The sequence below is a fragment of the Paucibacter sediminis genome (assembly GCF_030254645.1).
Lineage (GTDB): Bacteria > Pseudomonadota > Gammaproteobacteria > Burkholderiales > Burkholderiaceae_C > Paucibacter_B > Paucibacter_B sediminis.
Window position 1 is genome coordinate 4494403 of sequence record NZ_CP116346.1, and the last position, 57671, is coordinate 4552073.

Consider the following 57671-nt stretch of genomic DNA (forward strand, 5'->3'; position numbering starts at 1 on the left):
CCAGCCGTCCAGCTTGCTCTTGATGGTCTCGGTGTTGTAAAGCACACCGTCATAGGTGCTCTGCGTCAGCGTCATGATGCGCGGCTTGACCTTCTTGGCGTCCACACCCTTGAGCAACGGGTTCTTGGCAATCTTCTTGCGGATGTTCTCGGGTGAGAACTCGCTCTCGGGGATCGGACCGATGATGCCGTAGTGGTTGCGCGTCGGCGTCATGAAGACCGGCACGGCGCCGGTCATGATGATGCTGTGCAGGATGCTCTTGTGGCAGTTGCGGTCCACCACCACCACGTCACCGGGCGCCACCGTGTGGTGCCAGACCATCTTGTTGGAGGTGGAGGTGCCGTTGGTGACGAAGAAGCAATGGTCGGCATTGAAGATGCGCGCGGCATTCTTCTCCGAGGCGGCCACCGGGCCGGTGTGGTCCAGCAGCTGGCCCAGCTCTTCCACGGCATTGCAGACGTCGGCGCGCAGCATGTTCTCGCCGAAGAACTGGTGGAACATCTGGCCCACCGGGCTCTTCAGGAAGGCCACGCCGCCCGAGTGACCCGGGCAATGCCAGGAGTAGGAGCCATCCTGCGCATAGTCCATCAGCGCCTTGAAGAAGGGCGGCGCCAGGCCGTCGAGATAGCTCTTGGCCTCGCGGATGATGTGACGCGCCACGAACTCCGGCGTGTCCTCGAACATATGGATGAATCCATGCAGCTCGCGCAACACGTCATTGGGCAGATGCTGCGAGGTACGCGTCTCGCCGTAGACGTAAATCGGGATGTCGGCGTTCTTGAAGCGGATCTCTTCGATGAACTTGCGCAGATTCAGCACCGCCGGGTCCAGTTCGGGGCCGGGCGTGAACTCCTCATCGTCGATCGACAGGATGAAGGCGCTGGCGCGGCTTTGCTGCTGGGCGAACTGGCTCAGGTCGCCATAGCTGGTGACGCCCAGCACCTCGAAGCCCTCTTTCTGGATCGCATCGGCCAGGGCGCGAATGCCCAAACCCGAGGTGTTCTCGGAGCGGTAGTCCTCGTCGATGATGACGATGGGGAAGCGAAAGCGCAGCATGAGGTTGCCTCCGGGAACAGGGCAAGAAATTGAAAGGCGCGAAGTGTAGGGCCAGGGGCTGACAGCGCAAGAGGCAATGGCGCTTTGTCGCACAAACAGGACGGCTGCCGCCCCGTACACTCAAATCACATCATGAACGAGAGAGGGTGACATGGACATGAATCAAGCCACCTTTTGGTGGATCGCCTGCGGCGTGCTGATTGCCGTGGAGCTGGCCACCGGCACCTTCTACCTGCTGATGCTGGCCCTGGGCGCCGCCGCCGCTGCCCTGGCGGCTCATCTGGGCCTGGGCGGCACGGCGCAGATGCTAGCCGCCGCCCTGGTGGGAGGCACGGCCGTGAGCCTTTGGCATGTACGCCAGCTGAAGCAACACCGCGCACAGCCGCCCGCCTCGGCCAACCCGGACATCAATATCGACATCGGCCAGTCCGTGCATGTGAGCCACTGGGGCGCCGAACGCACCGCCAAGGTCAAATACCGCGGCGCTGAGTGGCAGGTGCGCTATACCGGCAGCGGCCAGCCCGGCGCCGGGCGCCATGTGATACGCGGCATCGACGGTGCCTGCCTGCTGGTGGACGCTGCCGAAGCCAGCCACTGATCGATCATCCAGAACACCAAACGAGGGGAACAAGCAATGGAAGTCATCGCACTGGTCATCCTGGCCGCGGCCGTCATCTTCGTGATGCAGTCGATCAAGGTCGTCCCGCAACAGAACGCCTGGGTGGTGGAGCGCCTGGGCAAGTACCACGGCACGCTGGCGCCGGGGTTGAACTTCCTGGTGCCCTTCGTGGACCGCCTGGCCTACAAGCATTCGCTCAAGGAGTTTCCGCTCGACGTGCCCAGCCAGGTCTGCATCACCAAGGACAACACCCAGCTCACGGTAGACGGCATCCTCTATTTCCAGGTCACCGACCCGATGCGCGCCAGCTATGGCTCCAGCAACTACATCGTCGCCATCACCCAGCTGGCCCAGACCACGCTGCGCTCGGTGATCGGCCGCATGGAGCTGGACCGCACCTTCGAGGAGCGCGATGCCATCAACAGCTCGGTGGTGCAGGCGCTCGACGAGGCCGCGCTCAACTGGGGTGTGAAGGTCTTGCGCTATGAAATCAAGGACCTGACCCCACCGCCCGCCATCCTGCACAGCATGCAGGCGCAGATCACCGCCGAGCGCGAGAAGCGCGCCCTCATTGCCGCCTCCGAGGGCCGTCGCCAGGAGCAGATCAATATCGCCACCGGCGAACGCGAGGCCGCGATTGCCCGTTCCGAGGGCGAAAAACAGGCCGAGATCAACAAGGCCCTGGGCGCGGCGGCCGCCATCACCACCGTGGCCGATGCCACCAGCGACGCCATCCGCAAGATCGCCGCCGCCATCCAGCAGCCCGGCGGCGAGCAGGCGGTACAGCTCAAGGTGGCCGAGAAGGCCGTAGATGCCTATGCCCAGCTGGCCCAGAAGAACAACACCATGATCGTGCCGGGCAATATGAGCGAGGTCTCGGGCCTGATAGGCACGGCGATGGCCCTGATGCACAAGGTCACGCCCAAGCCCTGAATTTTGCAGAAGGCCCAGAAATCTGCGCTATGATGGCGGGCTTCGGAGAGGTGGATGAGCGGTTTAAGTCGCACGCCTGGAAAGCGTGTGTGGGCTAATCCCCACCGCGGGTTCGAATCCCGCCCTCTCCGCCATCAGAAAATTGAAACAGGCCCTTCAAGGGCCTTTTTCAATTGTGCGCACCTTCAAGCACGTGACGCAGCGCTTCAGGACGCCGGGGCGAGCCGGCAAGCCGGCATGACGCGGAACAACAGGGCCTCGCGTGGCTTCAAGAGCCGCTCAAGCGCGGCCTTTGCACCGGCGGGCAAAACAGCCGCGACGGCAACAAGTTGACCAGCGAAACGCTCTCCAGCGCTCAACTCTGGCAACAGTCCACCGGGCATCGCCTGAACTTCCAGGCATTGCAGGCGCGCTGACCAGTCCGCATCGGCAGGGTCACCCCAGCCTTCGGTCATGGGATCACGCAGCACCCAGCCATTCTGAAGAGCGCCTTCGCGCAGTTGCCGATCCAGTGACGCCAACCCTTGGATGGGCTCGCGGGCAGGCCGCAACTGATGCAGCAGTGCCGTGTACTGATCGGCGCGCACAGCGCCCGTGCTGCCGAAGAACGGTGCGTCAGGCCGTTGATTCGCAATCGCGACCGCAAGATGCGCGTTTGCACTGAAGGTACGCACCGAGGCCTGCTGCAGCAAGGCCAGTACCAGGCCCGAGCCCAGCATCACGGCCAGAGCCAACGAGCGCACACGTACCGTGGCCACGGCGAGGGCATAACCGCCGAACACGGCCAGAGGCGCGGCAAACAAGAGCATGTAGTTGTGCTGCCGCAGCGGCAGCGCCGACAAGACGAGCAGAAATCCAAACAGCCAGGTCAACTGCAGTCGCCGGGCAACCGCCGCAGCCCCAGCGTCCGCGCCATCCGCCGGCGTCCCGCGCGCCCGCCAGATCAGCAGCAACCCGCATAGAGCCAGCCACGCCGAAAGGCCGATGTGCCGAACATCCAGCAGCAGGGACTTCAAGTAGAAAAACCGGCTCGTGTTCTCAACGATGCGCCCCATCGAACGCTGGATGCTGCGCTGGATGTGCAGGGGATCGCCTTGCACCACCCACATCAACAGCATGTTCCCGCCCACCATCAGCAGCAGCCCCAGCACAAGCCAAGCCCAACGCCAGTGGAAGCGACGCAGCACCAGCGCGTAGCCGGTCAGCGCGATGAGACTGACATACATGCCAGACTCTTTGACCCAGTAGGCGGCACCGAAAGCAAGCCCACTCAACAGGTAGTGCAAGTGGCTGGAACGCTGTTCAGCCAGCACCAACATCCACATACCGACGCTGACAAACAGACCCAGCGCCGGATCGGCCATCATGCGAGTGGCAAAGTGCACATGCACGGGCATCAATGCCAGCAGCAGCGCGGCGAACAGGCCGGTGCGCACGCCCGCCAGTTGCCGCCCCAGCGCGAACACCACCGCCACCTCGAGCACCGAGCAACTCAAACCCCACAACGCTGCGCCGCTCTCCGAAACACCCGCCAGCGCCATCATGGCGGCCATCGGGATGTTGACGCCATATCGCAAGGCGCCAATGTAGTCGCTGCGCGGCCACTCGCCGCTCAGCACGCCCATGGCGGATTGCAGATAGGTCACCTCGTCGGAGCCCATGAAGCCCACCCACAGGGCGCAGCGAAGCAGCAAGGCCAGCAGCAGGATCAGGCACAGCCAGGAAAGCGCCTGCTGCGTCGACATCGGCCGAGCGAGGTAGTTCGGGGCTGCCATGCGCGGCTCAGTGCAGCGCACGAAGAAGGCACTGGATCACTTCGGCCTGCTGATCTTCCAACCCCAGCCAAAGCGGCAAACGCACCAGACGCTCACTCAGGTCGTTGGTCACAGTCATCTCGCCGACTGCGCGCCCCGCACGCAGTCCAAATGGTGCGCTGTGCAGCGGCACATAGTGGAATACGGTGCTGATGCCCTGAGACTTGAGCGTGTCAATGAAGGCACTGCGGCGCGCAAGGCTAGGCAACAGCAGGTAATACATATGGGCGTTGTGCCCACAGCCCTGCGGCACGGTCGGTCGACGCAGCAAGCCATCCAACTCCGCCTGTTGCAGGAAGCGATGGTAGGTTTCCCAAATCATCAGACGGCGCTGCGTAATGCGGTCCGCCTCTTCGGTCTGGGCCAACAGGAAAGCGGAGATCAGTTCGCTGGGCAGGTAGGAGGACCCCATGTCGGTCCAGGTGTATTTGTCGACCTGCCCGCGAAAGAACTGGCTTCGGTTCGTGCCCTTCTCCCGGATGATCTCAGCGCGCTCGATAAATCGTGCATCGTTGACAAGCAGCGCCCCACCCTCGCCCGAGATGATGTTCTTGGTCTCATGGAATGACAGCGCGGCCATATGGCCGATGCTGCCCAGCGGCCGCCCCTGATAACTCGACATCACGCCCTGCGCCGCGTCCTCGATCACCAGAAGGCCATGGCGCTGGGCAATTTCCATAATGCGGTTCATTTCGCAGGCCACCCCGGCGTAATGGACCGGCACGATGGCCTTGGTGCGCGGGGTGATAGCCGCCTCGATCTTGGTCTCGTCGATGTTCAGGGTGTCAGGCCGGATGTCCACAAACACCGGCACCGCACCACGCAGCACGAAGGCGTTGGCAGTCGACACAAAGGTGTAGGACGGCATGATGATCTCGTCACCCGGGCCGATGTCCGCCAGGATGGCCGCCATCTCCAGGGCGCCCGTGCAGGAGTGCGTGAGCAAGGCGCGCCGCGCGCCGGTACGCTCCTCCAGCCAGCGCGCACAACGCTTGGTGAACTCCCCGTCGCCCGCCAGATGGCCCTTGGCGTGCGCCTGGGCGATGTACCAGAGCTCCTTGCCCGTCATGTACGGCTTGTTGAACGGAATCTGCACTCTCATCTCCCTGTCAGACATTGGTCAAGCGGCACGCACACCAGCGCCCTGGCTTCTGAACACCCAAAGCTTCTGGCCTGCGAACAGAAACACCGCAACGCAAACAATGACACCAGCCATCACCCACTGATGAGGCCAACGCATCAGATCGACACCAACCATCAAAAGCACGAGGTTGAGTCCATAACCGAGCGCATACAACACAACATAGCGAACAAGCGCGGGATGCGAACGTCCACCGTCCTTGAAGGTCCACTGCCGATTGGCAGCAAAGGTTTGCAAGGTCGCCACACCATACAGAACAGTCATCGCCACCACCGGCTGCACGCCCAGCGCGGTCGCAGCCAGATAGAGCGCATAACTCAGACCGTTGGACAGCAATCCAACGATGACATATCGAACAAATTGCCCGGCCACTTTCATGGTGCCCTGCCGCCGCGCACCCAGTGGAACGTCATCGTCGGCTCGGAGAAACTGAAGCCAAGTCGCGCATACAGATTGATGACGCGGTGATTGCGCGCCACTACGCTGCTGTGAACGCGAACACAGCCGTTCTCAGCGGCTAGACCCATCATGGCACTCCACGCACGCCGTCCATAGCCTTGCCCTTGCGCCTGCGGGGCGATCGCATTCAGGTGCCAATAGCATGCGCCGTCAGCCTGCCACTCGAGCACGAAGAAGGCCACGACCAGCGACCCATCGCGCAGCACATACAGCTGCTGCTGCGGGTGATCAAACGCGGAAGCAACCCAGTTTGCATAGCGCCGGTCACTCGCGCTCGAATCCAGCCGCGGGTCCATGCAGAACCGTTCATTGCGGAACGCCGTGGCGGCAATGGATTGCAGCAAGGGCAGATCCCGCGCGCCAGCGCGCTCGATCTGCAGACCGTGATCCCAATGCTCGTCGGCGCGCAGCATCCGCGATGGGCGGTAAACCATCTCGATAAAGCGGAAGCCCCGATCCTCCAGCAGCATGGACTCACGCAGGGACTGATGCGGCAGGCGGCAACTCACCAGGCCAACACCCCGCAGCGCTCGGGCACGCTCGAACGCCTCGAATTCCTTGGCAGCCAAGGCAGCCTCGCCACACAGATCGATCTGCTCCAGCAGGAACACCGTATAGCCCAGCACTGCTTCATCCCAGGGTGCTTCCGACCAGCGCAGGCGCAGGGCCGATCCGTCGAATGCCTCAGCCACGCCCAACCTCTTCGGGGCGCAGGCATTCGCGCACCAGATACTGCGGCTTGCGGTTGACATTCAGGTGCAGGCGGCCCAGGTATTCGCCGATGATGCCAAGCGCGAGCAACTGAATACCGCCCAGCAAAAGAATGGCCACGATGGTCGACGCATAACCCGGCACAGCAATGCTCGAGGTCAGTGACTGAATCAGGTAATAAGCGCCTACGCCAAAGCCCGACAGCGATGCCAGCAGACCCAGACCGCTCACCAACTGCAGCGGCAGCAGCGAGAAGTTGGTGTACAGATTCAGAGCCAGCGCCACCAGCTTGCTGAGCGAATAGCCTGACCGCCCCTCGGCACGCGCGTGATGCTCCACCTCCACACCCTCGATACGCCGGGTGCACCAGGCCAACAAGCCATCCAGGTAGGTGAAGTTGAGGTCGTAGAACTGAACGCTCTGTACCAGCTCGCGCCGCATGATGCGAAAAGGCGTGGGCGTGACGGGGTTCTTGAACACCGTCCGGTAGAAATGCCAGACCACGCTGGCGCCCAGATTGCGCCAGGACGCATGGTTGCGATCGGCAGGGCAACCGTACACCAGGTCGGCACCGCTGCGCTCAATCTGCGTGAGCAGCTTGGGAATTTCTTCCGGCGGATTCTGCAAATCATCGTCCATGGTCACGACGAAGCGACCTCGCGCGTGCCTGAGGCCACACATCAACGCATTGTGCTGGCCGTAGTTGCGCATCAGCTGTATCGCGACCAGCCGCTGCCCGAACTCTGCGCGCAAGGCATCCAAGGTGGCCCAGGAGTCGTCCGGGCTGCCATCCTCGACCAGCACCAGTTCGTAACGCTCGGTGATGCCCGACAACACCTTGCTGAGCCGCTCCAGCAACGCTCGCAATGTCTTGGCGGAGTTGTACACGGGCACAACAACCGAGATTTCCACCATGTCAGCCTGCGCATCGGCCGGCATCGCCGCTACCGGCATTTGCTGGGCCGAAGCCCGGAGAGGTGTCGTCATTTGCATGGGCTTGCTCTCATACCAGCACCTCGGTCAAGGGCGCTTGGCCCAGAAAGCCCTGCGGGCTGGCGCTTGCGCCATAGGCACCCGATTGGTAGATCACCACCAAGTCGCCCTCGCCCGCCACCGGCAGCTCCATGCGGTCAGCCAGCAGGTCCAGCGGCGTGCACAGGGGGCCGACCACGGAGACGAGCTCGCGGGGCTGGCTCGCCATACGGTTGCCAATCGCCACCGGATAATTCTTGCGCAGCACCTGGCCAAAATTACCCGAGGCCGAGAGGTGATGGTTGAGCCCGCCGTCGGTGACCAAGAACACCTGGCCTCGCGAAAGCTTGCGGTCAACCACGCGTGTCACATAGACGCCGGCCTCACCCACAAGATAGCGGCCCAGCTCGATGACGATGCTTGCCTGCGGAAGTTCCTGCCTGCAGCGCTGTTCCAAAGCGGCCAGGTTGGCAGCGATGGGCGCCAAGTCCAGGTGCTGTTCGCCCGGGAAATAGGGGATGCCGAAGCCGCCGCCGAGATTCAGGAAGCGCACGGGCGCTGGCGCATGCTCGGACAAACGCAACGCGAGTGCATAGGAATTCTGTTGCGCCTCGCAGATGGATTCGGCTTTTAGATTCTGCGAGCCGGCAAAGAGATGGAAGCCCTCGAAGGCCAGCCCCAACGCGCCCACACGCTTGAGTACGGCGGGCATCTGCTCGACGTCGACCCCAAACTGCTTCGGGCCACCACCCATCTTCATGCCCGAGCCCTTGAGCTCGAAGTCGGGATTGACGCGAAGTGCGACTCGCGCAGGCTGCCCCAGGCGCTGCGACTCCCGCGCCAGCACCTCGAGCTCGCGCGGCGACTCCACATTCACCAGCACACCCGCGGCCACCGATTGGCGCAACTCGACGTCGCGCTTGCCCGGGCCGGCAAAACTGATCTCGGCCGGGTCTGCGCCGGCATCCAGTGCCACCTTCAACTCGCCGGCGGACGCCACGTCGATGCCATCCACCAAGCCCGCCATCAACCCCACCACCGCCGGCATCGGGTTGGCCTTCATCGCATAGTGCAGCTTCACCCCAGCCGGCAGCAAAACGCGCAAGGCCCGCACCCGCTCGGCCAGCAGGTTGCGGTCATAGGCATAGAAGGGCGTCTGCCCGACTCGGGCAGCCAGTGTCGTGAGTTTGTGCCCCCCGATCAGCAATTCACCGTCCCGGACCGGGAATTGCTGCATGGGCGCATGGACGGGCGCTCGGCGTGGCGCGCTGCTCGTGTCTGTCATGTTCGGACTCAGGTATTGCGCTCGACCCAAGCGGTGGCGAGCAGCTTGCGATCGATCTTGCCATTGGGATTGCGCGGCAGCGGCCCCGACTGCGCCTCGATGCCAGCCGGCACCATATAGGCCGGCATGCGCTTGCGGCACTCTGCCTGCAAGGCGGCGAGATCCAGCCCTTCGGCACCTGCCGGCGCGGTGGCAATCACCTGCACGCTCTGCCCCAGGCTGGCGTGATCCACACCGAAGGCCACGCACTCTCCCACCAACTGGGTGGCGTACAGGATTTCCTCGACTTCGGTCGGGCTGATGCGATAGCCCGATGTCTTGATCATCTCGTCGCGACGACCGATGAAGTACAGATAGCCTTCGGCATCGCGCCTCACGTTGTCGCCTGAGTACACCGCGTATTCGGGCAACTGCAGGCCCGCCTCGCGCCCGCCCAGCCCCGCGGGCAGCAATCGATAGCGCTCTGCGGTTTTCTCCGCATCGTTCCAATAGCCGAGGCCCACCAGCGCACCGCGATGCACCAGCTCGCCAGGCTCATCGGCCGCGCACTCGCTGCCGTCCTCGCGCAGCACCAGAATCTCGGCGTTGGGAATGGCGCGGCCAATCGAGTCAGGCCGGCGATCCACCTGATCGGGCGGCAGATAGGTGGAGCGGAAGGCTTCGGTCAAGCCATACATCAGATAGGGCTTGGCGGCCGGAGCACGCTTGCGCAGGGCATCCAGGGTTTCACGCGGCATGCGCCCGCCGGTATTCGCAAAGTAGCGCAGACGTTCATTGATGGCGGCAGGCCACTCCAGTTGCGTCAGCTGGATATAGAGCGGCGGGACCGCCGTGATGCCGGTGACACCCTCGCGCGCCATCGCATTCAACACATCGCGCGGGAACAGATAATTCAGCAATACCACGCGCGCCCCGCTATGAAAGGCGGTCGTGAGCTGGCTGAAACCAGCATCGAAGGACAGCGGCAGTGCCGCCAGCAGCACATCGTCGGGGCCGTTCTCCAGATAGCTCGCCACGCTCTTCGCGCCTGCCACCATATTGCGGTGCGAAAGCACGACGCCCTTAGGACGCCCGGTACTGCCGGAGGTATAGAGGATAGCCACCATATCGCTATCAATCACGCGATGGCCGGCGCGCTTTGGGGCCTGCAGCAGGGAACGCCAGTGCAGTACGGCGGAGCCGCCATCCCCGCCGGGCGCCTGCGTCTCGGCCTGGTCTTCCGTCAGCACGACATGGCGCAACTCGGGGCATTCGGACAGGGTTTCGCGCAGCAACACATAGCGCTCAGGTGAGGTCACCAGCACACGCACGCCGCAATCTCGCAGGATGAAGCCGACCTGCTCGGCCTTGAGCAAGGGGTTGAGCGGCACGAACACACCGCCAGCCGCAGGCGCAGCAAAACTCGCGGCAACCGTCTCGAAACGCTTCTCGAGGTAGATGCCAACCCGCTCGCCACGCTGCAAGCCCAGTTCAAGCAGGCCATTGGCCACGCCCTGGATCAGCGCCCACAACTCGCCATAGGTCTGGGTCTGCTTGCCGTAGCTGAGCGCCGGCGCCTGCGGGTTCATGGTGGCCTGACGCAAGGGCAGTTCATGCAAAAGCTGGGCGTCGGCAAGCGGCGTCACACGATCAACTGTCATGAAACTCGAAGTTTGGTTAGGGCTGCGCCGCAAGCAATCGGCATCAAGGGCATTCAAATGGATTTCCGGGCGCCGGCAAAGTAGAAAAAGTATCGCACGCAGAATATCGGGGCAAAGCGCGCGGCGTCCCCTGTTTGAAGCTGCCTCGAAGAAGCTCGAGAGGGTAATTGCAAATCACGTGAGATATTCATCGGCCTCACCCTCGGTCTAAGGGGGGCGAAACCTGCGGAGTGCGGAAACTGGCCAGTTAAGATCCCGCCTTCACTCGAGCCGCCCTCAAGCCTGGCACAAACCCGACCCATGAATACCGACAAGCAAGTGTTGCGCATCCTCGACGAGGTCCTCAGCCTGAACGGCCGCAGCAACGGATTCGACCGCGACACGCCGCTCCTGGGTGCGATCCCGGAGTTGGACTCGATGGCCGTGGTGAGCCTGATCACAAGTTTCGAAGAACAGCTGGGCATCATGGTCGGCGACGACGAGATCGATGGCGCGACCTTCGCCACCGTTGGCTCGCTGGTCGACTTCGTCGACGAGAAACTGCGCGGCTGAGTCCGCGGCCCGCTTCGCCGGATGTCTGCGCCCCACGCCCTGTTTCTGGACACCCCCGATGGCCGCGGCCAGCGCTTTGCGCTGTACCACGAGCCACAGGGCAGTTGCCTGGGTCGCGTTCTCTATTTGCACCCGTTCGCCGAAGAGATGAACAAGTCGCGGCGCATGGTGGCGCTGCAGGCACGCCAATTCGCCGCGGCCGGCTATGCGGTTCTGCAGATCGATCTGTTGGGCTGCGGTGACAGCAGCGGCGACTTTGCTGACGCCAGCTGGGACGACTGGATCGCCGACGGTCTGCTGGGTCTGCAATGGCTGACCGCGCGCCACGCGGCTGCGCCGCTGTGGCTATGGGGTTTGCGCGTCGGCGCGCTGCTCGCCGGGGCATTGAGCCAGCACATTGCCGAACCGCAGCGCTTACTGCTGTGGCAACCGGTCTTGCAAGGCCGCATGGCCTTGCAACAATTCCTGCGGCTCAAGCTGGCCGCGGATCTGGGGGGAGGCGCGGGCAAGGCCGTCATGGAGCAGCTCAGGGCCGACCTGGACCAGGGCCGTGCCGTGGACATTGCCGGCTACCGCCTGCCCGCCGCTCTGGCCAGCGGCATGGCGGGCGCGCAACTGGCACCGCAGCCGAATTGGCACGAGGTGCACTGGCTGGAACTGAGCACACGCGACGCGCCCGAGCTGCTGCCCGTGTCTGACGCCACCACGGCCGCCTGGCGTGAGGCGGGCCTGCCGGTGCTCGCGCATGCGCTGCATGGCCCAGCCTTCTGGCAGTCGACCGAAATCGAGACGGCACCGGCGCTGCTGGACGCGAGCCTGACCGCCTTGCGGAGGCCGCAATGAATGCGCTGCCTTACCGGGAGCGCGTGCTGCCCGTTGCCTGCGAGAGCGAGCCACTGCTGGCGGTATTGACCGAACCTGCTGCCGCTCAATCGCCCGCCATTGGCGTGCTGATCGTCGTTGGTGGCCCACAGTATCGGGTTGGCAGCCACCGCCAATTCGTGTTGCTGGCGCGTGAACTGGCGCGCGCCGGCCATGCCTGCTTGCGCTTTGACGTACGCGGCATGGGCGATGCCGGCGGAGAGATGCGCAGCTTCGAAGCCCTGGACGCCGACATTCATGCGGCATTGCAGGCCTGGCGCGCCGATGCCGGGGCGCCAGGCAAGCTGGTTCTGTGGGGGCTTTGCGACGGCGCCTCAGCGGCCCTGCTCTACCTCCATGCGCAGCAAAGCAGGGGCCTGTCCGGCGATGCGGTGCAAGGGCTCTGCCTGCTCAACCCCTGGGTACGCTCGGCCGAAGGCCAGGCGCGCGCCCAGGTCAAACACTACTACTGGGATCGGCTGCGCCAACGCGGCTTCTGGACCAAACTGCTCAGCGGCAAGGTAGCCCTCTCCGCACTCTCCGGTCTGCTACGGGCACTGCGTCAGGCGCGTCAGACCAGCCCCGCCGCGCCCAGTGCTTACCAGGCCCGCATGGCAAACGGCTTGCAGCAGTTCGCTGGCCCCACGCTATTGCTTCTGAGCGAGCACGACTACACCGCCAAGGAATTCCAGGACCACTGCAGCCATTCGCCACAATGGCAGGAACTGCTGCGCCGCCCGCAGATCCAGCAATCGCTGCTGAATGGAGCCGACCACACGCTCTCGTCGCGCGCCGCCGAGCAGCAGATGTTCGACCTTTTGCTCGCCTGGCTGGAGCGGCTGCCATGAGCGTTGCAGAACCGCGTTTCCTGCGATTTGATCCCAGCGCCTGCGGCTTTCCGTCCGCCCAGGTTCCCCCCTTGCCCAAGCCGAGGCTGGGCGCACTGCGATGGCGGGCCAACCCGTCGCCATCGGCGGCAGGCTGGGCCAGCTTCGCCCTCGGCCGCTACGCTCTGCATGCGGCCTTCGAAGCGGCCGGCGTGGGCCGCCAAGGCGCCTTGCTGGCGCCTGCCTACCATTGCCGCACGATGCTGGATCCGGCACTGGCTCTGCGCGCCGAGATTTCGCTCTATCCCCTGGACGAGGCCCTGCAGCCCGACGTGGCAGCGCTGGCAGCACGCTTGCAGCAGCCCGGGCAGCCGGTGGCGGCCGTGTTGGTAAGTCACTTCTTCGGCCGCCTGCAAGCGCCGGCGCTGATGGGCGAGATCGCCGCCCTGTGCCAGGCCCACGGGGCCCGGCTGATCGAGGACCGCGCACATTGCCTCACCTTGGATGCACTGGACCAACCAAGCCCAGCGGACTTTGTCGTCTGCAGTCCCTATAAATTCGTCGGCTCGCTGGACGGCGGCATGCTGCGATGTTCGCCGCGTGCGCAAGCGCCTGCCCGACAGAGCGCAGCGCCCGTCCGGGCCGAGCTGCGCGGCTGGCTGCATGCATTGCGCGCCCTGGCATCAAGCCCTGCCGCCCCGCCCATTCAATCGCCATGTGGTGCTGCGTTGCCACCTGCCGGCAGCCATTTGAACGAAGTCAGCCTGGGCCCATCGGGCCACTACCAGCAGCACCTGCAGGCACGGCAAGGATTGAGCAGTTCACGTTGGCTCGCACGTCACACGCGACTGGATTCGCTGGCCGCAGCGCGGCTCAAGCGCTATCACCAGTGGCACGCGCATGTGCAGTCCCTGTCCGGCTGTCGGCCGCTCTACCCGACATGGCAGGAACAGGACGTGCCCTATATGTTCCCGCTGCTGATCGATGCGGCCTACCCGCTGTTCCATAGACTGAAGCAGTGCGGCGTCCCGATATGGCGCTGGGACGAGCTGTTGCAATCGCCCTGCGACACCGCCACGCGCTACCGCGAACACCTGCTGCACCTGCCCTGCCATCAAGACCTCAGCGAGAGTCAGATGGGCTGGATGATGGGGCAGCTGGGCGAGGCCTGCCATTTGGCGACCCGCCAGCGGGGCACGGCATGAGAGGCGGCTGGCGCCTACATCGCCTTGGTGACCGCAGCCTGGGCACCTTCAGCCAGGAATGGGCTGAATTGAATTGCCGCAGTTTCGGCGATCACCCCTTGCTGACCGCAAGCTTTATCGAGGGCCTGCTGCGCCACTTCGGCAGCGGCCGCGAGCACTTGGCGATCTACCGCGACACCAATGGCGTTGCGCTCGCCATGTGCCTGCTGCTGGCGCAGAGTCGTCTGATATGGACCTCGTTCCAGCCCAGCCAGGCGCAGCTGGGCCCGACCATGATCACCGACCATGGTTTGCTGGACAGTCTGCCGCGCGCCCTCCCGTGGCCGGCGCTGCAACTCGACCTGATGTGCAACGATCCTGCGGTCGGCCCACTGGTGCGGGATGCTGCCCCTCACAGCCTGCGCCTCAATCATGCCCTCACCATGGACATCCGGCTGGACGGCGGCTTCGAACCCTACTGGTTGGCGCGCTCCAAGAAGCTTCGTTCCAACATCCAGCGCTATGGTCAACGTGCCAGTGCCGACGGCCTGCCTCCACAGTTGCGCTGCTACACGGCGGCCAACGAGATGCCGGCTGCAGTGAGCCGATATGCGGAACTGGAGGGGCGCGGTTGGAAGGCCAAGCTGGGCACGGCGCTGGGATCCGTGCCAGAGCAACTCGCCTTCTTTCAAGAACTGCTCGCTCGCGAGGCGGCTGCCGGCCGGGCTATGGTGTTCGAACTCTGGCTCGGCGAGCAACTGGCGGCCTCGCGCCTGCTGATCGAGCGTGCCGGAACCTTTGTGGCCCTCAAAACGGGCTATGACGAGTCGCTGTCCAAGTACGCGCCGGGCCGCCTCTTGCTCAAAGGCGTGATCGAAAGTCTGTTCGCCAGCCATCCGCGCCATCGGATCGAGTTCTACACGGACGCCACGCAGGACCAACTGGCCTGGGCCACCGGGCAACGCTGGATCCAGCATCTGAGCCTGTACCGCAGCGGCTTGGCAGCTGGGCTGCTGAACTGCGCGCGCGTACTGATCAAGGGGCCACTGCGTGCGCACGACAGCAAGCTGCAGGTACAGACCGTCGCGCACTTGGAAGACTTGCCGGCCGACGCTCAGCAGTGGCTCGAGCATGCCGAGGCACGCAATTTCGAGCTTGGGCTGACCTGGTTCCGGAACCTCACCAGCACCGTCTACGCAAACGACCCAGGCGTGCGCTTTGTGCTGCTGCGCGAGGGCGAGCAACTGCGCGCGCTGTTCCCCTTGCTGCTGCAACGGCGCGGCACGGGGCCTCAGGTCAGCAGCCTGGCCAATTTCTACACCGCGCTGTACGAGCCGCTCATGGATCCGCTGCTGAAGCCGGACGATCTGCTGCCCGTACTGCTGCTGCTCAAGCAGGAAGTACCCAAGCTCAGCCGTTTCTGGCTCGCACCCATGGCGCCGGAGTCCCATGCCTACCAGACCCTTCTGCAGGCCTTCAGGCTGGCACGCTGGTGGCCGTTCGAATTCTTTGCCTTCGGTAACTGGTTCACACGTACGCCAGCGGGCGGATGGCCTGACTACCAAGCCACCAGGCAAGGCGACTTGCGCGGCATCCTGAAACGCAAGGGCATACGCTTCGCACGCGAGGGCGGCCGTCTGGAAATCGTCAGAACCTCCGAGGCGCTGGCACCCGTGCTGGACAAGTTCCTGTCAGTCTATGCGGCGCGTTGGAAGCGCAACGAGCCCTTCCCCGACTTCCTGCCCGGCCTGATGCAATCTTGTGCGCAGCGCGGCAGCCTGCGGCTGGGCCTGGCCTGGCTGGGAGATCGGGTGGTTGCAGCGCAGATATGGATAGTTTCTGACGGCCGGGCCGAGATCTACAAGCTCGCATACGATGAACGCTTCGGGGATTTCTCGCCCGGCAGCCTGCTGACTGCGAAGTTGATGCAGGAGGCCATGGAGCAGGATGGGGTCGCGGAAGTCGATTACCTGATCGGCGACGACGCCTACAAGGAGAGCTGGATGGACGCACGTCGGCAACGCTGGGGCATCCTGGCCTTTGATCCCTTTACCCTGGTCGGCGCCTGTCTGTTGGCAATCGAAGGCACCGTGCGCGGTGCGAAGCGCCTGCTGCCCGGCCGCATGCCGACCACTTTGGCTGAGAAAGATCCGGTATGAAACAGATGTCGCGTTTGTGGGCCATTGGCCTGTCCCTGCTGCTTGCCGTCTCGGGTGCCAGGGCGGGAGAGCCGCACAACACCACCGACGGCGAAATCGCAATGCTGCCGGAGTACTGCGCCGACAAGAACTGGAGTGGCCGCAAAGAAAGCAGCCCCGAGCGCCGCGCGCATTGGGCCAAACTCCTGGGGCCCAGTTGGGAGGGCCTGCATCACTACTGCTGGGGCCTGGTGAGCGCATGGCGCGCCAAGATGAAGCCAAGTTCGCAGGAGAAGTCCTTCATGCTGGACGAAGCCGTCGCCGACTACGACTATGCGATCCGGAACAGCACCGCAGACTTCGTCCTTTTGCCTGAGCTGTGGTACCGGATGGGGGAGGCGCAACTGGCACGCGGCCGCGTGGCCGCTGGCATCGACGCGTTGAATCACAGCATCAAGGCCAAGAACGACTACTGGCCGGCCTACCTTCTGATCGCGACGTCCTACGAAAAACTGCGGCTCTACAACGATGCCATCGCTGCGCTGAACAGCGGGCTGGAGGTGGACGCTGGTCAGAAGGATTTGATGCGCGAACTCGAACGCCTTAAGTCAGCGCGCTCGCGCGCCGGCACTGGTGCCGAAAAGCCCGACAGCAGAACGCCCAAGAAATAACTCAGTCAATGGGCAATCTCAACAAGTCACTGGCCTATTCGGTTGCGGACAGCTACGTCAGCCTTGCACTCCAGATTGCAAGCACGGTCGTCATCGCACGCATACTCACGCCCAGCGAGATCGGCATCTTTGCCGTCGCAGCCGTCTTCACCTCGCTGGCGGGCGCCCTGAGGAACTTCGGCATCACCGAATTTCTCATTCAGGAAAAGGAACTGAGCAAGGACACGATCCGGGTAGCGCTCGGCGTCAATATCCTCATTTCCTGGACCTTGGGGATCATCATCTTCGCGTCGGCGGGCTTTGTGGCGGACTTCTACAAGTCCCACCACGTCGCCGCTGTGATGCGCGTGCAGGCCCTCAGCTTCTTTTTGATCCCCTTCGGCGCCATTGGCATGGCCTATTTCCGTCGGGAACTCAACCTAAAACCCGTCTTCATTGCCAGCATACTGGCCAATATTGCGAGCTTCGGCGCCTCGGTGGGCCTGGCCATGACCGGCCACGGGCCCATGAGTCTCGCTTGGTCAGGTTTTGTCGGGGTGCTGGTGACCGTGATTGTTTCGCTGGCCTACCGGCCCAAGGACTTTCCGCGCCTGCCGAGCCTGAAGGGCGCCATGCGTGCTTTCCATTTCGGCAAGCATGCCAGCGGCATTTACCTCTTCGGCCAATTAGGGGCAGGCGCGCCGGAAATGGTCATCGGGCGGGCGCACAGCATCGAGTCGGTGGCTTATTTCAGCCGAGCCAACGGCCTGATAGAGCTGTTCAACAAGCTCGTGCTCAACGCCATCTGGCCTGTGATCCTGCCTTACTTTTCCAAGAGTGAGCATCAGCACAACAGCCTGCTGCCTACGTACACCAAATGCGTCAACTACCTGACGATCGTGAGTTGGCCGCTGCTGGCAACCTTGTTGATCAATTCAGAGGCGGCCATCGAGATCATCTACGGCCACCAATGGAGTTCGTCCGCGCCGCTCTCCAAGATTCTGTGCCTGTCCGCCATCGTGTCGGTCACCTACCATTTGGCGATGGAATCGTTTGTGGCCAAGGGCGTGGTTGCGACCAGCAACTACCTGCAAATGGCATCGCAGGGCCTGAAGATATTGGGCTTGCTCGCTGCCATACCGTTTGGCTTGGAAGGTGCTTGCTGGGGCCTGCTGTCCGCCAATATCGCGGGGGCATTTCTCACCCATCGCCTGTTGAACAAACATATCGGCTTCACCTTCGCGCACCTATTGGCGGCCTGCACCACGAGCGGCGCATTGACGCTCATCGTATTTGCGACCGCTCTGCTGCCGCATCTGGCGGCAAACACGCTTGAGCTGGGCAGGAACGCTACCTCACTGATCAGCACGGCACTCGCAGCGACAGTTTGGCTCGCCTACCTCGTCAAGACAAAGCACAACATACTGAATATGGCGATCAGCACGCTTCAACGACGTCGGGGCAAGTGAGGCATTTGCCCCCCTGCTTACCCGCATCATGTCCCACACAGAGCAGCCTCGTTCATGACCGCAGCCCCGATCACGTCCTTCGATCTCATTGCAAGCCCCGCTGATCTGGACAGCATCTGCTCCGACATCACGGCACATTCGTCCATTCAAGCCCGCGCCATCATCGACGGCGCGGAACAGCTGTTTCTGCGGGCCAAGGGCAGCGCCGACACAGCGATCGCGACGATAACGCGCGGCGGGCTGCGTTCGACCATGATCCTGAGCGCAAAGGATCGGCTGTGGCCGCCAAGCGATGCGCTGCATGCCTTGTGCGACAGGCTGGGGGTGACCGAACTCACAATCGAGTCAGTCAAAGGGCTCGCCAGCGGCGACGCTGCCGATCCGCCCCCTGCTCAGGCCACGACCAGCTACATCAATGAGCGCCTGTACTTCGTCAACCTGCAGCAAGCACCGCAGGACAGCGCCTATTCCAGCAACACTCGGCGCAACATCGCGAAGGCGAAGCGGGCAGGTGTCAGCGTTGAATCGCGGAATGACCCCGCTTCGCTTCAAGCACATTTCGCGCTGACCGACTCGTCAGTGGCTCGCCGCGAGAGCCGTGGCGAAAGTGTTGCACTGAGAGGCTCGCGTGAACGAAGTGCGCGCTTTTTGGCCAATATGCAGGCCACCTTGTTCCAGGCTCAGCTTGGCGACCAGACCTTGTCGTCGAACCTGGTCTTTTTTCAGGGCAAGAATGCTTACTACTATGACGGTGGATCGTCGCCGGAAGGCATGAGTCTTGGTGCGTCGCACCTCTTGATGAACGCCATCATCAACAAGCTCCACGCAGACGGCTACCGAAACCTCAACCTCGGCATCGCCCGGGCGGGCAACGACGGGCTCATCAGATTCAAGGAAGGGTTCGCTGCCGAACTGCGCTTCATCGACCGAGCCACCTACGACAGGGATCGACTCGGACTGCGCGCTGCCAACCTGCTGCGTCGCTTGCGCAGAGAAGCCGCACGGCGCCTGATGCCGGCCTGACGTGAACGCCGCCCTGACAAACATGAGCACGCAAACCCCGCCCAACGCGCCCCGCTTGGCCGAGATCGATGCGCTGCGCGGCGTCGCCGCCATGATGGTGATGCTGTTTCACTACACGACGCGTTTTCGCCAGCTCTACCCAGGCGACACCGAGGCCAGTGTTTCGCTGCCATGGGGCCACCTCGGCGTGAACCTGTTTTTCATCATCAGCGGCTTTGTGATCTTCATGACGCTGGATCGCACGCGCCGCCCGCTGGACTTCGTCGTCTCACGCTTCAGTCGGCTCTATCCGGTTTACTGGGTGGCCGTGGGCCTGACCTTTGTGGTCGTGACCCTGGTGGGCCTGCCTGGCAAGGAAGTCAGCCCGCTGCATGCCGTACTCAATCTGCTGATGTTCCATGCGCTGGGCCGCATTCCCCACGTGGACTCGGTGTATTGGACGCTCGAGGTGGAACTACTTTTCTACTTGGGCATGTTCCTGCTCTACCGTGCAGGCCGGCTGGCGCAGGTACACCAGGCCATCTGGCTCATGCTGGGCCTGCGCCTGGCCTATTACCTTGCACTCGAACTCTGGGGCGTGGATCTGCCCTGGATACTGTTCCGTGTCACCATCTTGGCCTATCTGCCATGGTTCGCCCTCGGCATCTGTGCGTTTCAGCTGGCGCGCGCCACCGGGTTGCGATCGAGCCGCCTACCACTCGGCAGTGCCGCCGCAGCCATTGCCACGCTGTGCATCGTGGACACGCCGTTCAAGGGCGTGCTGGCGTTTCTGCTGGCTGCCATCGTCTGGCTCGCCGCCACCGGCCATTTGCCCTTGCTGCGCCTTCGCCCGCTAGTCTGGCTGGGCGCGATCTCGTATCCGCTGTATCTTGTTCACGAGAATATCGGTTGGGCACTGCAACGGGTGTTGCTGGCGCATGGTGTGGCCTATGACCTGACCGTCTTGGCGGCAGTGACTCTGAGCCTGCTGTTGGCGCATTTGCTGCATCGAAGCATCGAGCTACCCGCCATGACGGCCATCCGTCAGTGGTATGCACACCGCCACACACAACCCAGTTGAGGCAGATGCCATGAAGACGCCAGACAAAGCTTCCGCGACAAAGCCTGCGCATGCGCGGTTGATCTCCGCCTTGCTGCTGCTGGCGCTGCTGCTGTTGGGGCTGGACCTGGGTCGAGACCTGTGGCGGCAGCGCCAACAAGATCTCGCCCTTGCCTCGCGCCTGCCCCCTTCTGCCGATGACTGGCAATTGCGCAAGGCCTGCCCACCTCTCGAGGCGGCGCCGTTGCGCTTGCTGGTGCTGGGGCAATCGAATGCAGGTAGCCATGGCGAGCCAACGGACCCCGGCCGCGCCGGCACCATTCGACTCATGACATCGCGGGGCTGCATGCTAGCCCAAGATCCCCTGCCCGGGACCACGGGCAAGGGCGGCAGTATCTGGACCGCCCTGCCAGCTGCGCTGCAAGCGCGCGGGCTGGCTCGCCCAGTGGAATTCTCGGCCTTGGCGGTGGACGCCACCCGGGTTGCCGACTGGACCCGCAACGGCAGTCCCTTGCGGGAGCGCCTGCGCGAGCACTTGCAGATGCTGCAGCAGTTGCAGTGGCAACCAGACCTGTTGCTGTGGCAGCAGGGAGAGGCCGATGCGGCGGCAGGCACCAGCGCCGAAGATTACCGAGATGGCCTGCGCCGGCTCGCAGACAGCTTGCGCGCAGCCGGTATCAATGCGCCGATCCTGCTTGCGCAGTCCAGCCGCTGCGGGCAGAGCCTAGCCGAATACACCCGACAAGCCAGGCTGAGCCTGATCGCCGAGGATGAACGCTTTCTGCCCGGCCCCGACACCGACAGCCTTGGCCCCGATTTGCGCGACGGGCCATGCCACTTCAACGCCCGCGGACTGAACGAGGCAGCCACGGCCTGGGCAGGTGCCGTCATGGCGCCAGTGGCGGGCAGCAGCGGCCAGGCGTTCAGCAACACCAGGCCGCGGCCGGCCTCGGCCGCGGCGCGCTGAGCGCAGCGGTGGCTTGGCCTCAAGCAGCGACACGGAAACAGCAACCACAAGCGCTGGACGTGGTGAAATCCGCCCCGCCCACGCCTCAGACCTGACGCCCCAATGCACGACCTGACCCCACGCCCAGCTCTCTTTCTCGGCCAGCCACGCTTCGACACCGCGGATATGCGCCGCTTGGCGGCCGAGCGTGGGCCAGCAAGTGCCTGGATGCACTTGCTGCAACAAGCCCCTCAGCAGGCGTTGGCACGCGTCGGCGGCGATTTCGCCCTTGCCACGGACCTGCCCTCGGGCGAGAGCGTAATGGCCGTGGATCGCTTCGCCATTCACACCCTGTGCTACCGCGTCGTCAACGGGCAGTTGCGCTGGGCGATGGATGCCAAGCAATTGGCCGACGCCGATACGCCGCTGGATCCGCAGGCGATCTTCGACTATCTCTACTTCCACTGCATTCCGTCGCCCCGCACCATCTACCGCGGCATCTATCGCGTCCCGCCGGGCCATCTGGCCATCTTCAGGCAAGGCCAGCTGACGCTGCAGCCCTATTGGCGTGCCGCTTTCGAAGAGCGCGCACCGACGTCACTGGCGGTCCACAAAGCTCAGTTCATGGAGCTCCTCAGCGAGGCGGTGCGCCAACAGCTCGATGGTTCCCAGGCCGCCTGCTTTCTCAGCGGTGGCACCGACAGTTCCTCGGTCGCAGGCATGCTGGCGCGCCACGCCGGCAAGGACACGCTGGCCTACTCCATCGGCTTCGATGCGGAAGGCTATGACGAGATGGCCTACGCAAAGCTCGCCGCACAGCATTTCGGCGTACAGCACCGCGCCTATTACGTCACGCCGGCTGATCTGGTCGAGGGCATCCCGGAGATGGCGCGGCATCTGGATCAGCCCTTCGGCAACTCCTCCGTGCTGCCCGCTTACTACTGCGCCAAGCTGGCCAAGGCCGAGGGCGTGAGCAAGTTGCTAGCCGGCGATGGCGGCGACGAACTCTATGGCGGCAATGCACGTTACGCCACCCAGCGCCTGTTCGGCTTCTACGGACGCGTGCCCGGCGCCATGCGCCGGTGGCTCATCGAACCGATGGTGGGCAACGCGGTGCTGGCTCAGGTTCCGCTGATACGCAAGGGCGGAAGCTATGTGCGTCAGGCCAAGCAGCCCATGCCCGACCGCCTGCAGAACTACAACCTGATCATGCGCGTCGGCCCCGAGCAAGTGCTGACGCCGGGCCTGCTGCAGCAACTCGACACCAGCCTACCGCTCGCACATCAGCGCCAAGCCTGGGAGAGCGCGCAAGCGCCGTGCAGCGAGTTGAACCGCGAGCTGGCCTTCGACTGGCGTTATACCCTCGGCGAAAGCGACCTGCCCAAGGTGCGGGCCGCCACTGCACTCGCAGGGCTGAACGTCGGCTTCCCCATGCTTGATCAGGCCTTGTTGGATTTCTCGCTACACCTTCCGAGTGACTACAAGCTGCGCGGCAACAAGCTGCGGTGGTTCTTCAAGGAGGCTCTCAAGGATTTCCTTCCCCACGAAATCATCTCCAAGCGCAAACAGGGTTTTGGCCTGCCCTTTGGCGTCTGGACCACGCGTGATCCCGCGCTTCAAAAGCTCGCCCGACGTTCGCTGGAAGCGCTGGTACAGCGCGGTCTGGTGCGTGGCGACTATGTGCATACCCTGCTGGATGAGCAGTTGCCGGCCTACCCTGGCTACTACGGCGAAATGGTCTGGATTCTGATGATGTTGGAGCAGTGGCTCGAGCATCACATGGCCGATTTCCACTTGCCGCAAAGCTGAAGCCAAGGTTATGAGAGACGTCATCGTCACTTTGCTGATTCTTGGGCTGCTGCCCTTTGCCATCAGGCGGCCTTGGGTAGGCACCGTCATCTGGGTCTGGCTGGCCATGATGATCCCTTACCGGCTGGCCTACGGATTTGCGCGCGACTTGCCGTTCGCCCAGCTTGCCGCGATCTGCACGCTGCTCGGCATCCTTTTCACGCAGCCCAAGATGCGCTGGCCCAAGAGCAGCATCCTGACGGCCTATCTGCTCTTCATCTTCTGGATGTGCGTCACCAGCATCTTCGCGCTGCACAACACCGAGGTCGTGCTGGCTCAGTTGGTGACGGTGCTGAAGATCCATCTGATGGTGTTCCTCGCCATCGCACTGATACAGGAGCGCAAGCAGTTGGAGGCCCTGGTCTGGACCATCGTGGCCTCCTTGGGCTTCTATGGCGTGAAGGGCGGGATCTTCACAGTCCTGACGGGTGGAGGCGGGCGCGTGTGGGGCCCCAACGGCGGCATCATCGAGGGCAACAACGAACTGGGCGTGGCGCTGGTCATCACGCTACCCCTGCTGTACTACCTGTATCAGATCAGCGCCCGGCGTTGGCTCAAGCGCATGCTTCTTGCTGCGGGGCTGCTGACCCTTTTGTGCGTGCTGGGCACGCAGTCTCGTGGCGCGCTGCTGTCGGTCACGGCGATGGCCGTCATGCTGGGACTCAAGGGCCGCCGGCCGGTACTCAGCAGCGTCGCCATTGTCACCGTGCTGGCGTTGGCCATCATGTTCATGCCCGACACCTGGTCCAAGCGCATGAACACGATCCAGACCTACGATGTCGATACCTCCGCCATGTCGCGCATCTATACCTGGAAAACGCTCTGGAACCTGGCATTGGATCGGCCTCTGGTGGGCGCCGGTTTTCGCACCGACAATCCACTCGTCTTCAGTATCTACGGGCCGCAGATGACGGTCGCAGGTTATGACTTCCAGGGCGGCACCGTGTTGGTGGCGCATAGCATTTATTTCCAGGCCCTGGGCGAGCATGGATTCGTCGGGTTGGGGCTGTTCCTCGGCCTTGGCATCGCAACCTGGCGGCGTGCCGGCGCCCTGGCCAAGCAAAGCGCCGTGCAGCCAGGCCTGGGCGAATGGGTGCCCCTGCTGATGCGTGCCGTGCAAACCAGCCTACTGGGCTACGCCGTTGGCGGCGCATTCCTGACCCTGGTGCACTTTGACCTTGCCTACTACTTGTGCGCCATCGTGGTCATCACGGAAGGCATTGTCCAACAGGCTCGAGCACAGCCCGCCAGGCCAGCCCCGGCCTAGGGCCGTGGCCGACCAAGCTCAGTGCCTGAGCAGGTTCTCCACCAGTCTTGCGCGATAGCGCAGCCGGCTCTGGTCCCAGGGCGTGAAACGCGGCAGTTCGAACATCGAGTCGCCCTGCCGCGCCGCGCCCCAGGCGGTGCTGACGGCGGCATCGAATCCAAGCGATTTCACCACCTCGACGCTCTGCGCACTGTAGTCCTGACCCGGCTTGCCATTGGGATAGGCAAACAGACGCACCGGCTCGCGCAGCAAGTCTTCCAGATAGCGCTTGCTGTCGCCGATCTCCCGCCGAGCACTGGCCTCGTCGAGCGTGGCCAGGATCGGATGAGAAACGGTGTGCGCACCGATCTGCATGCCGGCCGAGCGCAATTGGCGTACGCCGGCGTCTGCCATCATCAGCGGCCGCGGCTGGCTGTCGCCGCACAGGACCTCGATGCGTGCAACCGCCCCCAGGCGAGCTTCGATGGGGCGGTACTTCACCGCAGCAATCAGTGCCTCGATGGCCTGACGGCGGCTTTCCGCGCCCGAAAGCTCGAAGCGCAGTTCCGCGCGCTGGGCGTCGAGCTCGCTGGCGTCCAGCGTGCCCGTGGGCGCCGCACGCACCGCCTCAATGATGCGGTCATTCCACATCCGGCCGTTTCCGAGAAAACCGGTGGCGATGAAGAACGTGGCCGAGAGGCCGTGCTTCTGCAGGATGGGCAGAGCCACCGAACAGTTGTCTTCGTAGCCATCATCGAAGGTGAGCACACAGGCGCGCGCCGGCAGCGCGCCGCGCTGCAGCCGCTCGGCGGCTTCGTCCAGCGGCAGCACCTGGGCCCAGCCCTGCAACCAGCTGCAGATGGCGGAGAAACGCTCGGCATCCACTTCGCCCGGAAAGATCGGATCGCGTTGCGGCAGCACGCGGTGAAAGGTCAGTATGGTCAGCCGCCCGCGCGGGCCTGAGGGCGACAACAGGCTATACGCTGCTTTCAACAACACCTTGGCATTCCTCTCGCGTCTGGCGACCTGCCGCTACGCTTGCGCGTCAGCGGCAAAGGCCTTCACATGGCTGATCACATAGCGGAACTTGCCCGACGCTTCGGCCGGGATGTCATCCACCAGTTGCACGTCGACCTCGACCTGCGCGCCCAGGCGGCGCTGGAAATCATGCACGATGCGCTGAACATGCGTTGGCTCGAAGCCTGCGCCGCACATCACCTTCACCTGCGTCTTGTCCAGGCTCAGCTGCTCGATGCGAAACTTCTCCACCCCTGGCAGATCGCGCACGGTGTAGATCAGGGCCAGGCCATGCATCACCGTGCCATCGTGGGCCACCACGAAGTCGGTGCTGCGGCCATGCACCTCCTGCAGCACCGGTAGCGAACGGCCACAGCCGCAGGGGCGCTGCCCCAGCACACCCATATCGCCGGTGCGGTAGCGGATGAAGGGGAAGTCGCGCGTCGCCATGTGGGTGACGACGATCTCGCCAATCTCGCCCGGCGCGACCGGCCTGCCATCGGGCGACAGCGTCTCGACGATGATGTCCTCGGCACTGATATGCAGGCTCCCAGCCGGGCATTGGTGCGCGATGAAGCCGGCGTCGCGGGCGCCATAGCCGTTGGCCACCGGACAGGCGAAGGCCTCGGAGATCTGCACGCGCTGCTCGTCGTAGAGGCGCTCGGAGGTCACGAAAGCCACCTTGATGCCCAGATCGCGCATATCGATGCGCTTGCGGCGCGCATGCGCCGCGATGGCCGACAGGCTGGATGGATAACCGAACAGCATGGCCGGCCGTAAGGCCCGCAGCTGCGCCACAAAGCTGTCCAGATTGCGCTCGGACATCTCGAAGGCCGGCAGCAGATGGCTGCGCATCAGCCCGTCGCGAAGGCGGCGCACGCGGTCCTGCGCGCCCAGCTCGATGGGGCTGCCCCAGACCACCGCCTCGCGGTCACCGATGTCCACCCCCCACCAGCGCGTGGCGCGCCACTTGGCCGCCACGTCGTGGCTCTTGCGCGCCTTGCCCATGAAGAAGATCAGCGGCTCGCCCGACGAACCGCCGGTGTTGTAGCGGCTCAGCGGGCCATGGTCGTCGGCCACCAGCTCTTTCTGGTGAGCGCGGATCAGAGGCTTGTCCAGGCGCGGCAGGCGCTGCAAATCGGCCAGGCTGGTCAGCTCGGCAGGCCGCAACCCCAGGCTCGCAAACAGCTCGCGGTAGTAAGGCACATGGGCGCCCACGTCCTGCAGGAAACTGCGCAACCGGGCCAGCTGCAGTGCCTGCAGCGCCTCTGTGCCGAGCCACTGGCTGCGCTCCAGCTGGCGCCGGCGCGCCACGCTGTCGTGGCCCTTGAGGCGCTCGTGCAGCGGAAACAGCAGCTCGGCGCAAAGGCCGGTGTAGAGGCTCATGCGGCACTCCCTGCGGGGCTCACACCCCGCGCCAGACATTCATAGGCACCCAGCCAGAGCGGCCGCACGGCCGCCCAGTCATAGCGGGCCGCCTCCTGCAGGCCGGCGCCGCGCAGTTGCCGGGCCAGCGCGGTATCGCTGAGCACACTGAGGGCCGCCGCCGCCATGGCCGCGGCGTCGCCGATCGGCACCAGCAGGCCGCTACGGCCATGCTCCACCAAATCGGGAATGCCACCGGCGGCGGTGCTGACGACCGGCACGCCGCTGGCAAAGGCCTCCAGGATGGAGATGGGCATGTTGTCCACCGTGCTGGCATTGAGCACGCAATCAGCACGCTGGTAGAGGGCCGGCATGTCGGCGTTCGCGATCCGGCCGGCAAACTCCACCGCCTGCGCCAGCCCGAGCTCGGCGCTCAGAGCCTGCAGGCGCGCCAGCTCGGGCCCCTCGCCGGCCACGATCAAACGGGCCTGCGCAAAATGCCGGCGCAGCGCCGCAAAGGCGCGGATCGCGGTGGCGTTGTCGTAGATGGGCTCAAGATTGCGCGCCACCAGCAGCACCGGCGCAGCGCCGAACTCGCGCGGCATGCGCGGCTGAAAGCGCGACAGATCGATGATGTTGGGAATGACGTCCGCGCTCAGGCCATGCTTGGCGAACACCCGCTGCAGAAATCCCGAGGGCGTGACGCGCAGGTCGGCGCGTGCAAGCAGGCGCCGCACATGCGCGGGACCCTCGCTCAGGAACTCATCGGCCAGACCGCCCCGGTAGTTGATGATCAGCGGCACGCGCGCCGCCAGCGCCAGCTGCGCCACCGGCAGCACGAACAGATGCCAGGCCCAGCCGCTGTTGGCCATGATGTGCACCACCCGCGCGCCCCTGAGCGCACGCCGGGCGGCGAGCAGGTAGCCAAACAGTCGGACGGCCGCACGCAACATCGGGATGCGCCCAACCCAGGCCGGCTGATAGGGCGGATTGGTGCGCAGATGGCGCACCTCCAGGCCTTCGGCACGCAGCAGGCGCAGCAGTTGTTCACACTGGTTGGCCATGCCGCCAGCGGGCGGCGGCAAGGGCCCCACCAGCAGCACATGGCCCGTGCCGCGGCCTGCGTTGATCGCCTGGCCCGACATCGGCACGCTCACCAGCAAAGACCTTGCACCTGGGCCTTGAACTCGCTCTTGTTGGGCAGCATCACCAGGTCCAGCACATGCTGGTCGGGGCGTGCCAGCGCGGCCACCTGGGCGGCGATGTCGGCCCCGGCCAGCCCCATTACCAGCACCTCGGCACCCGCCACCACCTCGGCGAGTTCGCCCTTGAGCATCTCGCCGATATGCGGCAGGTGCTTTTGCACAAAGCTGCGGTTCGCGCCCAGCAGGCTGGCCAGATGCACCTCGGGATCGTAGATCGAGAGCTGCATGCCCTTGCCGATGAGCTGCTCGGCCAGGGTCACCAACGGGCTTTCACGCAAGTCATCGGTGCCAGTCTTGAAGGACAGCCCAACGAAGCCAATCTTGCGCTTGCCCAGGGCCAGCAATTTGTCCAACGCCATGTCTAGGTGCTGGCGGTTCGACGGCAGGATGCCGGCAAGCATGGGCAGTTCCAGGTCATGCGTCTTGGCCAGGTAGGTAGTGGCGCGCAGATCCTTGGGCAGGCAGGAGCCGCCAAACGCGAAGCCCGGCTTCAGATAGGCCTTGGAGATGTTCAGCTGGGTGTCCTGGCACACCAGGTCCATCACCTCGAAGGCATCGACGCCCAAGGCTCCGCACAGGCGCGCGGTCTCGTTGGCAAAGGTGATCTTGAGCGCGTGGAAGTTGTTGCAGCAGTACTTCATCATCTCAGCGGCACGCACCGAGGTCTTGAGGAACTTGCAGGGCAGATGGCCGAACAGCGCCTGCAGGCGCTCGGCCGCATACGCGTGATTGGCACCGACGATGGTGAACGGCGGCTTGTCGTAGTCGCGGATAGACGACCCCTCGCGCAGGAACTCGGGCTGGAAACAGAGGTAGAAATCCTTGCCGTCCTGCTTGCCCGAATGCTGCTCGATGATGGGTCGCAACACGTCTTCCACCGTGCCGGGCACCAGGGTGGAGCGGAACACCACCACATGGGGCTCGCTCTTGAGCTTGAGCGCCGCGCCGATCTCGGCGGCCAGGCGCAGCACCGCGCCCTGGTCCTGGCTGCCATTGGCGGCCGAAGGCGTGCCCACGCAGATCAGCGAGATCTCGCTGCCCAGCACCGCCTGCTTGGCGTCGGTGGTGACGCTCACCAGCCCGCTGGTGGCCACGCGCTCCATCAACTCGACCATGCCCTCTTCCACCACGGGCGTCTTGCCGGCCTTGATCAGGTCCAACTTGGCCTGTTCGATATCCACGCCGATGACCTCATGGCCATCGCGCGACAAACATGCCAGGGACACCGCCCCCACATAGCCCAAGCCAAAAATACTGATCTTCATTCGGTACCTGTTCTTTGTCTATTGCCTGTCCATGCAGTGGCCAGCGGCGCAGCCGGAGTTGCCTTGCGGCATGGCGGCGGCGCCCGGCTCGGCCTGCCGAGCGGAGCTGCCACTGTAGCCGATGCGCATGGGGCAACCGCGCGAAGTTTTGATCGCTTTTGTCCTATGTAAACGCTGCAAAGCGGCAACACGCAACACTTCCACGGCGCCTGGCGCAAGCCCCGTCCATGCATACGAACGATACTTCCCAGGCTTCTGCACAATTGGGCTGTTCCTGGGGCATGTATGGCATCTGGCAGGCTTGGATGGTGACTCGAACATGGGCGAGAGACTGCGGTCTGGTATTGGCGGGCGCGGCCATCGCGGGTGCCATGCAATGGGCGATCGGGCCAAGCGAACGAGATCATGGGCCATCGTGCTTGGCACAGGCCGTGGGCCAACTCGAGCGGCTTGAGCGCAACAGCGCACCGGCAAGCGTGGTGTTCTTGGGCAGCAGCACCTTTGCGGGCATGGATGTCCGGCGGGTGCTGCCTCAGGCCTTGAATCTGTCCGCAGGAGGAGGCACGCTGGCAGAGTTCAGCCGGCGCTTGTTTGCGGCGCATGTGTTGTCGGACGCCAAGGCCCTCGTGATCAACTTGGGGTTCAACGACGTGCTCAAGGACTGCAAGGCATTGACCGAAGCGGATTGGTCGACGGGACTCGCAGCCCTGCCCTCCACGCCGAGCCTGCTGCTCGTGGGCTTGCAGGGTGTAGGGCCGGTCGCGCAGGAGCACCATTGCCAGGGCAGACTCAACCACTTGCTGGCGCAGAGCAACCTCGCGCTCGAGGCGGCGTGCAGGCAGCGAGCGCGCTGCAGCTTCACGCCCAACCCGGTTGAGGCCTCATCCCCCGCGCGCCGTGGTCCTCTCCAGGCCGAGGATGAGATTCACCTGTCCCCAGCCGGGTACGAGCTGCTGCACCAGCGCATCAGATCCGGCCTGCAAACGCTGGGGATCCCCGCGCCAGCCGCGAGCGACCGCCTATGACGGCAGCCCGCAGAGATCACGGCCTGGACGCTGCACGCGGCATTCTGATGATGCTGGGCATCTTGCTGCACACTGCCAACATCTACCGACCGGGCTCGACCTGGCTGCTCGCGGACGCCAGCGCCAACGCCTACTTTTTCACCTGGCTGGCCAGGGCCATCCACGTCTTCCGGATGCCGGCGTTCTTCTGGATTTCCGGCTATTTCACCGCCATGACATTGCTGCGCAGGGGACCGGCCGCCCTGCTGCTGGCGCGCGCGACACGGCTGCTGGTGCCGCTGATCGTGGTGGCCTCCACCCTGAATGTCGCGCAGGATCTGCTGCTAGCAAGCTACAAGGGCCAGCCACTCGCCTGGGCCGACGTGCGACTGCAGGCCCACCACCTGTGGTTCCTGATCGACCTGGCAGCGTTCACGCTCCTGCTTTGCGCGCTGGCCCCGGCGCTGCGCGCTCTGCAGCTCCGCGCTGGTGATGCAGCGGGCCGCGGCGGTCTCAGCACACTAGCCATCGCGTTGGCCGCCTGCGCACTGTTCGGGTACGCGCTCGAGTTGTGCGTGCGGCTCAGCGGGCTCGCCTATCAGCCCGTTCTCGGGCTGTTCACGCTGTTCGAATTGGCAAACTACTTCCCCTATTTTCTGGTGGGCGCGTACATGCACGGCCGCCGCGATCTGCTGCAGCGACTCGCCTCGGTCTCGCCGCTGTGGCTGCCGCTCGGCATTGCCATCGCGATGCTGGCGGCGCACTGGACCCGCAGCGCCCCTGGCTCATTGGCCGAACCGGCCCGCCTGCTCCAACTGTTCGGCATCTGGCTGAGCGTGGCATCCGCGCTGGGCGGGTTCTACCGTTTCTTTGATCGCAGCACGGCATTCACACGCCTTGTGAGCGACTCGGCCTACTCGGTCTACCTCTTGCACCACATCCTGGTCATCGCCCTGGGCATGCTGCTGATGGGCCTGCCTTGGTGGCCGTGGGCGAAGTTCCTGGTCGTGAGCGTGGCAACCACGGCAGCCGGCCTCGCAGCTCACCTGCTGCTGATACGCCGCTCACGCGTACTGAGCTTTCTGCTGAACGGCAAGCCACCCGCCGCGTGAAGCGGCGGCGACTCAGGCGGTCGCGCCCCGACCCGCGAGCAGCCTGTCGATGATGCCGTCCAGCCGCTCCATCGAGCGCGGCCAGGCGTGGTGGCTCAGCATGCGTGCCCTGCCCGCTTCGGCAAGGCGCTGCCGCTCGGCTGGGTCACCGCAGATGCGCAAGACCGCGGCGGCGCAGTCCTGCGCCGTATCCGCCACCAGCAGATGCGCACCCGCTTCGGCGTCCACCCCCCCGGCTGCGACCGAGCTGGTCACCACCGGCACGCCCATGGCCATGGCCTCCAGGATTTTGTTCTGCGTGCCGCGCGCAATCGCCAGCGGCGCCACCATCAGCGCCGACTTGCGCACATAGGGCTGCACCTGCGGCACCGATCCCGTGACCGTCACGCCGTCGATGTCACCGAGCTTGCGCATCGCCGGCGAAGGATCGGCGCCGACGATGGTGAGCTTCATCTGCGGGCGCTGCGCCTTGATAAGGGGCCAGGTCTCGGCGCAGAAGCGCGCCATGCACTCCTGGTTGGGGTAGTAGTCCATGCGCCCGATGAAGCTGATCGTGTCGGGATCGTAGACCGTGCCCTCTCCATCAACATTCGGGCTGAAGGCCTCGGCGTCGACGCCATTGGGGAACCAGTCGCTGGCGGCCCCGGTGCCGTAGGAGTTCAAGGTCTCCCACTCGGCGCGCGTGGTGGCGCTACAGAGATCGAACTTGCGCGCCAGCAGCTTCTCGGCACGCAACATCTTGTGGCCTTCCAGCGTATAGCCCAGCGAGAGCGGAAAGGGCTTGTAGTTCGCATACTCCAGCCATTTCTGCGAGTCCATGTCGCCGAAGTCGAGAATCTTGGGGATGCCCTTGACGTCCTCCACATACTGCGCCACCGATGAGCAGTGCACGAAGATCAGATCCCACTGCTGCGCGGCGAGCAGCCGATCCACCCGGCGCTGCAGATCGCGCGAGTAGAAGAAGCCCATCGACGAGGGCGTGAGCAGCGGCAACCGCGCCACCATGCGCAGTGCCTGCACCGGGTTGTGCACGCGTGCCAGCTCGAAGGCCTTGCAGTGCTTCTCCAGCCCCTGGCCTTCGGCGGTTTCGGCATCCGAGCGGCTCAGCGAGCACACCGTCACCTGATGGCCCTGGGCCGTCAGGTGACGGATCATGTTGAAGGGCCGAATCTTGCCGCCGCGCTTGGGCGGAAACGGGAAGCGGTGACAGAGGTAGAGGATGTTCATGCGGCCAGATAGCTCTTCAGTTCATGCGCCACATCGGCGGCCGTGCGACCGTCCAGGTAGATGCGGCTCCAGATTTCCAGATTCATCAGCGCCAGCAGGGCGTCGGTGCCGTCGATGCGGTTGGCCTCGTGGTCGGCGATCAGGCCGCTGACTACCGTCGGCACGAACAGGCCGCGCGCACCCACCACCTCGGGGCTGAGCAGGCGGCGCAGCAGCGGCGCCAGCTCCTTCTTCAGCCAGGCGCCCATGGGGGTACCGAAGCCGCGCTTCTTGCGATGCAGGATGTCCTGCGGCAGCAGATCGGACAACGCACTCTTCATCACGTGCTTGAGCACCCCGCCCTTGACCTTGATGGCGGCCGGCATGGACGCCGCCAGCTCCAGCAGTTCATGGTCCAGCAGCGGCACGCGGCATTCCAGCGAGACCGCCATGCTCATCTTGTCGGTGAGCATCAACAGGTCGTCCGGCAGCTGGGTCTGCATGTCCACCGCCAACATGCGGTTGAGCTCGTCCTCGTGCCCGGCCTGTGCGAAGGCGGCGGAGAGCGGATCGTAGGCGGCACCGGGCTTGAGCAACAGGCGCGCGATCAGGTCCTGGCTCAGCACCTGCAGATAGCTCTGGTAGCGTGCGTCGGCATCCATCTCGGCCGAGGCGAGAAAGCCCTTGGCCAGGCGCAGGGTGTTGAGCAGGCCGGAGTGCCGATCGGCCGGCAGCTTGCGCGCGGCACCGGCCAGCAGGCCGCGCAGCCAGCCCGGCAGCACTTGCAGCTTGCGCGCGTAATGCCCGCCCAGATAGCGACGGTAGCCGCCGAATAGCTCGTCGCCGCCCACGCCCGAGAGAATCACCTTGACATCCTGGCGGGCGAACTGCGAGACCAGATAGGTGGTGATGAAGGCGGTGTCGGCTACCGGCTCGTCCATATGCCAGAGCAGCTGAGGCAGCAGGTCCACCACGTCGGGTTTGACCACGATCTCGCGATGCCGCGTGCCAAAGAGCTGGGCCACCTGGCGCGCATAGGGCAGCTCGTTGTAGAGCGCCTCGGCCTCGCCACCCTCGAAACCGATCGCATAGGTGCGTATCGGCTCGCTGGTCTGGCGCGCCATATAGGCCACCACCGCGCTGGAGTCCACGCCACCGGAGAGGAAGGCGCCAATGGGCACATCGCTGACCATCTGCATGCGCACCGAGCGCTCCAGGCCGGCACGCACCTGCGCGATCCAGTCGGCCTCGCTGCGGCCGGTATGCATCTGCGGCGAAAGCTGCCAGTAGCACCACTGCTTGACCTGACCGCGCTCCACGCTCAGCAGTGTGGCCGGCGGCAGCTTGCGTATGCCCTTGAACATGCTGGCCGGCGCGGCCACATAGCCGAGCTGCAGATAGCTGGGCAGCACCGCGGTGTCCAGCTCGGCGCGCACGCCCGGCAGTGCCAGCAAGGCTTTGGCCTCGGTGGCGAAGGCCAGCTGCTGCGCGTCCTGCAGCACATAGAGCGGCTTCACGCCGATGCGGTCGCGGCCGATCAGCAGGCGCTCGCGACGTGCGTCCCAAAGCGCGAAGTCGAACATGCCGTTGAGGCGGTGCACAAAGGCATCGCCCTCGGCATCGTAGAGGTGCAGCAGCACCTCGCTGTCGGAGCCGGTCTTGAACTGATAGCCCTTGGCTTGCAGTTCGCTGCGCAGCTCGCGGTAGTTGTAGATCTCGCCGTTGCAGACCAGCCAGAGGCTGTCGTCGTGGTTGGACAGCGGCTGATGGCCGCCGGCCAGGTCGATGATGGACAGGCGCCGCATCGCGATGCCGCAGGCGCCATGGATATGCTGGCCCTCATCGTCCGGCCCGCGATGCTGGGTGACATTGCCCATTGCGGTGAGCCAGGCCGGCTCGACCGGACGGCCGTCAAATCGATAGAGTCCGTGGATTCCACACACCTTGGTCGGGCCTCAGCTCAGAACGGGTTGAACATCGTGGCCACGTGCGGCCAGGGCGCGCCGGTAGACCTCGCGGTAGCGCGCCACACTGGAGGCCCAGGTGCGCTCCTTCTCGACGAAATGGCGCGCCTGCTGGCGGATGCGCGGCCATTGCTCGCGCTGCGCCAGCACCTTCTCCAGCGCCTGCTCGAGCGCGGACACATCGCCGGCGCGGAACAGAAAACCGGTCTCGCCATCGCGTATCAGCTCGCGATGGCCGCCGACATCGGAGGCCACGAACATGCGGCCCTGGGCCATCGCCTCCAGCGGCTTCAGCGGCGTGACCAGCTCGGTCAGGCGTATCGGCAGACGCGGATAGGCGAGCACATCGATGAGCTCGTAATAGCGCTGCACCTCGGCATGCGGCACGCGGCCGGTGAAGATCACCAGCTCCTGCAAGCCCAGGCGCTGCACCTGGGCCCGCAAGGCCTCTTCCTGCGGCCCGCCGCCCACCAGCAGCACGCGCAACTTGGCGTGGCGGGCATGCATGCCTGCCACCGCGTCGAGCAGCAGATGCAGCCCTTCATAGCCGTAGAAGGAGCCGGCAAAACCGAGCACGGTGGCGCCGTCCAGCCCCAGCCGACTGCGCAGGGCCGCATCGGGCTCGACGCCGAACTGGAACAGCTGCGCATCCACCGCATTCGGAATCACCGTGATGCGCTCGGCGGACACGCCACGCACCGCGATGTCACCGCGCAGCCCCTCGCAAATGGTGGTGACCTGGTCGGCCCGCTTGAGCGCAAAGCTCTCCAGCGCGCGCGAGACCTGGTAGCGCAGGCTGCCCTCTTTGGTGCTGCCATGGTCCACCGCCGCGTCCTCCCAGGAGGCGCGCATCTCGTAGACCACCGGGATGTTCAGGCCGCGCCGCACCCACAGCGCCGGCAGCGCATTCAGTACCGGCGAATGGGCATGGACCAGATCGGGCTGCTCGCGTTCGCAGACCTCGCGCAGGCGCTGCGCGGTGAGCCGCATCTGCTGAATCAGCCCGACGCCTGCCGGGCTGGGCGTGCGCAGAAAACGCAGACCGCTGGCCTCTTCTTCCAACTGCTCGCCCGCACCCTGCTTGGGCGTGGTGAGGTGCAAGGTCTGCCAACCCAGCGCATGCTGCTCGCGCAGGATGGCCAGGGTTCGGAAACTGTAGCCGCTGTGCAGGGGCAGCGAATGGTCCAGCAGGTGCAGTATCTTCAGGCTCATGCGTGGGCCACCGCGCTTTCCAGCGGCTGGAGTTGGGCCTGGCCGCCATCCACCACATTGCGCAGGAAGGCCTCGAACATCAGCAGGGTCCACAGCGGCGCGCTGTAGTCGCGCGTGCCGGCCTGATGTGCGTCCACCAGATGTTGCAGGTAGGCGGGATTGAACCAGCCGGTGGCAGCCAGCCGCGGGCCCAACACGGCCTCACGCACGCGCTGCTTCAGCGGGCCACGGAACCAGCGCGCCAGCGGCACGGCAAAACCCATCTTCGGGCGGTACAGAACCGCGTCGGGCAGCTTGGGCTCCATGGCTTTCTTGAGCAGGAACTTGCCCTCCTGGCCGCGCACCTTGAGGTCCGAGGGCAGACGCGCCAGCCACTCGATCAGCTCATGGTCCATCAGCGGCTCGCGCACCTCGAGCGAATGCGCCATGCTGGCCCGGTCCACCTTGGTGTTGATATCGCCGACCAGATAGGTCTTCATGTCCAGGTACTGGATCAGCGCCAGCGGATCCTCGGTATCGGCGTTGGCGGCATGGCGATCAAACACGTCCTGCGCCGTGTAGCCGCCCAGGCTGGCCTTGAACTGCGCACTGAACAGTTCCGCGCGCATGGGCTCGCGCAGGATGGAGACCGAATGGCAGTAGGCCTGCACCGAGGTGCGCGCCATGCCCTCGAAGGTGGTCTTGGCGCGAAACACGCGCGGCGCCCAATCCGCCTTGGGATAGACGCGACCCAGCAGCCCAAACACCGGGCGGCGCAGCGCCGCCGGCAAGGCCCCGCGCATGCGCTCCTCCATCAGGTGCATGCGGTAGCGGCGATAGCCGCCGAAGGATTCGTCGCCGCCATCGCCCGAAAGCGCCACCGTCACATGCTTGCGTGCCAGCTGGCAGACGCGGTAAGTCGGGATGGCCGAGCTGTCGGCATAGGGCTCGTCGTACAGGCGCGCCAGCGTGTCGATGAGGTCGAAGTCATCGCTGACCACGGTCTCCACCGAGTGGTGGGTCCGGTAGCGATCGGCCACCAGCTGAGCAAACTCGGACTCGTTGAAGGCCGGATCGTCAAAGGCGATCGAACAGGTGTTGACGGGTTCCTCCGACAGGCCCGCCATGGTGGCCACCACCGCGCTGGAATCCACGCCGCCCGAGAGGAAGGCGCCCAGCGGCACTTCCGAAATCATGCGCAGCCGTACCGACTCCTCCAGCTTGGCGCGCAGCTCGTCGCAGGCGTCTTCCACGCTGATCTGGCGATCCAGGGTGAAGCGCACATCCCAGTAGCGCTGTGGCGCCGGGATTGGTTGCCCCCGCCGTATGCACAGGCTGTGGCCAGGTTCGAGCTTGCGCGCCTGCTTGAAGATGCAGCGCGGCTCGGCCACATAGCCGAAGGCGAAGTACTCTTCCACGGCCAGCGGATCGATCTCACGCTTCATGCCCCCATGGGCCAGCAGGGACTTCAGCTCGGAGCCGAACAGCAGCGTACCGTCGTCCAGCAGCGCGTAATGCATGGGCTTGACGGCCAGGCGATCACGCGCCATGAAGAAGGTCTGCTGATTGCGGTCCCAGAGCGCGAACGCAAACATGCCACGGAAGCGCTTCACGCAGTCGGGGCCCCATGCCTCCCAGGCATGCACGATCACCTCGGTGTCGCTACGCGTGTGGAATACATGACCCAGGGCCTGCAACTCGGGAATGAGGCTCTGAAAGTTGTAGATCTCGCCGTTGAAGACCACCACCACGGTGCCGTCTTCGTTGAAGAGCGGCTGCTGGCCGGTGGCCACGTCGATGATGGACAGGCGCCGGTGACCGAAGCCCACGCCGGGCTCGATGTGCACGCTGCCCTCGTCCGGGCCGCGATGGTGCTGCGACTCGTTCATGCGCTGCAGCTGCCGGGGATCGATGGCCCGCGCCGATTGGGTATCAAAGATGCCAGTGATTCCGCACATGATGTTCTCTAGGTGAGTTGAAGCGCCTTGGGTCTGGCGCGACGCTGCAGTTCGCTGTCGTAGACCTGCTGATAGCCCTGCAGCATGGCCTTCATGCTGAACTGCTGCTCGACGCGCGTGCGCCCAGCCCGGCCCTGCCGGGCCGCCAGCTCCGCATCATCGGCCAGTCGCAGCATGGCATCGGCAAGGGCTTGTGCGTTGCCGGACGGCACCAGGCTGCCGGTCTGGCCATCCAGCACCAGCTCTGCATTGCCACCCACGGCGGTCGCGATGACCGGCAGCGAACTCGCCATGGCTTCCAGTATGGTGTTGGAGATGCCTTCCGCCAAGGAGGGGAGCACAAAGCAATCCAGCCCTCGCATGACCTCAGCAACGTCGCTGCGCTCGCCCGGAAGATAGCTGAGTTCGGCCACACCGGCGTCCTGCAGCAGCGCACGCGCCGGCTCCAGCAAGGGGCCGCCCCCCACCATCACCAGGCGCAGACGCGCACGCAGCTCGGGACGCTGCTGCAGCGCCAGCACAAAGGCGCGGGCCAGGTTGAGCGGGTCTTTCACGCCCTGCATGCGACCCACGCTGCCGACGATGAATTCGCCCGCAGCACCAAAAGGGCAAGCCGGTATCGCCGCACGGCCGGCCGGGCGCGCAAAGCGCTCGATTTCCACGCCGTTGTAGACCTGGGCGATGCGCTCGCCCCGGATACCGACGCGCGCGGACAGGTAATCGGCGAGGTCGCGCGAGAGCGCGATATAGCGATGCACGAAGGGGCTGTAGAGCCGGCGCAGCCTTTGCTGACCCCGGTTGCTGCCGTCCAGGTCACCGAGATCGCGGCCATGCTCGCCGTGCACACGGATCGGCACGCCGGCCGCCCAGGCTGGCACCACCGCCTCCAGCGCGGCCAGATTGCGCGTATGCACAATCATCGGCCTGAGGCGCTTGAAAACGCGGTACAGCTCGGGGTAAAGCCAGAAGCCATGACCTGGCTTCTTATGCAGGGCGATGAACTCGACATCCTTGCGTTGCACGCGCTCGCGAAAGCTGGTGACCTCGGTAAGCGCCAGCACCGCATGCCGGTAACGATCCGCCGGAAGCTGATCGATGAGCTTGACGACGCCGTTCTCCAGACCGCCGGTGTCGAAGCGGAACACCACGTGCAGCACCAGCGGGCGCGCATCAGCAGCCGCTGTGCTCATGGCCGGCCTTCGACGGCGCGGCCGAGACTGCGTTCCAGCGCAGGCAGATGCTGTACGAGGAAGGCATTCAACTGCTGTTGCGTGACGTCACGCTGGCCCTCGGCACTGCGCGCGTAGACCACCACCGTGGCACCCAGATCGGATCGGCCGAGCAGGCGATCACGCACCAGCCACCATTGCGCGCGGCGCGCTTCTGCGGTCCAGGCACCGTTCACCCAGTAGAGCTGCAGAAGCACCATGCTCTCAGCATTGCCGCGCCCATGCCCCTGCAGGCGTGGTGCCACGTCGGCGCGCAGGGCCTGCAAGTCACTGGCAGCTGCGCGCAGCGGCACCAACTGCCGTTGCTCCAATGTCCACTGCGGATCTTCCGACCGCACCAGGGTATTGACCGAGCTGATCAGCTTGTGCTCGGCACGCTGGCTCGCATAGAAGGCCATGTAAAGGCCCACGTCCCGCTGCTCACGGCTGTACCGGAGATGCAGGCGCCCGTCGGCCCCGGGGTCCGTCGGGCTCCACTCGCTGGCGTCGAGCTTGTGCGTCTCCCAAGCCGGCCCATCTGCGGTCGGTGTTTGCAGGTGGACGACGGGCAGCCCGCGCTCCTGCGCACGCAGCCATAGGGGCGCCGCGGCGATCAGGGCAGCGCTCAGCGCCGCCACCCACCAAATCCGGGAAGCGCTGCCCGCCAGAGCCGCGGCCGCCCTCGCAGCCTGCGGCAAGGCGGGCAACTCCGGCTCCGACCAGCGCGCGCCAATCATGAACATGGCGAACATGACGACGCCGAAGAACACCCAGCCATAGATCAGATGGTCCGCGCCCGTGGCCAGTTCATTGCCGGAGAGATGCCCCAGCATCACGATCAGATAGGCACGCACCCAGTTCGCCAACACCGGCAACAGCAATGCGACCAGCACAAACAGCAGGCGGCGACGCAGGCTGCGGTAGTTGAGGTAGGCAAACAAAGTGCCAACCATCACCGAAGCGATGAGGTAGCGCACGCCACTGCAGGCTTCGACCACCGACCAGTTCCCGCTCGGAATGACGAAATTCAGCCCTTCGCGGTAGACGGGCAGCCCGGACAAACGCAAAGCCGCCACGGTGAAATCGGCGGTCCAGGTCATCAGCTGCGGCATCGCCACCTCGCCCGCCGGCACCGCAAAGAACAGAAACGCCAACGGGAAGGCAATCGCCCACCCCACTGCCGGCCCGAGCGCGGCAAGCACGGCGGACACCAGCATGATCACAAACGCATACTGCGTCAGTGCATTGAATGCACCGAGTTCGCCCAGCAGCCAAAGCAGGCCGCCAGCGCCCAGACCCAGCAAGGCGGGCCACCAGCCGGTCGGCCTTATGAAGGCCAACGCAGCCCGTTGCCGCCATACCAGCCAGCACGAGATAGGAAGCACCAGATAGGCATGGGCAAAGGTCTCCGAGCGCTCCCAGATTGCCTGCATGCCCAAGGCGGTATCTCGGTATCCCAGGAACAGCCCCAGCCAAAGAAGCGTGAGCACGACACCGTGGCGCCTCCAGGCGTCGCGCAAGTCCTTGCCGGCGGCGAGCCCCGACGTCTGCATGGTCATGCTGCTGTGTTCAGCCAAGATTCTTCACCAGGAATGGTCCGAGCCAGTTGGCCACACCGATGGGCAGCCGACGCCAGGCCCTGATCAGCAATTGGTACTTGGCATTGGACGGATTGTTCTGCGGCACCGCCTCGCGCTTGTAGAGGCAGTACTCGTAATGCAGCGGCGTAGGCTCGAAGCCCCAATTCTTCTTGAAGGCATAGGAGCCGGTACCCTGCTTGCTGCGCCCGTAGTCGAATACCTTGAGCCCGCGCGCGCAGGCACGACGCATCAACTCCCAGTACTTGAAGTCGTTGGCGGCCAGGTCGCGTGCGCTTTCGTCATCGCCGGCGTAATACGGCAGCACTTCGTCGCGGAAGTAGAAGCTCAACACCGAGCTGAGTGGCCGGCCATCGGCAGCGGTGACGGTCAGCACCTCGCAGTCGGCTCCGAACACGTCACGCAAGAGCTGGAAATAGCGCTTCGGCATGGCCGGCGTGCCATGGCGATGGACGTTGTCGGCGTAGAGCGCGAAGAAGCGCTCCACGCCCGCGTCCAGCTGGCTCTGCAACCCGTTCTTGATGCCCTTGCGCACCATCGCACGCTGCTTGCGCGGGATGGCCAGCATATTGGCTTCCTCCTCCGGCAATATCTCCTTGCGGAAGGTGACGTAGAGATCTTGTTGCGGCCAATCAGCATGGCGCTGACGCACATGGCGCAACTCAAGATGCGCCGCGCCCAGTCGCTGTGCGATTTGCTGCGCTTCGCGCTCCAGCACTTGCGCCGCCTCGTCGTTCACGGCGGCCACGCCGCCGTAGACACCGAACGGCAAGCCCACCAGTGCATGACCGAACAGCAGGCTCTTCACTTGTGCCAGGGGCAGTACCCCTTCGATGCGACCGGCACGCTCGACATAGAGAAAGAAGCAGGCATGGCCGAAGGCCTGCTGGATCACCTGTTGCCAACCGGCACGATGAAAAAAGCTCGCGTCCGGGCAGCCCATGACGAACTCGTCCCAGCGCCGTGCGGTCACGGCGTCGTCAACGCGCAGGCGCTGAACCGCCAAGTCGGCCGCCATCAGGAGGCCTCCGCGACCGCAGGCACAGCGGGCAGGAATATCTCGTCCATGCGCCCCCAGCTGAAGTCACCCAGGAGTTGGGCAATGCGGTCGAAGGTGCGATCGATGTTCACGTAATGGCGGAAACGGGTCTTGGCATCGATACCGGCCACTCGCGGCTGCTCGGCGTCGATTTCCCAGGGATGAAAGTAGAAGACGGCACTTTGGCCATCCGCGGCATTCACACGTCGCAACATCCAGCGCGACAAGCCATAGGGCAGCAGGCGGAAGTAGCCACCGCCGCTGGAAGGAAGATTGCGTCCGAGCATGCGCAGGGTCGTCACCGGCACCTCCAGCAGACCGTCTCGCACCGCGTAGGCGAAGCGCGGGGAATCGGGCATGCCGTAGTGATCATGCTGAATCGGGTAGACGCTGGAGCTGTAGCGATAGCCCGCGTCCTGCAACACGTCGAAGGCCCAGAGATTGCCGGTGCCGATGGAGAAGCTCGGCGCGCGGTAACCCAGCACGGGCCGTCCGCCAATGTCTTCGAGCAATTGCTTGGCACGCACCACGTCCTGCCGGAACGACTCGGCGGACAGGTCGCTAGCACGCTCGTGGCCGTAGCCATGTGAGGCCAATTCGTGCCCCGCATCGACGATGCGTCGCACCAACGCCGGATAGCGCTCTGCGATCCACCCGAGCGTGAAAAACGTGGCCTTGACACCCTGGGCGTCCAGCAGGGCGAGGATGCGGTCGACGTTGCGCTCGACGCGGCATTCGCGCTGATCCCAATCGCTGCGCGCGATGTAGGGCGCGAAGGCCGAGACCTGGAAATAGTCCTCGACATCAATCGTCATGGCATTGCGCACGCCGCTCATGACTTGCTTTCGCTGGAGTTGGCGGGATTGCTACGCACCGCCTCGACAAACTTCTGCAGCAGGGTCAGCGTCTGCAAATTGATGCGCTCCAGGCGCATCAGACTGGATTCCAGTCGCTGCAGCCGTTCCGCCACCTGATGTTCGCCGAGATGGCCGAAGTCCGTGGCAATGCCGTCGAGAGCGCCGGGCTCGTGCGAGAAGCGGTTCACGTCGATGCTGACGCCTTCATCGGGCAACGCGGCCAGCGCATGCCGAGCGCCCTGCGCCACCATCGACGCGGGCAACTCGCTCTCCTTGGCCACGTCGTCCAGCACTTCTTCGACGTCCGCCACCGACAAATGGGTGCGCCCGGCCATGAAGCCGAGCAGCAGCAAACGGTCGCACAGCGAGTTGATGCGGCGGGGAATGCCCTGCGCCGCGTTGTGGATGGCGGCAAAGGTCTCAGGATCGAAACTCGGCTTGCCCGTGCTGCCAGCACATTTCAGCCGATGCTCGATATAGCGCTGGGTCTCGTCTTCCGCCAGCGGTCCGATATGGCAGGTGGCCGCCACGCGTTGACGGAACTGCTCCATTTCCGGGCTTTGCAGGATCTGTCGGAACTCAGGCTGACCGACCAGAAAGGTCTGCAGCAACGACTGATTGCCGAACTGAAAGTTCGACAGCATGCGCAACTCTTCCACGGCGCGCGGGGTCAGGTTTTGCGCCTCGTCCACGATCAGCAGGCAGCGCTTTCCTTGTGCGACCTGGCCCACCAGGAACGCCTCCAGTGCCATCAGAAGCTCCGACTTCGACAGCTCCTTGACGCGCACACCGAAGGCTGCCCCAACCATGCGCAAGGTGTCTTCCGCATCGAGTTGCGTGGTGACGACGTTGCCAATCACCACATTGCTGCGATTCAGGCTGTCGAGCAGGCCGCGCAACAGGGTGGTCTTGCCCGCACCGATCTCGCCAGTGATGACGATGAAGCCGTCGCTGCGCAGCACGCCATAGTCCAAATAGGCTTTGGCGCGCCGGTGCTGCTTGCTGCCGAAATAGAAACTCGGGTCAGGACTGAGCTGAAAGGGCTTGCTGCTCAGCCCGTAGAACGCTTCATACATGCTCTAGAACTGCTGGACCAGGGTGACGATCACGGCGTTCTCCCGGTAGGGTTTGATGGAGCTTGCAAACTGCGTGTGGCGCAGATTGACCATGCCAGTGGTGCGACGCCCCAAGCGCGCATTCCAGCCGGCGAGTATTGATTTCATGCTGGTCGACTGCGTACCCAGATCGCCGCGCGTGCGCTGGTAGCTGCCGCTCAGTGAGGCAGACGAGTCAGCGGTCAAGCGATAAGACAGGTTCCCGGCCAAGCCGAGCTGTTTGACCACGCCGCTACCGGACAGATCATCAACAACGCCTGAATCCTGCGGGCCCAGACGACGCGTCTGGCTCTGGTTGATCGAACCCGTCAGCGTGGCGCGGATACCGGTCCAGGACATCGACGCCTCTTGGCGCCGCAAACGCGTGGCGCCCGCACTGATGAAACCCGTGGTCGTGACGGCGTCTGCCGCGAGCCCATTGGCCTGTAGGAACGCGCGGACAAACAGGTCCCGCTTGACCGGATCCGGCTCCGCGCTAGCGAACTGCAGGAACAGCAAGTCGTAATTGGTGAGACGTCCAGCGGCACCGTTGGCACCCGGCGCAACCGCCGTGGCGGAATCGCTCAGCCGCAGGGCAGTGCGCGACATCCGGTGTTCAAGGCTCAGGCTATGGCTGTCACCATACGAGTGGTGCTGCCAGCTTGCCTGCGCCACGGTGCGTGGCGTAGGCGTCCAGCTGCCGTCAATGCCATAGGTTGCGCCCGCGGTCTGCTTGACGGCAGCAAGGTTGCTGCGCTCGCCGCCGGCAAATCCGCCGAGCACCCAGTCAACGTCGGGGCGCCAACGCAGACCAGCCAGCGCGCTCGACGTGCTGGTGTCGCGCACGCCACCGCTGCCCAGGCTGGCGCTGGATTCGTTGCGTTGCGTCAGCGCGTTCACATACCAACTGAAACGCCGCTGTGCGCCATCCAGGCTTTCAACCCGCAGTGACGCTCCCCGGCCGCTGGTATCGCCAGCCGCTGTGCCTTTGGCACGGGTTTCCGTGGCCGTGCCACGCAGTTCGTATGTGGCCAAGCTGGACACGCGACCACGCATCACCGGACTCACGGTAAGCGAACGCAGTTCGGTCTGGTTCTCGTTCACCAGCGCATCGCTGCTGGTCACGGTCCCGAATGCTGAAATGGCCTGCTGCCCAACCAGGGCACGAGCCTCCAGGCTCAACCAGTTCTCAAGCAACTCGATGTTTGCGTTGGCATTCAGCGAATTGCTGGTACGACGCTTTTGCTCGGACTTGGCGTACAGCATGGCATTGAGGCTGTAGTCCAGCAGCACGCGCGCACGCGGGGACTGCAGCGACAAGCTGATCCCCGGGGCCAGCGTGGTCGCAAGCGCAGCGTCCTTGTTGCGATCATCAACGCGCAAATTGTCCGTCACCATCTGGGACAAGGACAGCTTGGGGACGATGCTCAGCCCGGTACGCGCTTCGTCCGGCGTGCCAGACTGGGCCTCCGCGCCAGCGCAGCAAAGCACCAGACCGAGTGACAAAAACGCAGGGGCCGCTTCAGGCCACTTTGGCATGGTCATCACTGGTGTAGCCATATCCATAGCCGTAGCCATAGCCGTAGCCGTAGCCACTGGCTGCGCTGCCGCGCGCCTGATTCAATATCATCAGCTTGAGCGGGCAGGACTCGATCGTCGCCAGCGCCTGCTGCACAGCGCTTTGCAAGGTCTTGTCGGCATGCACCACGACCACGATCTGTCCCATGTGGGAGGCCAGCACGCGCGATTCCGTGGTGAGCAGCAAGGGCGGCGAATCAAAAATAATGACGCGGTCCGAATAACGCTCGGCCATGTCGTTCAGCAGCACCGTCATTGCATCGCTGGCCAGCAACTCCGTGGCCCGCGGGTGCGGGGTGCCACTCGGCAGCACGGTGAGCTTGTCGATATTCGTTCGCAGCAGCACGTCAGAAATGGTGGCGCGCTCCTCCAAGATGTCGAGCAATCCCGGACCGGGCGGCAACCCCAACATGCGCAACACCGACGGCCGCGCCACATCGGCGTCAACCAGCATCACGGTGTTGTCCATCTCAGCCGCGATGCTCATGGCGAGATTGAGCGATGTGAAGCTCTTGCCTTCGCCCGGCAAGGCGCTGGTGACCATGATCAGATTGGCATGATTGATGGTCTCGGCGCCCTTGCCCATCGCATTCTTGATGAGCGGCCGCTTGATCACACGATACTGGTCGGCCAGCATCGACCGCGGCGCATTCGGCGTCAGCAGCCCCTGCGCCAGCAGCGCATCCAGATCAAGATCCACACGGCGCGACTGCGCCAGAGAGTCACCGCTACCCGGCGCGCGCGTGGCAGCGGGCGCGGCTGCGACGGGGGGCGAAACATTGGCCGGCGCAGCCACATCTGCACCAGCCTGACGCAGTTGTTCAAGACGCTGCGCGGCTTGTTCAATCAAGCTACTCATTTCAATTACCCCACATGCTTGGCGAGCAAAATAGCCATCGCCGTCATCCCTGCCGCGTAGGCGCCGACCAAGCCGAGCGCAGCAACGCAGAAACGGATCAGGTCCACCTTGTCGCGACGACGTTCGGAAGGATTCACCAATGCTGAAACCACGCCCAGGATCGGCAATTCGGTCCGATTGCGCAGCTCCGCCGCGTCAAGGAATACGGGCCGCAACTGGCAAGCCACAAAGGTCGTGAATACGCCGGCAGCCAAGGAGATCAACATCGCGCCCGCAAGCAGCAATATGCGATTCGGGGCAACCGGCTTGTCGGAGGCACGCGGCGGATCGATCAGACGGAAGTCCGCAACACCGCTGGCCACATCCAGCTCTCCGGATATCGCTGCCGACTCACGCCGGGCAACCAGATCTTCGTAGTTCTTCTTGTGAATGGCGTAATCACGGTTCAGCTGCGCCGCCTCGGCCTCAAGCTGGGGCGATGTCTTCATCGCATTCAAGGCTGCGCCATACCGGGACGAATATTCCTGCACACGAGCACGCAGCGAGGCAACCTGAACCTTGCTGGCGGCAAGCATGCGCATGATTTCCTGCTGCGCCGTATTCCCGGCGCCAGGCTGCGCCGGCGCGGCCTGCGCGGCCTTGCGCAACTCCGCGACTTCCTTGCGCTTCTGCTCCTCCAGATCCTTGATCAGCTTTCTGACACCGACCACATCAGGATGTTCATCCGTGTAGCGCTGTAGCAAACCGTCCAGATTGCGCTTCTGTGCGTCGATGCGACCGTCGATTTCGGGCGTGGCGATGTTCCCGACAGATGAGTCCGGAAGCAGGTTGGGCATGGCGGCACCTCCGCCGCGTGTACCAGCACCGTCGAGTTGCTGCTCGGCGGCGTCGCGGGCGTTCTCGGCCTCGCGCAACTCAAGCCGGGCACGATCAAGTTGCGCGGCCATCTCCGCGAGCCGCGACGCAGAGTCCTTGCCATCCGACGCCGTGAGTTCGATATTGCGCAAACGGAAGGCCTTCAGGCGCCCTTCCGCCTCTTCCAGCTTGGCCTCGTAATTCTTGATTTGCTCGTTGATGAAGGTTGCGGCGGTGGCGGTGTCTTTGCGACTCGCACCCAGGCTGGACTCGACAAAGATCGAGACAAAAGACTGCACCACGCGCTTGGCGGTCTCGGGATCCTTGTCGCGATATGCCAAGGTGTAGAGGTTATCCCGCGCCGTACTCTGAATCGACAAGGCCTTGGTAACCCGGTCGATCGTGGCCTCCTGCTCGGACTTTGACTGGCTCTTGAGATCCAGGTCAGCCATCCGGACCAGCTTCTCGACATTTGGCCGGCTGATCAGGGTGCGACTCAACATCACCACCTGCTGCTCGACGTTAGGCTGCACGGTCAGCCCGGACATCAGCGGCTTCAGGATGGATTGCGTGTCGACGTAAATGCGCGCGCTGGCTTCGAAGCGATCCGGCATCAACAGCACGGCAACCGCGGAAATTACACCCACCAGCCAAGCCACCACCACGCCATACCAACGGAATTTCCACATCCGCTTCGCAATGGAGAATATCTGGGCTATCAACAAGTCCATCGGAGCAACATTTGGTTAGGACTAAGGACCAGACACCCCAAGCACCCTCGGCTCTGAACGCTCATGCAAGCAGTCCAGAGTGAAGTAGCAGGAATCCGGCGCAAATAAAATATGCGGCCTATCGCTAGACCCGCAAAATCAGAAAATGCTCTGCGGCACGATCAAGATATCACCGGGCCGCATCTCGACATTGGCCGACACGTCGCCGCGCTTGATCAGGTCCTTGAGGCGCACCGAGTACTGCTTGTTACCTTCAGCCGTGCGCAGAATGGACGCATCGTTGCCAGCCGCAAAATCCGTCAGGCCGCCCACCGCAATCATCACGTCCAGCAGCGTCATCTTTTGCTTGTAGGGTAGAAATTGCGGCTTGGCGGCTTCACCGACCACGCGAATCTGCTCGCTGTACGGCCCGACGAAGCCCGTCACCACCACCGTCACCACCGGGTCGCGCACATATTTCCCAAGCTGCTTCTCGATTTCACGCGCGATCTGCACGGAATCCTTGCCCTGGACCGGCAACTCGTCGATCAGTGGCGTTGCAATCTTGCCGTCAGGGCGAACCGGCACCGCCATCGACAGCTCAGGATTTCGCCAAACAATTATGTTGAGGCTGTCGCCCGCGCCGACCACATAGCTGTAATCCTGCATGGACGCAGAAGAAGGCGCCGGCGGGAGATTGCCCGAGCTGGCGCACCCAGCCAACAAAGCCATCGAAGCAGGCACAAGCAACGCCCCCAGCACGCGCAAGACAGAAACGATTCTGGTATTCAAGGCAATTCCTCTCGTTTAACTTATGACCATTCGCGCGGCCACAGATGATCCACCGGCCGGCTAGGCTTTGATCGCTGGATCATGCCACAGCCTATCGACCCTTCCATATCCGCTGTTCAGGGGGTGGAAAAATGAGAGCGCGCAGAAGTGCACAGATCTGCGAAGCAGTGAAACCCGCCGCCTGGACGTGCTCGCGAGCCCGCACCGCGCGACGTTCCGCACCCACACCACGCCGGTCGGCGCAGCAAACACCTGGCGGCACACAACAGACGCTCAAGAAGTGCCGTATCGGCCAGGGGAAATAATCCCCATGGGGTCAAGCACGCGCTTCAGCTCACGCACGGTCTCCCAGTACTCCGCCGACACCTCCGTGATGCTGGCCATCATGTCTGTACGGGCGCGATAGACCTCAAGCCGGTGCTCCCGGATCAGCCCATACAGGGCGTCCGCGCAACGCTGCGCTGAGGCCACGGCGACCGGATCCGAGCGATCAAACAGCAAATTCGACACGGCAACCAAGGTATTCGCCATTTCGATATTGAGCGTCAGATACAGCGTGTGCTGGTGCTCTCGGGCGGTTTCGATCATTTTCTTGACGAACATCGCCACAAATTTACCGTCCATGGGCAATGCAGGGCTGATGAACAGTACGCCGCTGCTTGACTGCGCGAGCTGTTGTGCCGACAGATCGGTACGTCCGAACTTCCAGAGCAAATTGTCGACCGCCGCATCTGTCGGGATACCGGCAGCCAGGCCGTGTAGCGGCTTGATAGCAGCAATGGCCGCTGCGTTGGCCCGCGCCCAAGGGAGAAAGCGCAACGCATGCAGCACGGCATGCCCAAGCGCAAGCTTGCGATCATCCACCGTGGTCATCCGAGCCAAGCCGCCCACGCGCGCGCGGACCTCGGCCAACGCAGCATCCACCTGCCGCGCGGTACCAGCCACCCCTCCCAGGCTGGTCCATTCATGGGGAGCCACGCGCGCGGTCGCGCGCTGCACGGCGAGCTCCAACTGCCGGCCGCTGAGCCCGCATTCTGTCTGCAGATAGCTGTTCATGCCGTACTGCAAGCTGGCCTGTGTGCGCGCCTTGTTGCCGATATGCGTGACCGAGTCCATCAGCCGCTCGCGCTTGAGCGCAGCCAATACGTCAACAAACTCCCCAAGACGCTCCTGCGAACGCAAGGCCAAGGACACGGCAACCTGCCGCGGCGGTCTTGGCAACAGTTTGAAGCAGGCACTCGTTACCACGCCAAAATTACTCTGGAAGAACAGGCCGTCCAGCATGGGCCCCAAACCATAAGGGTGGCAATGACGCAAGGGCGAATCAACGCCCAACCGGCGAAAGCCGGTATGTATCAATTGCCCAGCACCGGTAACGACCTCCAGCCCAAACAAATCCTCCCGGCGCGGCCCCAAATAACCAACACCTCGATCCAATGCGTTTCCTATGATGCTGGTTGCGGCAGCCGACCCAGTGACATTGAACATCAGGCTCGGGCAATGCCGCTGAAGATGCTGGTGGAGGTCAGCCTGCGTCACACCGGGTTCAATCACGGCCACAGGGTTTAGCGGCGTGATTTTTTCCCGTATGGCTCGCATGCCGGACAAGTCCATCAACCGAGCCCCCGGGCGTACCGGGTCCGCGCCGCCATAACCCCAGTTCAACCCTGTCGAAACTGGATAAATCGCCTGCCTAGCATCACGCGCGGCAATCACCATGCGCTGCACCTCGTCGGTTGACGTCGGCCTCAGCACGTCGAGCAACGCCGGCCGCCCGCCTTCAACAACACCCTCTGCAGCTTGACTGGCCATTAAGAGCCCCATTCCAGATTTCTCACCCGCGCAAGAGTAACCAAAGTTCGCAAGGAATCACGCATTCCAAATGCACCGTTGGCGCAAAGAGATGTCGAGAAACTTTACAGCCACCCAATCCGCCCCTCCCGTTCAGGTCAAGTGCGCAGCCAAAAATCAGCATAAGTCTTTGATTCACAAGGAATTCACCACAAGCCTCCGAATCTTGGCACGATCCCTGCTTATTGAATGACGTCCGAGAGGGGGAAGTTCCCCGCAGATACAGGCAATCAAACTAGGAGAATCTCAGTGAGCAAGCTCTCTACCACCATCAAGGCTCTGGTCGCCGCAGCGGCCGTCGTTGGCGCTACCGCCGCCAGCGCTACCCCCATCGTCGGCTCGGCCAACTTCAGCTTCGGTTTCGTGAAGGTGACCGTCGGCAACATCGACTGGAATCCTTCGATCAACCCGCCGCCCAACGTCGTCAAGACTTATGGCACGTTTTTTACCTCCGGCGGCGGCAACTCTGGCTCGTTCGCTGCAGGCGCAATGGCCGGCTTGACTACCGGTGAAGTGCAGGACATGAGCAGCTTCCCGATTCCCGATGCGAACAATGTGCCCATCGGTTTTGGTCTGACCACCGACTTCCTGAAGTTCGCTGCGCAGCCCGGCTGGTCGTTTGACGTGCGCTGGCTGGCAGCCGGCAACATCGCTGGCGCGCCCTACTTCCTGACTCAACTGGGTGACAACGTCAGCGCCACGATCTCGATGAACGGCATCGCTTGCGACACCGGCGGCGACAGCGTGTGCGACGCCACCGATGACAAGACCCAGTGGACCGGCATTTTCAGCGCCCAGTACACCAACACCACCATCGCTGCCATGCAAGCGGCTCTGTTGGGCCCGGACGGTATCCCGTTCACGGGTGACGACGGCGCGCTGGACAACAACACCTGGTCGGCAACGATCGAGGCTCGCGCCATCCCCGAGCCGGCAACGCTGGGTCTGGTTGGCCTGGCCCTGGCCGGCCTGGGTCTGACGGCCCGCCGCCGCAAGGCCGCCTAAGTTGATGACTGGCCCGGCGTAGCCGGGCTGCCAATCGACAAAAAGCCCCGCGCATGCGGGGCTTTTTTATGCTGGCTCGGTGCTTGCGCGGCACGCCATCCACCAAGTAGCCCAGACCGTCAATCCAGTTTGGCCAGCAAGCTCAAGGCATGCTCGATGGGGATCGCATAGCTGATACCGGATGGCGAGCTCAAGGCCGATTCCTTGGTGCCTTTGACCAGCACCATGCTGACCACGCCAACGACCTCGCCGGACTGCAGGTCGAACACCGGCCCGCCGCTATTGCCGGGATAGGCGGTGATATCCAACTGCAGGATCTTGAAATCGCCTTGCCGCATCTGGCGTACCGCTCGCTCCTTGAGCAGCTTGGCATCGGGAGCGGGCAAGGCGATCGAGGTTTGGGCGGCCACGATGCCACGATGCGTGACATGCGAAAAACCGAGTGCCCCGCCAATCGGAAAACCCATCAACGCAATGTCTGACCCTTCCCGCGCCAGGCCCTGCAAGGAGAGCGTCAACGGGGGCAAGGCGGCACCTTCGATCCGCAGCACCGCGAGGTCGTGCACCTCGTCTGAGACAACCAGCGTTGCCGCGCGAAGCCGCCATTGCCGATCGGTATCCAGCACCTGAACCGCAACACGGCGGTCTTGGCGTGACGCGGACTCTTCCGAGATGACATGCGCATTCGTCAACACATGGCGACCGTCCGACACGGCAAAGCCAGTGCCCCGGAAACCAAATCGCGGACTGTCGAGCAAGCCAAACGTGCCAACCAAAACCACCGAGGGGCGGCAGCGGTCGATCAGATCCGGCAACGACGGCATAGCGGCGAGGGCCAACGGGCCCGCGGCAAGCCCGAATGCAGCCATGAGGCACGTGCGTCGAGCAGTTGAACGCGGCGCGCTCACAAATCGCCAGCTGTATGCCCAGTTTCAAGCGCGCTGACACAGCGCCGCCAAGCGGCGTCCGGCTCCACCAACTTGAAACCGTAGAAATCGACCGTGTCGGTTCGGTGATGTCGCACCGCAGCTACGTTCAACACCGAGCGCTCTTCCGCACCAAGCTCGATAAGGGCAACGCCATCCGCATGCAAGGGCACGGCGAGCTTGGACGTGGCCTGAAAGCCTGACAACGATATCTCGATCACCGTCAACATCAGGGTGCGCTCGCCATCGTTGACGGTCAGACGCAATTCAGCCGGACAACGCAGGGAAAAGCGTTGATGCCGCCGCATTGGATGCACGGCCACCGGCGAACCGCTGAGCATCGGCAAAACCCGACGATACTCTGGCTGATCGTAAATAGACCAGAGCAGTGCCTTGCGACGATCGTCAAGCTTGGCAAATACGTCACTGCGTCGATTGAAAAAGTAATCCAAGGTATCCGGCGTCAGTACCGGATCGTTGGTCGTGAAATACCTGCGCTTCGGGAGTTTGATATTCGGCAACCGCAGGGTCACGAAATACTTGTACAAATTCTTGCTCAGGCGCCGCCGCCCATAAACCTGCCGAAAGATCCCGCGCGCGCGCGAAAGATCAAGCGAAGCACCCACCGCCGGCGCACCATTGGCGAAGTCGTAGTTCTCGACCACGCGTTCCTGCAAGCGTTCGAAGAACAGCAGCGATTCATACAGTTCGATACGCTCGGGATTGACCGCGATGACGAGGTGCCTCGTATCGAAGAACTCCGTGCAGTACTCGTACATGAACTTCATCAACGGGAACAGAATCGCGCCGCCGGTCTTGCGAAAGTCAGGATGTACCGCCAACGCCGAGATTTCGGCAATCTGCCCCTCTTTCGCGCGGACGTCACTCAAATCGAACACCGATTGAAGTGGAAAACCGAACACGCCCTCACGAATCATGGACATGGTGCCGACCACGCGCCCGTCGTACTTCGCGCACAGTGTGGTCGTGGTTGGCAGGGCGTGATACATGGTCACACGCATGCCCGACTCGGCCGGCTTCATAAAGCCGCTGGCGACATAGGCGTCATGCAAGATCTTGAAGCAATCCTCGATCTCTTCTTGGCTCTCGGCAACCTTCAGTTCAAGCCGCGGATCAGGATCCTGATCGCATTCAATCATGGCCCGATAGATACTAAACCGGGTCTGTCGAGGCAAACAGGAAAACACATGCCGCAGCATGTGGCGGAACCTTTTGCGTAGGCTCGCTTGCTTGATACCGCTCATGCCATGTCCCGATATGCCAGCATTTTTCTCACATTGAACCGAGCAACTTCTTTACTTCGTCCTGCTGGCCAAACTGATCACCAGCCTCAAGAAGCTTGGATAGCTCAGTACGAGCCTGTTCCTTCTTCCCCGTCGCAAGATAGTATTGGGCCAAATGCAGGCGCAACTGATGCTGCGCCGGCGCCAAAGCGACCGCACGCTTCTGAGATTCGATGGCGGCGTCAAATCGTTTTTCGCTGGCCAAGATCGAGGCGTGTGTATCAAGAATATCTGCCGAGTCCGGCTTTATTTTTAGCGCGCGCTCCACGTAGTCGAGCGCACCCGGTTTTCCAGCTTTCTGCAGCGCCCAACCCAGATTATTCAGGGCCGCCACATGGTCAGGTTGCAGCTTGATCACCTGCACATACCGCCGCACAGCCTGCTCATAGTCACCCGCGCCGAGTGCAGCATCACCTAGGTAAGACAGAAAGGTCGAGTCCTTGGTCCATCTGGCGAGAAACGCCTCTTCAAAATTCCGAGCTTCGTCGCGCTTGCCTGAGGACAACAGAACGCGATGAAGTTTGATGGCCGTTTCTGCGCTGTCGTGCTTCTTCAGACTGGTCTGAAATGCTGCGACCGCGGCAGGGAAGTTCCGCAGATAGCTCTCCAAATCGCCGCCAACATCCCAAACGGCGGCATTCTGCGGCTGTTTGGCTTGCATGGACGCGATGATGGATCTGGCTTCGCCGGACTTGCCATCAACGGCAAGCAATCCGACCAACGCCGACTGAACATCCAAATTGTCAGGAACGATCTCCAGCGCACGACGAAGTTGGCTGATCGCGGATCGCGTGTCTTTGAGAGTGGCGTGGAGTTCGGCCTGTCGAATCGCTGCAAGTGCCGAGTTCGGTTGCAACTTGGCTAACTGCCCATATGCCTGACTGGCGGCGGTGGCGTCCCCGGCGAGCATCTGCGACCGCCCCAGCAAGTCGATCAGGGAAGCGTTGTCGGGCACGGCCTGGATCGCTGCCTGCGCGGCGACAACCGCGTCCCTGGGCTGCCCCGCCTCGAGCAATGCATTGATTTGAGCGATACGAGGCGCAGGCTCTGACGGATGCAGTTTGATGGCCTCAAGAATCAAACGCTGCTGCTCGTCGGCGCTCGCTCCAGCCTGCGCACGCAAGACGATGATGGACATGCGTGCATCCACTGCCTTAGGGTCTGCCTGCAGCACGCGCTCAAAACGTCGCAATGCCGGTTCCGGCTTGCCATCCTGCAGGTCCAGCCGGCCCAACATCATGGCGGCCGTAATATCACCTGCAGCTCGCTTCATAGCCAGCTCAAAGGCGTCGCGCGCCTTGTCTCGATTGCCCTTCAGCAATTCCAGCCAGCCGCGCAGATCAGCGGAAAGCGGATCGGTGGGTTTTTTGCGCTCCAGGGAATCAACAGCCTGTCTAGCCTTGTCAAATTCGCCCTTGCTCAAGTAAGCCTTGAACAAGGCGAGTTCCGCCGCAACGCCAGGATCAGTTGATGAAATGGCCTGCAGATCACCGAAGCCCTGCGCCGCCTGGCCACCGTGTATTTGAGCGAGTGCCAGCATGGTGCGGGCGGCCATGTCGTTCGGATTGGTGGCCACCGCCCGACGGTATGACTCCTGGGCGAGCTTGGTGTTTCCCAGGCTCGTATAAGCGTCGGCAGCCAACGAGTGGGCCTGCGCAGGCGGATTCGAGGTATCCAGCAAGGGCTTCAGCACCGACAGCGCCTTGGCCGGGTCCTTGCTTCCCAGATAGGCCTGGGCCAGCGGAATACGCACCGATGCGGCCGGAGCCTTGGTCAGCGGCAGCGCCTTGTGCAAGCTGGCCGTCGCCTGCAGATAGGCGCCGCGCCGAATGTCGATTTCACCTGCCAACTGGAGCGCGCTAGCACTATTGGGCGCGATCTTGAGCAAGGCTTGGATCTGCTCATTGGCCTCTTTCAGGTCCTTCGACTCCAGCGCCAACAATGCGGCGTAGTAACGCGTCTGCGGATGCCCCGGTTGCTGTGCCTGCAGCAGCTTCAGTTGGCGAGCGGCGCCCTCGAAGTCCTTCTGCTGAGACAAGACGGTAATCACAGCGACATGGGCACCGACATTGCCCGGGTCAACATTCACCGCTTCACGAAACACAGCAAGTTGCTCTTCCGGGCTGCGGCGCATCGCGCGCAACAAATCGCCCTTGACCAACCAGACCGCCGCTGACTTCGGGTTGGCCCCCACCGCCTTGTCGATCACCTTGAGTGCGGCATCGAAGTCCTTGCTGATCGTCAGCAGGCGCACTTGCATCAGTAGCGCCCCTTGATTTTCCGGGTCGAGCTTCAACGCCTGTTCCGCCGACTTTCGCGCAAGGTCTAGGTTGCCAGCGACGGCATGAGCGCTTGCCAACGCCGCCTTCAGCTCGGCAGTGCTCTTGGCATTTGCCAGGTCGGTGGCGCCGTACTGGGCAATCAGTTTGGCGCCCTCGCCTCGCAGCACCATGGCGGCGGCTAGCACGGGCGTCAACTCGTTGCTGTCGTAGCCCAGTTCGAGCGCTTTGTTCAGCTCGATCATCGCCCCGCTGACATCGCCGGATTCGAGCAAGGCCTTGCCCAAAAGGAATCGAGCCTCGGCAAGCGAGCCGTTCCGCTGCAACGCGCTCTTCAACTGAATGACCGCAGCCTTGTTGTCGTGCTTCGCGATATTCGCCTTGGCCGCAATCACCAACTGTTCCGGGCTATCGCCGGAGCAGGCAGCGATCAAGCTCGCAGACACCGCTAACACCCACGGGGCAATAAAACCCGCCGCGCGCCTACCCTGCATTCGCTGAGATTTATTCATTTGATTTGGAGTCGACTCACAAGATCGTAAAGCGTCGGACGGCTCACGCCTAGCAGTTCAGCGGCCCTGGCCATATTGCCGTCCGCGCGCGCCATCGCCATAACCACGGCCTGTCGCTCAGCCTGTTCGCGCACGGCGCGCAGGTCCAACGAGGCTTGCGTGTTCGCAGCACTGCCAGGCACGGGTAATCCGAGATCCTCGGCTGTAATCCGATCGCCATCGGCCATGATCGAGGCACGCTTCATAAGATTTTGAAGTTCGCGCACATTGCCCGGCCATTTGTGCGCTTCGATCGCCAGCACGGCGTCATCCGAAATAGACTGAACCGGCCGGCGTTGCTCGGAAGCGAAACGGCGCAGGAAAGCGTGGCTCAGCAGCACGGCATCGCCTTCCCGGGCGCGTAACGGGGGTATCTCGATGACAATTTCAGCGAGACGGTAGTACAAGTCTTCTCGAAAACGCCCCTGCTCGATCAGCGCACGCAAATCCTGGTGCGTTGCGCCGACGACCCGCACATCGATGGGTATCTCGTTGCGCCCACCCAGACGCTCGATGCTGCGCTCCTGCAGGAAGCGAAGCAATTTCGCCTGCAGCGCCATCGGCAGATCGCCAATTTCGTCCAACATCAAAGTCCCGCCGTTGGCGGTTTCGATTTTCCCCAGAGTGGTTTTCGACGCCCCGGTGAAAGCCCCTTTTTCATAGCCGAACAGTTCGCTCTCAAGCAGAGCCTCCGGAATGGCGGCGCAATTGATGGCTACAAAACGCCCCTTGCGGCGTGAAGCATTGTGCAGGCCTTGGGCCAGCACCTCTTTACCGGTACCGCTCTCACCAAGCAGCAGCACGGTGGCATCGCTGGGCGCTACGCGCTCGACGGTGCGACAGATACGTTGCATCTGTGCATCACGGGTCAACACGCCGCCAAGGGCGTCCTGATGCTGCTGCATTTGGAGACGGCGGTTCTCCTGCTGCAACTCGTGCAGGCGAAACGCTCGTTCAACGGTCAGGCTCAGCACGTCCGGATCTACGGGCTTGGCCAGAAAATCGTAGGCCCCCATACGTATGGCGCGCAGCGCGTTCGCTTGGTCATTCTGCCCGGTCAGCACAATCACTTTGGTCGAGGGTTCAAGCTCGATCAAGCGCTCGAGCAGGCGAAAACCCTCCGTGACCGAGTCCTGATCAGGAGGCAGGCCAAGATCCATCGTCACAACGGCCGGTGTGTGACGCCGGAACTGAAGCAAAGCACTGTTGACATCGTCGGCGAGCACAGATTCGAAACGGTCCAGCGACCATTTCAGCTGCTTCTGCAGTGCTAAATCGTCTTCAACGATCATCAAGACCGGGAGACTGGCGCTATTCATCGTGCCGCTGACAAATCAAGATCTGCCCCCTGCCTGCCGTGAAAGAGGGGCAGCCATATCGTGATTCTGGTACCAACGTTCACCTTGCTCTCCACATCCATCTTGCCACCTAACTCTTGCAAGTATTGGAAGCTCTCGTAGGCCCC

Annotated in this window: 48 protein-coding genes and 1 tRNA gene (2 of these 49 only partly in view); 18 read left to right on the forward strand and 31 right to left on the reverse strand. The window is 63.6% G+C overall.

Annotated elements, in window-relative coordinates; all coding sequences use genetic code 11:
- Positions 1-1056: the start of an arginine/lysine/ornithine decarboxylase gene (locus PFX98_RS20835; RefSeq protein ID WP_285232399.1), read on the reverse strand. The gene continues 1200 nt to the left of window position 1, outside the view; only the first 1056 of its 2256 coding nucleotides appear in the window; it begins with the start codon at positions 1054-1056; its stop codon lies beyond the left edge, outside the window.
- 151 nt (positions 1057-1207) lie between these two features.
- Here PFX98_RS20835 and PFX98_RS20840 point away from each other — a divergent pair, with 151 nt between their 5' ends.
- The 3 genes from PFX98_RS20840 to PFX98_RS20850 all read left to right on the forward strand — a co-directional run bounded on the left by PFX98_RS20840 (position 1208) and on the right by PFX98_RS20850 (position 2742).
- The gene (locus PFX98_RS20840) at positions 1208-1654 is read left to right on the forward strand and encodes an NfeD family protein (RefSeq protein WP_285232400.1); all 447 of its coding nucleotides are present in this window, start codon (positions 1208-1210) and stop codon (positions 1652-1654) included.
- 36 nt (positions 1655-1690) lie between these two features.
- A complete protein-coding gene (locus PFX98_RS20845; RefSeq protein ID WP_285232401.1) occupies positions 1691-2608 on the forward strand; it encodes an SPFH domain-containing protein in 918 nt (305 codons plus the stop codon).
- Positions 2609-2652: 44 nt separating this feature from the next.
- A tRNA-Ser gene (locus PFX98_RS20850) sits at positions 2653-2742 on the forward strand.
- 72 nt (positions 2743-2814) lie between these two features.
- On the opposite strand, the gene PFX98_RS20855 is transcribed toward PFX98_RS20850, so the two are convergent.
- Genes PFX98_RS20855 through PFX98_RS20885 form a run of 7 tightly spaced genes read right to left on the reverse strand, consistent with a single transcriptional unit; the run spans position 2815 to position 10630 of the window.
- Entirely contained in the window at positions 2815-4383 is a 1569-nt protein-coding gene (locus PFX98_RS20855) for a glycosyltransferase family 39 protein (RefSeq protein ID WP_285232402.1), read from the reverse strand.
- A 7-nt stretch (positions 4384-4390) separates the two neighbouring features.
- Positions 4391-5491 carry a dTDP-4-amino-4,6-dideoxygalactose transaminase gene (gene rffA / locus PFX98_RS20860; protein WP_425334708.1) on the reverse strand — a complete coding sequence of 367 codons (1101 nt, stop codon included), beginning with the start codon at positions 5489-5491 and terminating at the stop codon, positions 4391-4393.
- 51 nt (positions 5492-5542) lie between these two features.
- On the reverse strand, positions 5543-5941 hold the full coding sequence (locus tag PFX98_RS20865; RefSeq protein WP_285232404.1) for a GtrA family protein: 399 nt from the start codon (positions 5939-5941) through the stop codon (positions 5543-5545).
- Positions 5938-6714: a GNAT family N-acetyltransferase gene (locus PFX98_RS20870; protein ID WP_285232405.1), complete on the reverse strand. Its 777-nt coding sequence runs from the start codon at positions 6712-6714 to the stop codon at positions 5938-5940. Before PFX98_RS20870 ends, PFX98_RS20865 begins: the two co-directional genes overlap by 4 nt.
- Positions 6707-7726, reverse strand: coding sequence for a glycosyltransferase family 2 protein (locus tag PFX98_RS20875; protein WP_285232406.1), 1020 nt, complete (start codon positions 7724-7726; stop codon positions 6707-6709). Before PFX98_RS20875 ends, PFX98_RS20870 begins: the two co-directional genes overlap by 8 nt.
- A 10-nt stretch (positions 7727-7736) precedes the next feature.
- The gene (locus PFX98_RS20880; protein ID WP_285232407.1) at positions 7737-8942 is read right to left on the reverse strand and encodes a pyridoxal-dependent decarboxylase, exosortase A system-associated; all 1206 of its coding nucleotides are present in this window, start codon (positions 8940-8942) and stop codon (positions 7737-7739) included.
- A gap of 56 nt (positions 8943-8998) precedes the next feature.
- A complete protein-coding gene (locus PFX98_RS20885; protein WP_285232408.1) occupies positions 8999-10630 on the reverse strand; it encodes an acyl-CoA ligase (AMP-forming), exosortase A system-associated in 1632 nt (543 codons plus the stop codon).
- A gap of 300 nt (positions 10631-10930) precedes the next feature.
- On the opposite strand from PFX98_RS20885, the gene PFX98_RS20890 reads away from it, so the two are divergent.
- The 12 genes from PFX98_RS20890 (at position 10931) to PFX98_RS20945 (ending at position 24434) form a co-directional block, all read left to right on the forward strand.
- The gene (locus PFX98_RS20890; protein WP_285232409.1) at positions 10931-11182 is read left to right on the forward strand and encodes a phosphopantetheine-binding protein; all 252 of its coding nucleotides are present in this window, start codon (positions 10931-10933) and stop codon (positions 11180-11182) included.
- 21 nt (positions 11183-11203) lie between these two features.
- A complete protein-coding gene (locus tag PFX98_RS20895; RefSeq protein WP_285232410.1) occupies positions 11204-12025 on the forward strand; it encodes a hydrolase 2, exosortase A system-associated in 822 nt (273 codons plus the stop codon).
- Positions 12022-12891 (forward strand): hydrolase 1, exosortase A system-associated, encoded by an 870-nt coding sequence (locus PFX98_RS20900; RefSeq protein WP_285232411.1) that lies wholly within the window; start codon positions 12022-12024, stop codon positions 12889-12891. Before PFX98_RS20895 ends, PFX98_RS20900 begins: the two co-directional genes overlap by 4 nt.
- A complete protein-coding gene (locus PFX98_RS20905) occupies positions 12888-14075 on the forward strand; it encodes a DegT/DnrJ/EryC1/StrS family aminotransferase (protein ID WP_285232412.1) in 1188 nt (395 codons plus the stop codon). The genes PFX98_RS20900 and PFX98_RS20905 overlap by 4 nt, the downstream gene beginning before the upstream one ends.
- A complete protein-coding gene (locus PFX98_RS20910; RefSeq protein ID WP_285232413.1) occupies positions 14072-16213 on the forward strand; it encodes a GNAT family N-acetyltransferase in 2142 nt (713 codons plus the stop codon). Before PFX98_RS20905 ends, PFX98_RS20910 begins: the two co-directional genes overlap by 4 nt.
- The gene (locus tag PFX98_RS20915; protein WP_285232414.1) at positions 16210-16863 is read left to right on the forward strand and encodes a hypothetical protein; all 654 of its coding nucleotides are present in this window, start codon (positions 16210-16212) and stop codon (positions 16861-16863) included. Before PFX98_RS20910 ends, PFX98_RS20915 begins: the two co-directional genes overlap by 4 nt.
- A gap of 8 nt (positions 16864-16871) precedes the next feature.
- The gene (locus tag PFX98_RS20920; protein WP_285232415.1) at positions 16872-18311 is read left to right on the forward strand and encodes a lipopolysaccharide biosynthesis protein; all 1440 of its coding nucleotides are present in this window, start codon (positions 16872-16874) and stop codon (positions 18309-18311) included.
- A 54-nt stretch (positions 18312-18365) separates the two neighbouring features.
- A complete protein-coding gene (locus PFX98_RS20925; protein WP_285232416.1) occupies positions 18366-19334 on the forward strand; it encodes a GNAT family N-acetyltransferase in 969 nt (322 codons plus the stop codon).
- 22 nt (positions 19335-19356) lie between these two features.
- Positions 19357-20394 carry an acyltransferase family protein gene (locus PFX98_RS20930; RefSeq protein ID WP_285232417.1) on the forward strand — a complete coding sequence of 346 codons (1038 nt, stop codon included), beginning with the start codon at positions 19357-19359 and terminating at the stop codon, positions 20392-20394.
- A gap of 10 nt (positions 20395-20404) precedes the next feature.
- Positions 20405-21340 (forward strand): sialate O-acetylesterase, encoded by a 936-nt coding sequence (locus PFX98_RS20935; protein ID WP_285232418.1) that lies wholly within the window; start codon positions 20405-20407, stop codon positions 21338-21340.
- Positions 21341-21442: 102 nt separating this feature from the next.
- Positions 21443-23128, forward strand: coding sequence for an asparagine synthetase B family protein (locus PFX98_RS20940; RefSeq protein WP_285232419.1), 1686 nt, complete (start codon positions 21443-21445; stop codon positions 23126-23128).
- Positions 23129-23138: 10 nt separating this feature from the next.
- Positions 23139-24434 carry a putative O-glycosylation ligase, exosortase A system-associated gene (locus tag PFX98_RS20945; RefSeq protein ID WP_285232420.1) on the forward strand — a complete coding sequence of 432 codons (1296 nt, stop codon included), beginning with the start codon at positions 23139-23141 and terminating at the stop codon, positions 24432-24434.
- A gap of 18 nt (positions 24435-24452) precedes the next feature.
- Here PFX98_RS20945 and PFX98_RS20950 read toward each other — a convergent pair whose 3' ends face one another.
- The 4 genes from PFX98_RS20950 to PFX98_RS20965 are packed head-to-tail and all read right to left on the reverse strand — an operon-like array spanning position 24453 to position 29265.
- On the reverse strand, positions 24453-25412 hold the full coding sequence (locus tag PFX98_RS20950) for a polysaccharide deacetylase family protein (RefSeq protein ID WP_285232421.1): 960 nt from the start codon (positions 25410-25412) through the stop codon (positions 24453-24455).
- Positions 25413-25445: 33 nt separating this feature from the next.
- A complete protein-coding gene (locus tag PFX98_RS20955) occupies positions 25446-26816 on the reverse strand; it encodes a phenylacetate--CoA ligase family protein (RefSeq protein ID WP_285232422.1) in 1371 nt (456 codons plus the stop codon).
- Positions 26813-27952, reverse strand: coding sequence for a glycosyltransferase family 4 protein (locus PFX98_RS20960; RefSeq protein WP_285232423.1), 1140 nt, complete (start codon positions 27950-27952; stop codon positions 26813-26815). The genes PFX98_RS20955 and PFX98_RS20960 overlap by 4 nt, the downstream gene beginning before the upstream one ends.
- Positions 27949-29265, reverse strand: coding sequence for a nucleotide sugar dehydrogenase (locus PFX98_RS20965; protein ID WP_285232424.1), 1317 nt, complete (start codon positions 29263-29265; stop codon positions 27949-27951). The genes PFX98_RS20960 and PFX98_RS20965 overlap by 4 nt, the downstream gene beginning before the upstream one ends.
- A gap of 227 nt (positions 29266-29492) precedes the next feature.
- On the opposite strand from PFX98_RS20965, the gene PFX98_RS20970 reads away from it, so the two are divergent.
- The gene (locus tag PFX98_RS20970) at positions 29493-30290 is read left to right on the forward strand and encodes an SGNH/GDSL hydrolase family protein (protein WP_285232425.1); all 798 of its coding nucleotides are present in this window, start codon (positions 29493-29495) and stop codon (positions 30288-30290) included.
- Entirely contained in the window at positions 30287-31381 is a 1095-nt protein-coding gene (locus PFX98_RS20975; RefSeq protein ID WP_285232426.1) for an acyltransferase family protein, read from the forward strand. Before PFX98_RS20970 ends, PFX98_RS20975 begins: the two co-directional genes overlap by 4 nt.
- Before the next feature lie 12 nt (positions 31382-31393).
- On the opposite strand, the gene PFX98_RS20980 is transcribed toward PFX98_RS20975, so the two are convergent.
- From PFX98_RS20980 to PFX98_RS21045, 14 genes are all read right to left on the reverse strand, one after another.
- Complete coding sequence (locus PFX98_RS20980; protein ID WP_285232427.1) at positions 31394-32608, reverse strand: TIGR03087 family PEP-CTERM/XrtA system glycosyltransferase; 1215 nt, start codon at positions 32606-32608, stop codon at positions 31394-31396.
- Positions 32605-34530: an asparagine synthase (glutamine-hydrolyzing) gene (gene asnB, locus PFX98_RS20985; RefSeq protein ID WP_285232428.1), complete on the reverse strand. Its 1926-nt coding sequence runs from the start codon at positions 34528-34530 to the stop codon at positions 32605-32607. The genes PFX98_RS20980 and asnB overlap by 4 nt, the downstream gene beginning before the upstream one ends.
- Before the next feature lie 12 nt (positions 34531-34542).
- Positions 34543-35757, reverse strand: coding sequence for a TIGR04063 family PEP-CTERM/XrtA system glycosyltransferase (locus tag PFX98_RS20990; RefSeq protein WP_285235661.1), 1215 nt, complete (start codon positions 35755-35757; stop codon positions 34543-34545).
- A gap of 2 nt (positions 35758-35759) precedes the next feature.
- Positions 35760-37700 (reverse strand): XrtA/PEP-CTERM system amidotransferase, encoded by a 1941-nt coding sequence (locus tag PFX98_RS20995; RefSeq protein ID WP_285232429.1) that lies wholly within the window; start codon positions 37698-37700, stop codon positions 35760-35762.
- 8 nt (positions 37701-37708) lie between these two features.
- On the reverse strand, positions 37709-38890 hold the full coding sequence (locus PFX98_RS21000; protein ID WP_285232430.1) for a TIGR03088 family PEP-CTERM/XrtA system glycosyltransferase: 1182 nt from the start codon (positions 38888-38890) through the stop codon (positions 37709-37711).
- The gene (gene xrtA, locus PFX98_RS21005) at positions 38887-40485 is read right to left on the reverse strand and encodes an exosortase A (RefSeq protein WP_285232431.1); all 1599 of its coding nucleotides are present in this window, start codon (positions 40483-40485) and stop codon (positions 38887-38889) included. The genes PFX98_RS21000 and xrtA overlap by 4 nt, the downstream gene beginning before the upstream one ends.
- Entirely contained in the window at positions 40478-41524 is a 1047-nt protein-coding gene (locus PFX98_RS21010) for a FemAB family XrtA/PEP-CTERM system-associated protein (protein ID WP_285232432.1), read from the reverse strand. The genes xrtA and PFX98_RS21010 overlap by 8 nt, the downstream gene beginning before the upstream one ends.
- Entirely contained in the window at positions 41524-42381 is an 858-nt protein-coding gene (locus PFX98_RS21015; protein WP_285232433.1) for an XrtA system polysaccharide deacetylase, read from the reverse strand. The genes PFX98_RS21010 and PFX98_RS21015 overlap by 1 nt, the downstream gene beginning before the upstream one ends.
- Entirely contained in the window at positions 42378-43478 is a 1101-nt protein-coding gene (locus tag PFX98_RS21020; RefSeq protein WP_285232434.1) for an XrtA/PEP-CTERM system-associated ATPase, read from the reverse strand. Before PFX98_RS21020 ends, PFX98_RS21015 begins: the two co-directional genes overlap by 4 nt.
- A 3-nt stretch (positions 43479-43481) precedes the next feature.
- Positions 43482-45035, reverse strand: a complete 1554-nt coding sequence (locus tag PFX98_RS21025; RefSeq protein ID WP_285232435.1) for a TIGR03016 family PEP-CTERM system-associated outer membrane protein — start codon at positions 45033-45035, stop codon at positions 43482-43484.
- Positions 45019-45933, reverse strand: coding sequence for an XrtA-associated tyrosine autokinase (locus PFX98_RS21030; RefSeq protein WP_285232436.1), 915 nt, complete (start codon positions 45931-45933; stop codon positions 45019-45021). Before PFX98_RS21030 ends, PFX98_RS21025 begins: the two co-directional genes overlap by 17 nt.
- A 5-nt stretch (positions 45934-45938) precedes the next feature.
- Positions 45939-47519: an XrtA system polysaccharide chain length determinant gene (locus PFX98_RS21035; protein WP_285232437.1), complete on the reverse strand. Its 1581-nt coding sequence runs from the start codon at positions 47517-47519 to the stop codon at positions 45939-45941.
- Between the two features lie 138 nt (positions 47520-47657).
- Positions 47658-48230 (reverse strand): XrtA/PEP-CTERM system exopolysaccharide export protein, encoded by a 573-nt coding sequence (locus PFX98_RS21040; protein ID WP_285235662.1) that lies wholly within the window; start codon positions 48228-48230, stop codon positions 47658-47660.
- A 333-nt stretch (positions 48231-48563) separates the two neighbouring features.
- Positions 48564-50102 carry an FAD-binding oxidoreductase gene (locus tag PFX98_RS21045; RefSeq protein ID WP_285232438.1) on the reverse strand — a complete coding sequence of 513 codons (1539 nt, stop codon included), beginning with the start codon at positions 50100-50102 and terminating at the stop codon, positions 48564-48566.
- 288 nt (positions 50103-50390) lie between these two features.
- Here PFX98_RS21045 and PFX98_RS21050 point away from each other — a divergent pair, with 288 nt between their 5' ends.
- On the forward strand, positions 50391-51146 hold the full coding sequence (locus tag PFX98_RS21050) for a PEP-CTERM sorting domain-containing protein (protein ID WP_285232439.1): 756 nt from the start codon (positions 50391-50393) through the stop codon (positions 51144-51146).
- A 119-nt stretch (positions 51147-51265) separates the two neighbouring features.
- On the opposite strand, the gene PFX98_RS21055 is transcribed toward PFX98_RS21050, so the two are convergent.
- The 5 genes in view from PFX98_RS21055 to prsK are tightly spaced (at most 35 nt apart) and all read right to left on the reverse strand, a layout consistent with a single transcriptional unit that may run on beyond the window.
- Positions 51266-52015, reverse strand: a complete 750-nt coding sequence (locus tag PFX98_RS21055) for a S1C family serine protease (RefSeq protein WP_285232440.1) — start codon at positions 52013-52015, stop codon at positions 51266-51268.
- Positions 52016-52050: 35 nt separating this feature from the next.
- Entirely contained in the window at positions 52051-53337 is a 1287-nt protein-coding gene (locus PFX98_RS21060) for a GNAT family N-acetyltransferase (RefSeq protein ID WP_285232441.1), read from the reverse strand.
- Between the two features lie 28 nt (positions 53338-53365).
- Positions 53366-56167 carry an XrtA/PEP-CTERM system TPR-repeat protein PrsT gene (gene prsT, locus PFX98_RS21065; protein ID WP_285232442.1) on the reverse strand — a complete coding sequence of 934 codons (2802 nt, stop codon included), beginning with the start codon at positions 56165-56167 and terminating at the stop codon, positions 53366-53368.
- Positions 56164-57498, reverse strand: coding sequence for a PEP-CTERM-box response regulator transcription factor (prsR, locus tag PFX98_RS21070; protein WP_285232443.1), 1335 nt, complete (start codon positions 57496-57498; stop codon positions 56164-56166). Before prsR ends, prsT begins: the two co-directional genes overlap by 4 nt.
- A gap of 23 nt (positions 57499-57521) precedes the next feature.
- Positions 57522-57671 carry the 3' portion of an XrtA/PEP-CTERM system histidine kinase PrsK gene (gene prsK / locus PFX98_RS21075; RefSeq protein WP_285232444.1) on the reverse strand. Its footprint extends 1977 nt past the window's final position, so the window shows 150 of its 2127 coding nt (coding positions 1978-2127); its start codon lies beyond the right edge, outside the window; its stop codon occupies positions 57522-57524.

Coding starts and splice junctions, on each gene's coding strand:
- PFX98_RS20865 (WP_285232404.1), bottom strand. CDS start 5,941: ATGAAAGTGGCCGGGCAATTTGTTCGATATGTCATCGTTGGATTGCTG.
- PFX98_RS20925 (WP_285232416.1), top strand. CDS start 18,366: ATGACCGCAGCCCCGATCACGTCCTTCGATCTCATTGCAAGCCCCGCT.
- PFX98_RS21035 (WP_285232437.1), bottom strand. CDS start 47,519: ATGGACTTGTTGATAGCCCAGATATTCTCCATTGCGAAGCGGATGTGG.
- PFX98_RS20885 (WP_285232408.1), bottom strand. CDS start 10,630: ATGACAGTTGATCGTGTGACGCCGCTTGCCGACGCCCAGCTTTTGCAT.
- PFX98_RS21025 (WP_285232435.1), bottom strand. CDS start 45,035: ATGCCAAAGTGGCCTGAAGCGGCCCCTGCGTTTTTGTCACTCGGTCTG.
- PFX98_RS21045 (WP_285232438.1), bottom strand. CDS start 50,102: ATGGCCAGTCAAGCTGCAGAGGGTGTTGTTGAAGGCGGGCGGCCGGCG.
- PFX98_RS20845 (WP_285232401.1), top strand. CDS start 1,691: ATGGAAGTCATCGCACTGGTCATCCTGGCCGCGGCCGTCATCTTCGTG.
- rffA (WP_425334708.1), bottom strand. CDS start 5,491: ATGACGGGCAAGGAGCTCTGGTACATCGCCCAGGCGCACGCCAAGGGC.
- PFX98_RS21010 (WP_285232432.1), bottom strand. CDS start 41,524: ATGGCGGCCGACTTGGCGGTTCAGCGCCTGCGCGTTGACGACGCCGTG.
- PFX98_RS20955 (WP_285232422.1), bottom strand. CDS start 26,816: ATGAGCCTCTACACCGGCCTTTGCGCCGAGCTGCTGTTTCCGCTGCAC.
- PFX98_RS21040 (WP_285235662.1), bottom strand. CDS start 48,230: ATGGCTTTGTTGGCTGGGTGCGCCAGCTCGGGCAATCTCCCGCCGGCG.
- PFX98_RS20930 (WP_285232417.1), top strand. CDS start 19,357: ATGAGCACGCAAACCCCGCCCAACGCGCCCCGCTTGGCCGAGATCGAT.
- prsR (WP_285232443.1), bottom strand. CDS start 57,498: ATGATCGTTGAAGACGATTTAGCACTGCAGAAGCAGCTGAAATGGTCG.
- PFX98_RS21000 (WP_285232430.1), bottom strand. CDS start 38,890: ATGAGCACAGCGGCTGCTGATGCGCGCCCGCTGGTGCTGCACGTGGTG.
- PFX98_RS20970 (WP_285232425.1), top strand. CDS start 29,493: ATGCATACGAACGATACTTCCCAGGCTTCTGCACAATTGGGCTGTTCC.
- PFX98_RS20890 (WP_285232409.1), top strand. CDS start 10,931: ATGAATACCGACAAGCAAGTGTTGCGCATCCTCGACGAGGTCCTCAGC.
- PFX98_RS20995 (WP_285232429.1), bottom strand. CDS start 37,700: ATGTGCGGAATCACTGGCATCTTTGATACCCAATCGGCGCGGGCCATC.
- PFX98_RS20855 (WP_285232402.1), bottom strand. CDS start 4,383: ATGGCAGCCCCGAACTACCTCGCTCGGCCGATGTCGACGCAGCAGGCG.
- PFX98_RS20900 (WP_285232411.1), top strand. CDS start 12,022: ATGAATGCGCTGCCTTACCGGGAGCGCGTGCTGCCCGTTGCCTGCGAG.
- PFX98_RS20940 (WP_285232419.1), top strand. CDS start 21,443: ATGCACGACCTGACCCCACGCCCAGCTCTCTTTCTCGGCCAGCCACGC.
- PFX98_RS20915 (WP_285232414.1), top strand. CDS start 16,210: ATGAAACAGATGTCGCGTTTGTGGGCCATTGGCCTGTCCCTGCTGCTT.
- PFX98_RS20880 (WP_285232407.1), bottom strand. CDS start 8,942: ATGCAGCAATTCCCGGTCCGGGACGGTGAATTGCTGATCGGGGGGCAC.
- PFX98_RS21055 (WP_285232440.1), bottom strand. CDS start 52,015: ATGGCTGCATTCGGGCTTGCCGCGGGCCCGTTGGCCCTCGCCGCTATG.
- prsT (WP_285232442.1), bottom strand. CDS start 56,167: ATGAATAAATCTCAGCGAATGCAGGGTAGGCGCGCGGCGGGTTTTATT.
- PFX98_RS20965 (WP_285232424.1), bottom strand. CDS start 29,265: ATGAAGATCAGTATTTTTGGCTTGGGCTATGTGGGGGCGGTGTCCCTG.
- PFX98_RS20875 (WP_285232406.1), bottom strand. CDS start 7,726: ATGCAAATGACGACACCTCTCCGGGCTTCGGCCCAGCAAATGCCGGTA.
- PFX98_RS20895 (WP_285232410.1), top strand. CDS start 11,204: ATGTCTGCGCCCCACGCCCTGTTTCTGGACACCCCCGATGGCCGCGGC.
- PFX98_RS20920 (WP_285232415.1), top strand. CDS start 16,872: ATGGGCAATCTCAACAAGTCACTGGCCTATTCGGTTGCGGACAGCTAC.
- PFX98_RS21015 (WP_285232433.1), bottom strand. CDS start 42,381: ATGAGCGGCGTGCGCAATGCCATGACGATTGATGTCGAGGACTATTTC.
- PFX98_RS20910 (WP_285232413.1), top strand. CDS start 14,072: ATGAGAGGCGGCTGGCGCCTACATCGCCTTGGTGACCGCAGCCTGGGC.
- PFX98_RS21060 (WP_285232441.1), bottom strand. CDS start 53,337: ATGAGCGGTATCAAGCAAGCGAGCCTACGCAAAAGGTTCCGCCACATG.
- PFX98_RS20945 (WP_285232420.1), top strand. CDS start 23,139: ATGAGAGACGTCATCGTCACTTTGCTGATTCTTGGGCTGCTGCCCTTT.
- PFX98_RS21030 (WP_285232436.1), bottom strand. CDS start 45,933: ATGAGTAGCTTGATTGAACAAGCCGCGCAGCGTCTTGAACAACTGCGT.
- PFX98_RS20975 (WP_285232426.1), top strand. CDS start 30,287: ATGACGGCAGCCCGCAGAGATCACGGCCTGGACGCTGCACGCGGCATT.
- PFX98_RS20840 (WP_285232400.1), top strand. CDS start 1,208: ATGGACATGAATCAAGCCACCTTTTGGTGGATCGCCTGCGGCGTGCTG.
- PFX98_RS20980 (WP_285232427.1), bottom strand. CDS start 32,608: ATGAACATCCTCTACCTCTGTCACCGCTTCCCGTTTCCGCCCAAGCGC.
- PFX98_RS21020 (WP_285232434.1), bottom strand. CDS start 43,478: ATGTATGAAGCGTTCTACGGGCTGAGCAGCAAGCCCTTTCAGCTCAGT.
- PFX98_RS20935 (WP_285232418.1), top strand. CDS start 20,405: ATGAAGACGCCAGACAAAGCTTCCGCGACAAAGCCTGCGCATGCGCGG.
- PFX98_RS20905 (WP_285232412.1), top strand. CDS start 12,888: ATGAGCGTTGCAGAACCGCGTTTCCTGCGATTTGATCCCAGCGCCTGC.